Source organism: Rhodococcus sp. UNC363MFTsu5.1, assembly GCF_000686785.1.
Taxonomy (GTDB): Bacteria; Actinomycetota; Actinomycetes; order Mycobacteriales; family Mycobacteriaceae; genus Rhodococcus_G; species Rhodococcus_G maanshanensis.
In genome coordinates, this window is the sequence record NZ_KK366016.1 from 1 (window position 1) to 56605 (window position 56605).

Here is a 56605-nt window from a genome sequence, read left to right on the forward strand (position 1 = left end):
GAGTACCTCGAGTCGCACGAGGCGGAGGCCGCCATCGCGCTTGCGGAGGTCGTCGCGGTGGCACACGGACTCCGGCCCGCACCTCAGCAGTTCGACGGCATCGACGCCGCAACCTATGTCGGGTCCCTGACCCCCGAGCAGCGTGCCTGGATTCTCACGACGCTCGAACGCGCGATCGCTGACAGCGACACATCGGAGCTCCACGAGTTGTGGGCCGAGAACGGCCCCGAGGATCTCGAGGCGTGGCGGGCACCGATCCTGAACAGGGTGAAGAGCCTCAGGGCGCCGAGCTGAGCGCGGGCCGGCAGCGAGACGGCCGCTCAGCGTTCCGCGAGTGGTGTGCTGAGGTCGGCGAAGTCGTCGGTGGGGGCCAGATCCCGTAGTAGCCGAAGCAGATCCTCGGGTGGGCTGGTCAGACGCCGTTGGCCGAGGTCGAGCCAGCCCCCGGTCGAGGTCACCGTGGCGGCGACAGTGCCGTCTGCTCGGGTGAAGGTGTTCCGCATCATGAAGCGGGCGCCGTCGGGCGACAGGCCCGCCATCTGCAGGGACAGCTCGGCCTGTTCGAGCAGGCGCAGCTCGGAGCGGTAGCGGAGCTGGTCGGTTTGGATCACCGGACCGAAGCCACGCCTCGCAAACTCACCCGCTGAGAACCCGGATCCGGCGAAGTACTGCATCCTGCTGTTCTCCGCGGCCGCCAGGTAAGCGGTGGTGCGCATGTGACCGTTCTGATCCATGTCCGACCATTGGGGTCGGAACGGGATCGCGAAGGTGTGAAGTCGCTGCGTGTTTGTATCCGGAACACTCATGGAAACCATGCTCGGCGCCGCGATCCGTTGTGGCTAGTTCAAACTTTGAACCAGGCACGGCGTCGACTCGGGATTAGTCTCCTGGGGTGAGCGGATACGGCCAATTCTGCGCGGTCGCGCGTGCCCTGGAGGTAGTGGGCGAGCGGTGGACCCTGCTGATCGTGCGTGAGCTACTGCTCGGTGCGACATCTTTCGGGGACATCCGCCGAGGCCTGCCGCGTATCCCCAAGGCCACGCTGTCGGCACGGCTGCGCGGACTCCGGGCCGCCGGGATCATCGACGCCGACTACCGGCTAACCGATACCGGGTTGGCGCTGGCGCCGGTGGTGCGGGAACTGGCACGGTGGGCGGTCGCCACCGACAGCGTTGCCCTGTCCGAGGACGACCTGGACACGGCGGCGCTGACCTGGGACATGCAGCGGCGTGTCGATACCGACGCCCTGCCCGAGCGACCGCTCGTGCTCGCGCTGGAGTTCACCGACCGTCCGGCCACCGACCGCCGCTTCTGGCTGCACCTGTCGCGAAGAAACATCAATCTGTGCCGTGACGACACCGGAGCCCCGGTCGATGTCTGGCTCACCGCGCCGACCGGGGTGCTGACCAGGTGGTGGCTCGGCGAACTGGCCTGGACCGATGTTCTCGGACGCCCGGGAGTACGGATACACGGCGACCGGAAGCTTCAACGTGAGATGCCGCGCTGGTTCAAGCGCTACGTGTTCAGACCGGAAAATCTGATCGGGCCCGAGAACACGGTTCACGAGCCCTCGGGATAGCGCCATGTGACCGCTCGGTGTTTGCTCGATCCCGGTGAGGCGGCACCGGAACCCGCACGGAATCCGGCGATTGCGCTGGCCAGTATGCGTGGTGATCGATACGTTTGATCCATCAGCGAAGGCAATTGCCCGCGGCCGATGAAGAGGATCGAACGTGACCAAGCGAATACTCCACGTCGTCACCAACGTCGCGCACTATGCCGATCCGTCCGAGCCGACCGGTCTGTGGCTGTCGGAGCTCACCCATGCCCACGAGATCTTCGCGGCGAAAGGGTACGAGCAGCGCATCATCAGCCCGAAGGGTGGACTCTCGCCGCTCGAGCCTCGCTCCCTCAAATGGCCGAATGTCGATGCGACGGCCAAGGCGTGGCTGGCGGACGACGCCCGCAAGGCGCTGCTGTCGAACACGGCCAGGCCGGACGAGGTCGATCCGGCGGACTTCGATGCGATCTACTTCACCGGCGGGCACGCCGTGATGTGGGATTTCCCCGATAACGCTGGTTTGCAACGGATCACGCGCGACATCTACGAGCGCGGCGGGATCGTCTCGTCGGTCTGCCACGGTTATTGCGGCCTGCTGAACACGGAGCTGTCCGACGGCACGCTGCTGGTCGCGGGGCGCCGGCTCACCGGCTTTTCCTGGCGGGAGGAAGTGCTCGCCAGGGTCGCCGACAAGGTGCCCTACAACGTCGAGGAGGACATGAAGCGGCGCGGGGCGCTCTACGAGAAGGCCCTGCTGCCGTTCACCTCGAAGGTCGTTGTCGATGGCCGACTGGTGACCGGCCAGAATCCGCAGTCGGCCAAAGCGACGGCCGAGCAGGTCGCCGACCTGCTCTGACGCCGGGCCTTGCTCGGGAAGGATCGCAGAGCACCGGTCCCGACCCTTCCCGAGGACTGAACGTCAGGCGTTCGCGGCCGCGTTGTTCAGCTGCTCGAGGGTGCCCGTCGCCTCGAGGTATTCCTGCACCCAGCGCTCGATGACGGCCGAGGTCTTCTCCACCTTGGTGAACTGGCCGACGACCTGACCGACAGGGTTGAACGCGACATCGACGGTCTCGTCCGGGTACTTGTGGGTGGCGGCGACGGCCATCCCGGACACCATGTACTGGAGTGGCATGCCGAGCGGTTCGGGGTTGCCCTCCTGCTCCCACGCCTCGGTCCAGTCGTTGCGCAGCATCCGGCACGGCTTGCCGGTGAACGAGCGGCTGCGCACGGTGTCGCGGCTGCTGGCATTCGTGTACGCGGCCTGCTGGACGGGGGTGTTCTCGGCCTCCTCGACCATCAGCCACTGCGAGCCGGACCAGGCGCCCTGGGCGCCCATCGCCAGCGCGGCAGCGATCTGCTGGCCGCTGCCGATGCCGCCTGCGGCGAGCACCGGGACCGGTGCGACCTCCTTGACGACCTGCGGCCACAGCACGATCGAGCCGACCTCGCCGCAGTGCCCGCCGCCCTCGCCACCCTGCGCGATGATGATGTCCACGCCGGCGTCGGCGTGCTTACGGGCCTGGTAGGGCGAGCCGCACAGCGCGGCGACCTTGCGGCCGGCGTCGTGGATGTGCTTGATCATGTCCGCCGGCGGCGTGCCGAGCGCATTGGCGATGAGCGTCACCTTCGGGTGCTGCAGCGCGACCTCAACCTGCGGGGTGGCGGTGGCCTCCGTCCAGCCGAGAAGCTGCAACGCGTTCTCGCTGCCGTCGTCGGGCAGGGGCACGCCGTGGTCGGTGAGGATCTTGCGTCCGAAATCGAGGGTTTCCTTCGGCACCATCGACTGCAGCATCTTCGTCAGCTCGTCCGCCGACAGGTTCGAGTCCATGCCCTCGTACTTGTTCGGGATGACGATGTCGACCCCGTACGGATGGTCGCCGATGTGCTCATCGATCCAGTTCAGCTCGATTTCCAGCTCCTCGGGAGTGAACCCGACCGCGCCGAGGACGCCGAAGCCGCCTGCCTTGCTGACGGCAACCACGACGTCGCGGCAGTGGGTGAACGCGAAGATGGGGAACTCGATGCCGAGTTCGTCGCACAGGGGTGTGTGCACGGGCACTCCTTCGTTGAGGTGGACGCGTCTTCTGTAACGCGTTTCACCATAGGTCGAGGGCGTTTCCGGAGGGTGGCTGTTGGCGAATCGACTTTCGATCGGTCGTCAGCCGGCCGCCTGCGCGGGCGCCCCGGTTTCGGCCAATCCGGTCAGGGCCCGTGGCAACGGACCCTGGTGCAGCACGCCGAGGCGTTGGGTGGCGCGGGTGAGTGCGACGTAGAGCTCGGCCGCACCACGCGGCCCGTCGGCGACGATCCGTTCCGGTTCCACGACCAGGACCGCGTCGAACTCCAGACCCTTCGTCTCCGACGCGGGAACCGTGCCCGGCACCCCGGGCGGCCCGATCACGACGCTGGTGCCTTCGCGCCCGGCCTCGTCCCGGACGAACTCCTCGATGGCCATCGCGAGTTCGTCCTCGGTGACCAGTCGGGACCACGGCCGGACGCCGCAGGCGCGGACCGACTCCGGCGGCCGGACCCCGGGCGCGAACTCGGCGAGCAGCGCGCCGGCGACGCCCATGATCTCCGCCGGGGTGCGGTAGTTCACCGACAGCGACCGGTAGGCCCAGCGGCCGGGCACATACGGTTCGAACACCGTGTCCCAGGAGGTCGCTCCGGCCGCCGACCGGCGTTGGGCGAGATCGCCCACCACCGTGAAGGACCGGTCCGGGCAGCGTCGCATCAGCACCCGCCAGTCCATCTCGGACAGTTCCTGCGCCTCGTCGACCACGACGTGCCGGTAGGTCCAGTCCCGGTCCGCCGCGGCGCGCTCGGCGAGTTCCCTGGTGTCCCGCTCGAGGAAGCGATCAGCAAGGTCCTCCGCGTAGAGCAGATCCGTTGCGAACAAGTGGTCGTCGTCGTCCATGTGGTCCTCACGGCCGACCATGAGGTCGAGCACGCCGGCCGCGTACGCCGCCTCGGCCTCGGCCGCGGCCTTCCGCTCCCGCTCCGCGGCCTGCTCGGCCGACGGGTCCGGGCCGAGCAGGTCGACCAGCTCGTCGAGCAGCGGCACGTCCGACACCGTCCAGGCTTCGCCGTCGGCACGCAGCAGCGCCCGGTCTGCGCCCGCCGCGCGCAGGCGTTCGGGGGACGTGTACAGCTGTGCCAGAAGTGTTTCCGGCGTCAGGATCGGCCAGAGTTCGTCGAGCGCGGCGACGAACGCGTCGTTGTCGGCGAGCTCGGCGACCAGGTCCGCCCGCAACTCCTCCCAGGCCTGCCCGTCCTTCCTGGTCAGCCAGCCCGGGCCGATCCGGGCCACCGCCCGTTCGGTGAGCACGTAGGTCACGATCTCGCGGAACACCGCGCGGGCCTCGTTGTGCGGCAGCCCGCTCGCGCGCGCCTCCTCCCTGGCCCACTCCGCGGTCTCGGCGTCGATCCGAACCGCGACGTCCGACAGCTCGATCGGCAGCGGATCCGGTGGCAGTCGCTGCCGATCGGCGATCGCCGCCGCGAGCACGTCCAGGACCTTCAGCGAACCCTTGAACCGCGCGGCTTCCGGGGTGTCCTCGGCGGTGACGCTCAGACCGGGCACGAGATCGCCTGCGGTCATGAACACCACGTCGGACTCGCCCAGCGATGGCAGAACGCGGCCGATGTGGTTCAGGAACGCCGGGTTGGGCCCGACCACGAGCACCCCGTGGCGTTCCATCCGCTCCCGCTGTGTGTAGAGCAGGTACGCGACACGGTGCAGCGCCACCACGGTCTTCCCGGTGCCGGGGCCGCCCTCGATCACCAGCACCCCGGGGTGGTCGAGCCGGATGATTCGGTCCTGTTCGGCCTGAATCGTCGCCACGATGTCGCGCATTCCCTCGCCGCGCGGCGCATTGACCGCCGCGAGCAGGGCGGAGTCTCCCCTGCCGTCATCGTCGGCACCGTCCGGGCGGCCGAGCACCTCGTCGGTGAAATCGACAACCTGACGCCCCCGAGCGTGGAACTGGCGGCGCCTGCGCATGTTCTCCGGGCTGGCGGCGGTGGCGACGTAGAACGCGCGTGACGCGGGTGCCCGCCAATCGAGCAGCAGCGGTTCGTAGTCGTTCGCCTCGTCGAAGATGCCGATCCGGCCGACGTACGAGTGTTCGCCCGAAAGGGTGTCCAACCGACCGAAACACAGCCCGTTGTCGGCCACGTCCAGCCGATTCACCTCCCGCGCCAGCGCGCGCACCTCGGCGTCCCGGTCCACGAGTGTCCCGCCGTTCTCGGCGTCGATGGGCCCCCGCAACGCCGCGCCGTATCGACCCTTCACCCGCGCGCGCTCCGCGTCGAGCCGCGCGTAGAGCCCGGCCACGTGGTTCCGCTCGGACCGCAACTCGTCTTCGTGTCCCTGAGTCGACATGTGCCCCCATTTCCGCAGGTTCTGGCTTCGGCCAGCGATTCTGCGGCACCACCGGGGTCTTGCCGCAAGCCCCCCGGTGCGCTATATGTTGAAAGTGGAAAGGAGCGAGTACTCCTTTCCATTCCTTGTTTGAGCGCACTTCTCTCCGCGAAGCGGCGTGGTGTGGTCCCCCCTCCTGGTCGTGAACGGGGGGCCGAACAGCGGCCGGAGCATGCGTGGGTACGGCGGAAGTTTCGTTGTGTAACGGAATCACTTTTGCGGCCGACAGTTCCGATGTATTGCAAACGAACAGGGAGGGAAGCACATGGGTTCGGCTGTCGATGCTCTGGAATGGATCCGCGAGGGGTACCTGGCCGGTGATCCGCTGCGATCTGCGCTCTTCGTCGGCGCGTCGTTCATCACGATGCCGTTGCAACTGATCGCGACGATGCTGGGCCGTCCCTTCTAGCCCACTGCCAGTACCAATTCAGAAAGCCGCCCCTCCCCATCGCGGGAGGGGCGGCTTCTTGAATGCAGCATGTTCGGCAGTCGAGGGTGCCGGTCGTCGGAGCCTGCGCGCACGCCAGGGTCAGGCGCGCGGTTCGCGTCCGAGGTAGCGCAGCAGCTCGGCGGTCGCGGTATCGCCCGACTCCCCCTCGACCACCGCGGCATACGCGCCCCACTGGCGCAGCGGCTCCACGATCTCCGCCTCGACCCCACTGCCCGGCGCCGGATGTGCGGTGCGTGCCGCGGTGAGCAGGTGGCCGGCGAGTTCATCGGTCAGCGGCGACGGCTGGCCGGTCGCGATCGCGATATCCCACGCGTGGACGGCGGCGTCCAGCGCGGCCATCACCGCGGCGACCGGGGTCGCGAGCGCGCCGTGCGGAAGCGGGGTCGGGACGGATTCGGTGTCGTCGGCGACGGTCGTCCACGCGGCGGCGGTCTGCTCGATCGCCTCGCGCACCAATGCCGCGGCCGAGCCGTCGATGGCGCCGGAGGGATCGAAGGGGTTGTAGGCCGGCCCGACCCCGACGCCGAGGGCCTGGGCGAAGGCGAGCTGGTCACCCGCGGCGTGCTGGATCACCTGCGCGACAGTCCATTCCGAGCACGGGGTCGGCAGCTGCCACTGCTGGTCGCCGACCCCCGCGACGACGCCCTCCAGCGCCGCGTAAGAGGTCGAGAGCACGTCGCGCCACACGGGGCGCAGGGTCGCGGTGGCGTCGGCGGCGGTGGTGAGGTTCATGGTGAGCCTTTCGTCGTGCTTCCTGGTGGTGACCTGAGCCTATGGGGCTATTAGGCTGGATTCGTTCCTAATAATTTCGGAGGTGAATGTGGCGCCCACCACAACACGCGTGCTGCGGCTGCTCTCGCTGCTGCAGGACCGCGCGCACACCGGCAGGGAGCTGGCCGAACGGCTCGATATCACCGACCGCACCCTGCGAAATGACATCCAGCGACTGCGTGAACTCGGCTACCCGGTTCACGCCGAACGCGGCGCCATCGGCGGCTACCGGCTCGGCCGCGGCTCGACGATGCCGCCGCTGCTGCTCGATGACGACGAGGCGGTGGCGGTCGCCGTCGCGATCGACCTCGCCGCGGACGGTTCGACCGGCATCGCCGACATCACCGAGAGCGTCACGCGGGCCCTGGCGAAACTGGAACAGATCCTGCCGAAACGGTTGCAGCGTAAGGTGACAGCACTACGCAGCGCCACCGCGATCGGGCCGGCGACCACCGGTTCGCGTGAACCGGACGCGCCGGTGCCCGCGGCGGTGCTCACCGCCCTCGCGGGTGCGATCCGAGACACGACCGCGGTGTCCATCGAGATCGAGAGCGGCACCACAGAAGTCGAGCCCTACCGCCTGATCAACTGGCAGCGACGCTGGTATCTGGTCGCCTATGACATCGAAATCCACTCCTGGCGGGCGATTCCCGTCGCGCAGGTGCGCCGGGCGACCGCGGGTAGTCGTCGGTTCGGGCCCCGCGCACTGCCCGACGAGGACCTGGTCGCCTTCGTCATGCGCCACATCGCAACCACCGGCTGGAAGGTGCATGCCCGCGTCACCGTGCTGGCGCCCGCCGAAACGGTGATCGCCCGTATCAATCCCGCCGTCGGTGTCGTGGAGGCCGTCGACGCGGACAGCTGCGTCCTGCTGACCGGCGCGGACGCTCTGGAGACCATCGCCATCTACCTCAGCATGCTGATGATGGACTTCCGCGTCGACGGCCCGCCGGAACTGGTCGCGCATCTGCGTACGCTCGCGCGGCGGTACTCCGCGTCGGTGGAATCGGCACTGTAGTCGGGTGGCTCGAGTGACGATTCGGGAGGGCCGGGACAGACGGCAGACTCTCCATATCCTGCACGGGTATTCGACCAAACGCGCACCCTCGTAGAATCGGGTGCAGGCCAGGGCATCCGATTCCGATTCTCTTGGTACGTATGGAGGGCCGCGTCGTTTTCGCGAGCTCCCGAGCGGGATCTTTGGTGTGGGGGTGGGTAGCAATGCAGGCTGGTCAGCTTCACCGGCGCCTGGCCGTGGCCATGCGTTCCGTCACGGACGTGCACGAGCCACAACGGGCGGCCCGACCGGCGGGATCACTTCTCGGAGGGGGTCGCTACCGTCTACTCCGGCGCTGCGGGGTGACCACCGATTTCGAGTTCTGGCATGCGATGGATCGAGCCCTGGACCGCGAGGTCGCGCTGACCATCATCGATGGCGGTGCTACCCAACACGGCCGCTCGAACGGCAACGAGGTCTTCGCGCGGACGACGGTGCTGTGCCAGGTTCGCTCCCCCGCTGTCGCTGACATACTCGACATGGTCGACGGGGATTCGTTCAGCGCGGTGGTCGCCGAGTGGGTTCCCAGCGTGTCATTGGAGGAGGCGGCGTCCGGCTCGCCGTCGATCCTGGGTGTCGCCCGCGCCGTCGTCGAGCTTGCCGACGCGATGCAGAAGGCCCACGAGTCCGATGCGGTACTCGCGATCGGAGACGTCCCGCGAGTGCGGGTGCGGGTGAGCCTGGGCGGCACGGCGTATGTCGCGTTTCCGGGGACGCCCGCGTGCAGCGACCGCGATGGCGACCTTCGAGGCCTTCGCCACGCGATCCGAACCTTGGCCCCGGGAGTCGCGAGTCCCGACCTCCCGCTGGCCGGTGGGACGACCGCGGGTGCGATGGCCACCGCGCTGCGGAGGATTGTGGATCAGCCGCCACCTCCGGAGGTTCCTGCACCGGCACCGGCACCGGCACCTGCACCTGCACCGATCTCCGAGGAGCAGTCTGCGGCGCGGTGGGACCCGAGACAGCTGGGCCCGATTGCGCTGACAGGCATTGCCGCGCTCGCCGTGGCGATGCTCGGCGCGATCGGATGGCTCATCGGGACTTCCTTGGCCGATCTGCCCGAGTCCGAGGCCGTCGCCACCTCTGGTGAACCCTCCGGTGACGAGGTGGCCCCGCCGCCGCGGCCACTGGTTCCCGTCGCTCCGGGTGGATCGGCCGTGTACTCGCCCCAGCAGTACCCGGACAATGCGCTGGCGAGTGGACTGGCCATCGACGGGAAGCTGGAGACGGCCTGGTCGACGGACACGTACATGCAGCAGTTTCCACAGTTCAAGAACGGTGTCGGGCTGACCGTGGCGCTTCCCCCGGATACCACCCTGAGGGGGGTGTGGATCGCATCGCCCTCCGCGGGTGCCCGCATCGAGATACGAACCGTGCCTCCGGTGGGCGGCGTCCTCGAGGAGACCGCGGTCTTGGCCGCCGCGACCCTGCAGCCGGGGGTGACACCCATCGCCCTCGCCGACTCGGCCCCGCATTCCGGGTTGACCGTCTGGATCTCAGCTCAGGCCGGAAGCGAGGGAAGCTACCGGACTGAGCTGTCGGAGATCGGGTTCCTGAACTGACGGCTCGCGGGCATCCGTGTGCTTTACACCGATAGGGGAGGCCGTTCCCCGGAGGGCTGATCGATGATCGGCGCTGTCGTGTTCATGGGTTCGCCGAACCAGCAGGAGAGCGCTTCCCGCAGTGCGTGTGCGGCGGTGTCGGCGGGTTCATTGATCTGTGCGGCCCAGGCGATGTGGGCGTCCGGGCGGATCAGCATGGCGTCGGCAGGTCGATCATCGGTCTCGGCCGCGCGGATGTCGACGCGGTGCTCCCATTCCCGTGCGATCTCGCGGAGCTCCGTGCGATCGGCGAGGTCGAGGAGGATCGGCCGCGCGGGGTGCATGAGCTCCGCGACACTGGTGGCGCCCCGGTCGGTGTGCAGGGTGAGGTCGGGTGCAAAGGTGCCGGCCAGGGAATGGTGCCCGGAGCCCGGCATCGGATAGCGAATGTCGTTGTGGCCGATCAGAGATCCCATGCGGCGCAGTGCCGGCTCGTCGACGACCAGTTCCTGGAAGAGTTGCCGAAGTGCCTCGGAGGCCGGGTCGTGTCCGCGGCGAAGCGCCACCTGGGCTCGGGTCTGAAGCTGGGCACGTCCACCCGCGTAGTGGCGCTCGTCGTGATAGGTGTCGAGCAGGCCGGCCGGTGCCCAGCCGTGGATGTCGGCACCCAGCTTCCAGGCAAGGTTGACCGTGTCGAGCATGCCGACATTGAGCGCCGTGCCCGTGGCGGGGAACAGGTGGGCCGCATCGCCCGCGAGCAGGATCCGTCCCGCGCGATACCGCTCCGCCTGGCGATCGGTGAAGGTATAGCGCGACAACCGAATCGGTTCTCCCAAGGGAAGATCCGCGCCGAGCACGCGACGGACACTGTCGCCGAGCTCGGCCAGTGTCAGCGGTTCATCATCGTCGTACTCGGTGGACTCCCCCTCGGTGGTCTGGAAGGACAGAACGCCTGAGCCGGCCGCGAACGCGAACACGCCGTGGTCGGTCCGGGTGAAACCCGCATGGATCCTGCCCAGTCCGGGGACGTCGATGTCGCCGTTGTCGAGCACCGTCACCGAATCGTGCACGGTGACCTGAGCGAGCCTGTTGACCTCTGGATAGGTGGTGCCGGGGAACGGGATACCGGCCATGTCGCGGATCCGGCTGCGTCCGCCGTCGCAGCCGACCAGGTATCGGGCGGTCACCCGGTACGGCCCGTCCGGCCCGCGCACGTCAGCGGTCACGGTGGCGTCGTCCTGACTCACACCGACCACCTCGTGTCCGCGGCGGATGTCGGCGTCGAGTTCGTGCGCGCGGTCGTCGAGTAGGCGCTCGATCTCCGCCTGTGGGATCGGCAACGCCCGCATCGGCGGATCCGCCATGTGCGTGAAGTCCAAATGCAGACCGCCGAAGGGGAATCGGGGAGCAATGTTGGGGTCGCTGCTGGCTGCGTCGAACCGTTCCCGTAGGCCCCGGTAGCGAAGCAGGTCCAGGATCCGCCCGCCGAGGCCGCTGGCCTTCGGAACGTCCCGAAGCTGCGGCTGCCGCTCCAGCACCAGTGGCCGGACACCCGCCAGGCGCAGTTCACCGGCCAGCATCAGGCCGGCCGGGCCTGCGCCCACGATGATCACGTCGGTGTCGACCACGCGCTCGCTCCCCTCGGCGTCCTTCGTCGCATCCCCGCTCGATCCGGTTGTCGGCAACACACGCATCTTCGCTACTCCCATTTCCGCAGAATCTGGCTCAGGCCAGCGATTCTGCGGCACCACCCGGGCCTTGCCGCAAGCCCCCCGGTGCGCTATACATTGAAAAGGGAAAGGAGTAGATGCCCTTTCCATCTCCGTGAATACGGACAATCTCCTCATTGATCAATGCGGTCTTGTTGTCGTGCCGACGATCAGTGTGAAGGGTCCGTCTTCCGGAAACGGCTGGTAATCGTCCGTCCACTCCCCTGCGTTCATGAAACGAAACTCTCGCATGGCAATGAGCAGCTTCGCGGAGGCAGCGAGCTCGGGGTGAGCCAGAATGGGTCTGTGTTTCGATTCGCTCGGTTCAGACGGTCCGGTGCAACGCCTGTGCCCTATGAACCGCGAGACCTGTTGCGTGCCTATGAGCATCATGCGACTCGCGAGGTGCGACCGAGCTCCGGCGAGCTGCTGATCGTGATTCCGCTGAGGGAGGGCAGCTTGGAGATCACGGTCTTGGATCCATCAGCGGACTGGATCGAGTCGCGAATCCGCGGGCTCTGCGCGTCGCTGGGCGACATCGATCGGCGCGCCCAACAGGTTCTGCGTGGCGAGTTCAATATCGGCTGGGTCGAACTCGATTCGGCACACCACGGCATCGTCGACTACTGGGCCGCCGGGGTGAACAGTGAGTACGCCATCGACATCTCGTGGACCGGAGATGCCTGGGAGGAAACGCCTGCGGCACCACTGACCTGATATGTGATGGTGCAGCAGGCCCGAGCGTTACGAGGCCGGAGGGCCTTCTCGCAGCCTCGGGCGGGGTTCAGATTCCTTGGCGGCCCATGCGGTTGGGCTGAGGCCGAACTGTCGGCGGAACCAACGCGAGAAGGCGCTCAGATCCGAGAACCCGAGTTCACACGCAATGTCGGTGAGGTTCCTGTCCCCACGCGTGATGTATCGCCGGGCGAGGTCTGCGCGCACCGAATCGACAACGGACGAGTAGGTTTCGCCCGCCCGAGACAGGTGTCGATGCAGGGTCCGCCGGTCCATGCCGAGACTGCGCGCAATACGGGCCGCGGTGCAGCTCCCGCCCGGGAGGAGGGCCTCGATGATGTCGCGCACGCGTCCGACGGCGGAGGCATCCTCGGGTGGCGCGAGCAGATCCAGGTACTGCCGTGCATAGGGCTGGAGCATCGGGTCCGACAACGGGTTGACGGAGTCCAGATCGCTCGAATAGAGCACGAAACCGTTGAAGTCTTGTTCGAAGGCGATGTCCGTCCCGAACGCTCGGTGATGGACGTCGAGTGTGGGCGGTGCTTCGTGGACGAAGCACGTGGACAGTGGCCGCCAGTCCTCGGGAAGGAACGCGCTGAGGATCCGGGCCAACGAAGCGATGACCAGTTCGATGGACTGGCGACCGAGTGTCATCCCTGTTGCGGGCTCGATCTGCAGTGATGCGAGCCCGTTCAGCTCGACGAGCCGAATCTGAATCGCCTCGTTGTGTAGCCGCATGTGACGCAGGATGAGCGCGATCGCGCTCCGGATATCTGGCTCTTCTCTGGCGGCCAAACCCACAGCGCCGAGGATCGACACCGTCCTTCCATCCGCCATCCTGACCCCGAAGTCAACGCAGGACGTCGCAAGAGCTGTGCGCTCCAAGAGTTCGTCGACGTGTTCCGCGGGAAGCCATTTGTTCGGCATCGCCAAGACGGTCGGGTCGATGCCAACAGCGCGCATGAACGGATCGGGCTCCGAGCCGAGGGACTGCGTCAACTCGACATACCCGGTCAGAGCCGAACTCCGCACCTTCAGCACCGTCATCGATTGCCCCTGTCCCAAACTGTCAAAGAATGCGTCCCAATGGGTCAAGTGATGCCGACCCAATCCGTATAGCGTGACCTGGGTCACCCGCACTTGTCGAATCCGCCCCTCGGTCGATTTTCGGGCAAGTCCCCTGGTTCAGGACCGCGGCGAGCTCTCCGAACCGGCCATATCCGAGACGCGCCGCCCGACGCGCTTTTCACGAACAGGAGCACGCATGGAACTGGAGCCCCAGGAATTCACGCCGTCCCGAGAGGTTCCCGGCGCAGGCAACCGCTCGAAGAGCTATCCATGGGTGGTCTTCGCCCTGATCCTCGGCCTCATGATGTCGGACTACATGTCCCGCCAGGTTCTCAGCTCGGTCTTCCCGGTACTGAAGGCCGAGTGGCACCTGTCGGACTCGCAACTTGCGGGTCTGACCAGTGTCGTGGCCTTGACTGTCGGTGTGTTGGCGCTGCCGATTTCGCTGGTCGCCGACCGTTGGGGTCGCGTCAGGAGCGTGGTGGTCATGGCCGGCATGTGGAGCGTTGCCACGATCCTGTGCGCTGCGGCGGGAAACTACGCGCAGCTATTCGGCGCACGATTCCTGATCGGGTTCGGTGAGGCCGCCTACGCGAGCGTGGGCATGGCCGTGATTCTGGGAGTCTTCTCCCCACGACTGCATGCTTCGCTCAGTGGCTCCGTCATCGGTGCAGGGTTTCTCGGCTCGGTCGTGGGTGTCGCGCTCGGCGGAGTTCTCGCGGATCGGCTCGGCTGGCGAGGGGCGTTCGTGATCATGGCGGCCTTCGGCCTGTGCCTGGTCGTCCTGTTCCGGATCCTCGTCAACGAGCAGCGACTGGCGCGTCATGCCGCTGATCAGCAGATTCCCGGGACGCGCGCTCCAGGGAATGGACGCGCGCCCATCTCGAGTCTGTTCACCAACGCGTCTCTGACCTGTGCATATGTCGGTGCGGGAATGCAGTTCTTCGTCGCGGGTGTGCTGCTTGCGTGGCTTCCCAGCTACTTCAACCGCTACCACGACATGGCGGCCACGGATGCCGGATTGGCGGCCTCGGCCTTCGTGCTCTTGATCGGTGCGGGAACGGTCCTCTGTGGTATCGCTGCCGACCGGACCGGGCGACGGCGACCCGAACGCAGGTGGAGTGCCGCGATCGCGTACGGCGCCATCTCGATGGTGAGCCTGATGATCGGCTTCCAACTCGACAACGGGCCGGCGCAGCTGACGTTGATCGGCATCGGGGCATTCTTCTGCTCCGGATTCACCGGTGCCACGACGGCGGTCGTGGCCAGCCTGTCCCACCCGTCGATCCAGGCTTCGGCCTTCGGCGTCGGCACCCTCGCGAACAACGTCTTCGGACTTGCACTGGGCCCCCTCGTCGTCGGGCTGATGTCCGATCGACTGGGTCTGCTCGGTGCGTTGCAATGGGTTCCGCTTGCCTCCGTCCTCTCGATCGTGGTCTTGGTCCTCGGTATGAGGCTCTATCCCGTCGGTCTCCGCAAGCTTGCTTCGGTGGAGTTGAAGACCTCCGGCGAGATATCGGAAGCCTCGACTGACGCGCTCGCGTCGCCGGTATAGATCCCCACGCTCATCCGAGCCTGTCATCGCCAGGAGTGTCGAGACGGCTCGTCCAATCCATCCACTGAAGGAGAGCAGAGAGTTGCAGCAGCTACTCGACAAGGTTGCCGTCGTCACCGGAGCAGCGCAGGGCCTGGGCAGGTCGATTGCCCTGGCCATGGCGCAAGAAGGCGCAGACCTGGTGCTCTGCGATGTACAGGAGGACAGGCTGAAAGAGGTCTCCGCGGAGATCGAGGCCCTCGGCCGCAAGAGTCTGCCCATCCGGTGCGACGTCTCTTCGCGGGAGGAGGTCTCGGAGATGTTCGCCTGCGCAGGCGAGCAGTTCGGGACCGTCCACATCCTCGTCAACAACGCCGCCCGCGTGCCGAACTCCCCGGCCGACGAGGTTCGCAGAAACAAGCACTACGCCTATGTCACCACACCGATGGAACGCCAGTCCATCGGTATCACCAGCAGCCTCACCGACGACGACTGGCTCAAGTGGTGGGACGTCAACGTCCACGGTGTCTTCTACTGCACCCGTGAGGCATTGAGGTTCATGGAGCCTCAGGGCTACGGCCGCATCATCAATATCGCGTCGGTCGCCGGCACCTCTACCGCGAGCACGCACAGCCCCGGCTACTCGGCCGCCAAGGCCGCCGTCGTGAGTTTGACCAAGACCGTCGCCCTCGACGTCGCGGGCGCAGGCGTCTACGTCAACGCCATCGCCTGCGGAGGTGTCCTGACGCCTCCGTTCCAGGAATACCTCGACCACGCGACCGACGAGCAGAAGCGCAGCCTGTACCAGATCATTCCCGTGGGTCGACTCGGCACGCCCGAGGAGTACGCCTCCCTCGCCGTCTACCTCGCCGGTGAGACCCATTACCTGGTCGGTCAGGTCATAAGCCCCAACGGTGGCGCCGTCATCTGACCGCCGCCGACGCTAGGTTCCTCGAACGCCATTCCTCGGCAACACTTTCCAATACTTCAGACAGGAGCACCACCATGCACTTTCACGACGACGCACTCTTCCCCGAGAATCAGGAGAAGCTCGTCATCACGGCCGCGCCGTACGGGCCCGAGTGGGAGCCGGACGACTTCCGCGAGGACCTGCCGCTGACGATGGACGAGCACGTCCAGCAGGCCGTGGATTGCTACGAGGCCGGCGCGTCGGTGCTGCACATCCACGTCCGTGAGCTCGACGGCAAGGGCAGCAAGCGGCTCTCGAAGTTCAACGAACTACTTGGCAGGCTGCGTGAGGCCGTCCCGGAGATGGTCCTGCAGGTCGGCGGCTCGATCTCGTTCGCACCGGAAGGCGAAGGAGCGGAGGCGAAGTGGCTCTCCGATGATACCCGGCACATGCTCGCCGAGCTCGACCCGAAGCCGGACCAGGTGACGATCGCGATCAACACCAGCCAGATGAACATCGCGGAGCTGCTGACCGCGGACGACATCGCGGGCACTTCCCTGGCGCGTCCGGAACTGCAGGAGACGTACCGGGAGATGACGATCCCGGCCGGACCGGGTTGGGTCGAGGAGCACCTGCGACGGCTGCAGACCGCCGGCATCCAGCCCCTGTTCGCACTGACCGGCATCACCGGGCTCGAGAGCGTCGAGCGGCTCATCCGCCGCGGTGTCTACACCGGCCCGCTGAATGTGACCTGGACCGGTATCGGCGGCGGTATGGAGGGTCCGAACCCGTACAACATCATGAACTTCATCCAGCGTGTCCCGGACGGTGCGGCCCTGACCCTGGAGTCCCTGATGCGCAGCGTGCTGCCCGTCAACACGATGGCGATCGCGATGGGCCTGCACACCCGCTGCGGCAACGAGGACACCATCTGGGGCCGCAAGGGCCAGAGGATGACCTCGGTCGAGCAGATCCAGCAACTGGTCCGGATCGCCGGCGAACTCGGACGTGAGGTCGCCACCGGAAAGGACGCTCGCGACATCTACAAGATCGGCACCACATACGCCGACGCCGACGAGACCCTCGCCAGGCTCGGATATGCACCGAACCGCCGCCCGGGCCAGGTCGGGTTCACCCACCACGCGTGATCCGTGACAGTGCCCTCGCCGAAATCTGCCCAATCTAGGAGTGTCACGTGATCAATGGCCTGACCATGGATGACTACCCGCTGTCGCTGACCGCGGTTGTCGAGAGAGCCGAGCGATTCCACAGTGGAAAGGACGTCGTCACACGCCGCCCCGACGGCAGCATCGCCCGGACCACCCTCGGGTCGTGTGCGCGGCGGGCGCGTCAGATCGCCACCGCGCTGGCCGATCTCGGCGTCGGCGAGGGTGATCGGGTGGCCACGCTGTTGTGGAATCAGGCCGAGCACCTCGAGCTGTACTTCGCGGTCCCTGCGATGGGTGCGGTCGTGCACACACTGAACCCGCGGTTGCACTCCGACGAGCTCGCCTTCATCGTCGGCGACGCACAGGATCGGGTGATCGTCGTCGACGAATCCCTGCTCGATGTGTTCTACAGCTTCGCTGATGCGCACCATTTCGAGCACATCATCGTCGTCGCGTACGGCGGTGCGCCACCGGAAGGGACGCTCGACTACGCGGCCCTGGTCGATGACGCCGAGCCGATGACCTGGCCCGTTCTCGATGAACGACGCGCCGGCGCAATGTGTTACACGTCCGGCACCACGGGGCGGCCGAAGGGCGTGGTGTACTCGCACAGGGCGCTGGTGCTTCATTCGTTGACCGCGGCACTGCCCGATGCGTTGGGGGTCTCGACGCAGGACACCCTGCTGCCGGTCGTGCCCATGTTCCACGCCAACGCCTGGGGCCTTCCATACGCCGCCGCGCTGCTCGGCGCGCGGCTGGTCCTGCCCGGTCCGAGGCTGGACCCGGTCAGCGTGCTCGACCTGATCGAGGACGAGAAAGTCACCATGACGGCGGGGGTTCCGACGGTGTGGATGGCGATGCTCGACGCGCTCGACTCGCAGCCGCAGCGCTGGGACCTGCGCCACCTCGATCGCCTGATCGTCGGCGGGGCGGCGGTGCCGCGCAGCCTGCTCGAGGGCTACGACCGGCACGGTCTGACGGTCGTCCAGGCCTGGGGAATGACCGAGACGGCACCGTTGGGCACCGTCAGCCGACTCCCCACCGACCTTCGCCAGAGCCCGGCCGACGCGCGGTACGCGTTCCGGGCCAGGCAGGGTATCGCGATGCCGTTCGTCGACATCCGGGCCCGCAATGAGGACGGCGGGTTCATCGAGTGGGACGACCTGGCCATGGGCGAGCTCGAGGTGCGCGGACCGTGGGTGACGGCCGCCTACCACAACGGCAAGGGCGCAGACAGTTTCACCGATGACGGCTGGTTCCGGACGGGCGACATCGTCCGCATCGACCACCGCGGCTGCATCCGAATCTGCGATCGATCCAAGGACCTGGTCAAGTCCGGCGGTGAGTGGATCTCGTCGGTCGATCTCGAGAACCACCTCATGGCGCACCCGTCGGTGGCAGAGGCAGCGGTGATCGCGGTACCCGACCCGCGCTGGGGCGAGCGTCCTTTGGCGGTACTGGTGCTCCGGGACGGCATGGCGGCGGACCCGGAGCTGCTGCGTGAACATCTGTCGACCGACTTCGCGCGGTGGCAGCTGCCCGAGCGATTCGAGTTCGTCTCCGCCATTCCGAGAACGGCCACCGGCAAGTTCAAGAAGCTCACTTTGCGCGAGCAGTTCTCTACGGCCGGCGGAAGCTGACACGTCCACGCGAGCGGCCGGTGGTCGACGTACCGCCGGCCGCCTGGTCTGCGAGCATGGTCGGATGGAGCATCCGTCGGCTGAAGAAGCATTTGCCACCCTTCTCGGTGAGAGTGCTGTTCCGCTCCTGAAGGAGCACGGATTCCGGAAGCGAAAGCTCACGTTCACGCGGGAGCGGGATGGTCTGGTCGACGTCATCAACCTGCAACGGTCGGCGGGCAACAGCCACGAGGCGATCCGGTTCTACGTCAACTGTGGTGTCTATTCGGCGGAGTTCGACAGGGTGATCGGACGGACACCACAGCAACGCCCGGCCGAGGTCGACTGCCAGTACCGGCGTCGGATCGAGAACATTGCGACCGGGATCGGGCCACATGTGACCGTGCACGCCGACATCGATGTTCCGGCAGTCGCCGAACAGCTGCGTGCGGCACTCACCAGTGCGCTGGCGGTGATGGGCCAGCTGGGTGGCCCCGACGATGTCGCCCATTCCGTGGGGTCGGACATCGACTTCGACGTGCTCCGCTACCGACTGGCGACGGGTGACGAGTCCGGCGCGCGCGAGCAGTACCGGGGTGCCCTCTCCCGCTTTGGTGCCGAGGACCGTTGGCCACGTCTCGAGGAGCAGTTCCGAAGAGCGGCGGACTCCTACGGCGTTGCCGTCATCGACAGTGAGCGAGGGTAGGGATCGGTCGTGGCCCGGCCCGGATCGAATGATCCTGGGCCGGGCCGGGATTCGCAGGCGCGCCTGCGGAACCGGAAGTGCTCATCCGGCCAGGGCATGCTCCCGCAGTGATCCGGTGGGCCAACGCCGGTGCTCGGCATCGATGACGAACACGTGGGTGTGCCGGTAGAGGCGATCGCCAACGCGGTCGGCGTCGGCCAGGCGGGCAGGGTCGATGGACCCGGCCTCGTGCAGGTGCGTGATCTCCGCGGGGTCGTGGCGCGGCCACATCCGCACTGCCACGGCGATTCCGATGGTCGCGATCACGGCCAGCGTCGCCCAGGTGGTGGTGAGACCGGTGGTGGTCAGCCACCCGGCGATCGGGTAGGTGACCAGCCAGGCCAGGTGCGACAGCGAGAACTGGGCGGCGAAGAGCGCCGGCCGGTCGGCGGGTTGCGACGAGCGCCGCAGCACCTGGCCGGTGGGGGTGAGCACCGCCGCCGTGCCCGCGCCGATCACGGCCCACACCCCGATCGCGACGACCCAGCGCCAGTCGCCTCCGCCCGCGGCAGACAGTGCGACCGCCGAGCCGAGACCGGCGATCAGGAACGCGCCGCCCGCCAACATCACCGGCCGGGCCCCGAGCCGGTCGAGGACCCTGGGTACCGACAGTGCGACGAGCATCGTGCCGAACCCGTTGGCGGCCAGCAGCAGTGCCACTCCGGACTGGGTACCGCCGAGCGTGTCACGGACGTAGTTGACGGTATTGACCATGATCACCGAACCCGCAGCCGCGACGACCAGGTTCAGGCCGAGCAGTCCGCGCAGCCGCGGCGTGGCGACGAAGATCCGCATGCCCACCGCGATCCGATCCCGGAAACTGCCTTCCGCGGTGGCGCCGGCGTCGGGAATGCGGGTCGCGATCACCAGGACGGCCGAGACCGCGAATCCGATGGCGGTGCCGACGAACAGCCAATGGAAGCTGACCAGGGTCAGCGCCACCGCCGCCAGCATCGGGCTCAGCAGTGTCTCCATCGTCGCGGCGAGCTGCGCGGCCGACAGCGCCCTGGTGTATTCGCGCTCATCGGGGAGAATGTCGGGGATGATCGCCTGGTAGGTGGGGGTATACGCGGCCGAGGCGGTTTGCAGCACCGCGATCAGCACGTAGATCTGCCAGATCTGATCGATGAACGGCAGCGTCAGCACCATCGCGGCGCGGACTACGTTGAGCCCGACCAGGAAGAGGCGGCGGGGGAACCGGTCGGCGTAGGCGGCGACGATCGGGGCGACCGTGACGTAGACGATCATCTTGATCGTCAGCGCGGTACCGAGCACAGCGGCCGCGTCGGAGCCGGCCAGTTCATAGGCGAGCAGTCCCAGTGCGACGGTGGTCAATCCGGTGCCGAACAGGGCCGAGACCTGGGCGGTGAACAGTCGCAGATAGTCGCGGTGGGCGAACAGCGAGGTGATGGTCGGTTCTTGCATTGCGGGTGCTTCCTTCGAAGGCGTGGAGATGGGTACGGGTGGGCCACGGGATCGCGGACAGTGGCAGTCGCACATGGGATTTCCTTCAGTCGTGGTGGCGTCAGTGCTGGTGAGCGGTGACGGTGAACGCAGCGGTGCGGACGGCGCCGTCATGCTTGAAGTCGAGGAAGAGTCGGTAGGTTCCGGCGCCGGGTACTGCGGTGTGGAAGGTGATCTCCGGGCCGGGAGCCGTGACCCCATCGCCGGGTTCGCCGTTCGGGTGGACATGGACGTAGGCCAGATCGCCGGCGCGGAGCACCACCAGGTGGCCGAAGGCGGCCAGGTAGGGCTGCAGGTCGGAGACGGGCCGGCCGTCCTTGCGCACGGTCAGGGTCAGCAGGTCGCCGTCACCGGTGACGAGGTCTCCGTCGAGAGTCACCTCGTAGCCGTCGACGACGGCGGTGCGGTTCTGGCTCGGCGTCGGCTGCGGGTCGTAGGCACCCGCGACGGCGAGATCGGCACCGAGGGTGATCGTCTTCTCGAGGAGCGTGGGTGAGACGTCGGTGAACACGCGGTAGGCGCCGGCCTGGGGCAGGTTCAGCCGAACCGACCAGGTGCCGTCCGCCGCGAGCTCGGGGTGCACGTGCCAGAACCCGGTCAGTTCGCGCTGTACCACGATGAGGTGGAGGTCTCGGTCGTGGATCGGCTTGTAGTCGGTGACCGGTCGCCCGTCCGGGCCGAGGATGCGGAATCGGAAGTCGATCTCGCCGGGGGCGACGATGGTCTCGGCGAGATCCAGCGTGTATCCGTCCTGGGTGATCTGGAGACCGCCCGGTGCGCTCGCGCCGTGAGCGTGGTGGCAGGCCGGGGCCTGGTGTGTGGGAGCGGCGTGGTCATGACCGGCGTGCGCGGTGGCCGCCGAATGGCCGTGGTGGTGGGCAGCAGCGTGGTCGCCGTGCGTGTTGGTGCTCATGTCTCGGCCTCTCGTCGTGTCGGTGTTTCCGACACTGAAGATAGTACCCCCAGGGGGTATGTGCCAGAGAGATGACTTGTGGCGTGGGTCACACAGCATTCCCGCTCCGCCCCCGGTGGGGCGGAGCGGAGTGCTCGAGAAATATGGGAGGGTACGAGGCTCTCCCGTGTGGTGTCACCAGCGACGATCTCCACCCGGGTTCGGGTGGCCGCCCATGGAGGCGGTGATCACTGCCACCGGTGTTCGTGACGCATACAGGTTGGCCCGCTCCTGCGGGGTCAGGTTGCGATGCCCCCACGCCCGGTTCGCCGCGCGGCAGATCGCACGCAGCGTCGCGGACTCGCGAGCAGTCGAAATAGGTTGCGTAATAACAAAAGCCATGTTGCTCTCCTGTCGGAGGAGCCGACCCGGAGGCGAAGGCGATGCTCAGCTGCCTGATCGAATGCCTTGCCGGAACTCGGTTGAAGCCGCCGATGTGCTGACGACGGCGAAGCCGGGCAGGGCTACCGAGATGTCAGGCCGCAGAATGCGGATGCCGCGCCGGGGCCGGTTCGGAACGAATGAAAGTCGTAGACGGATACGGACTATCGCTGATACTCACTGGGTTCCTCACCTCCTCGCGGACAGGACGCACGGGGGCGTCGATTCGCAGCACGGGGAGAGCGTCGGGACGACCACTGTCCCGATCGGGCACCCCTCTCGTCAGAGCTTCGGCACTGCATGACGTGTCCCGATTCGCTCGAGAAGCCACTTTGGATAGACCCTTAATCCGGGAATACCTGTCCTAACCTTGGGCGTCTGTCGACGTCGTCAGATCAGTGGCCTGTGTTCATGCAGGAGCCTCGCCTAGCGAGGTGCTTTACGCCGCCCATGATGCCGACACCCACGATATATGTCAAACCGCAAGGGCGATGGCAATCAAGATCATTCCGTTGATGGAAGAGATTGCTGCGAACTATGTTTCGCCGATACTTTATCCAATCATGCAGTTGGCCAATAGTTCTGGTCGATCTTTGGGAGCAACGGGATCGACGATCCACCGCATGTGGGTTGACATCTCCTCGCCGCAGTGATTGATTGTCGGCGCAGCACCTCGTTAGGTGAGGCGTCTGCACGAACACAGGCCACTGATCTCACGACGTCGAGAGACGCCCAAGGTCAGGACAGGTCTCCCCGGCTTAAGGGGTGACCCAAAGTGGCTTCCCGCAGTGGTGCGGGACACGTCGTGCAGTGCCAAAACTCGTACGTGGGGGTGTCGAATTCGACAGGGCGGCTCGTCCGTGTCGGTATTCACACGCGGTCGCGTCGCGACCTCGATCCTTTCCTCCTGTGCTGTGGACACTCCACCGCGGAGCTACGTCCCTTGGACGAGCCCGCATCCGAACCCGGGAGGTGAGCACCGTGGACGAACCGCCGAGTCGATATCCGGCCTCGCCCGGATTCCTCACCGCCGGTGTCCATCGCGCCCGCTAGTCGCGGACACCGCCGGACCCCCACGCGCGGCACCTCGCCGCGACCATGCCCGCGACCGTCGAAGTCGCAGAGCCTATTTCGTTGTGCCCGATCGCTAGCGAGTTCGTGCGCGACCGAGAGATCTGTCATGTCAACAACCAGTGTCTCGGCACCCCCGGGGCATCCGGGTAAGGCCACCAAACGAAACAGTCAGCCTGTTCTCCCCGACCGTCAGATGACGGAACTTGCCCGGCTGGCCCGCCTGCGTCAGCCGGGCGTGTACGCCGAACTGCAAACCACACCAAAGGGATTGAGATCAGACCAGATCGACCCGCTGCGCCGTAGGCACGGCAGCAACGAGGTCCGCCATGACCGACCGGCACCGGCGATAGTGCAGTTCCTCGCCACCTTCAAGAATCCATTCATCCTGATCCTGCTGTTCATCGGCGTGATCATGTACATCACCGAGGTGGTGCTGGCCGACCCCGAAGAGGGTCCCGACTACATGGGGATCAGCACGGTCGGCGTGATGGTCCTGATCAGCGTGTCGCTGCGGTTCTGGCAGGAGTACCGGTCGGGACGGGCCGCGGAAGCGCTCAAGGCGATGGTGAGCACCACGGTCTCCACCACCCGCCAGATAGGTGACACGGTGGTGACCGCCGAGATCCCCATCGAGCAGTTGGTGCCGGGGGATGTCGTCCAGCTCGCCGCGGGCGACATGATCCCCGCGGACGTGCGAGTCGTGCGCGCCAAGGACCTGCAGGTCAACCAGGCGATGCTCACCGGCGAGTCGATGTCCGCCGAGAAGATGAGCGATCCGGTGGCCGGGCTCGAGCCCGATCGGATCCTCGAGGCCGGGAACCTCGCGTTCATGGGCACGTCGGTGGTGTCCGGCTCGGGGACCGCGGTCGTGGTCCACACCGGGGACGACACCTACTTCGGCGCGATGACCGAAGGGCTGGGCGCGGGCCGTCCCGAGACCAGCTTCGATCTCGGGGTGAAGAAGGTCAGCTACCTGCTGATCCGCTTCATGGTCATCATGGTGCCGACGGTCTTCATCATCAACGGACTCACCAAGGACTGGAGCCAGGCGCTGCTGTTCGGCGTCGCGACCGCGGTCGGGCTGACGCCGGAGATGCTTCCGCTGATCGTCACCGCCAACCTTGCCAAGGGCGCGCTCTACATGTCCCGCCACAAGGTGATCATCAAGCAGCTCAATGCTATTCAGAACTTCGGCGCGATGGACGTGCTGTGCACGGACAAGACCGGCACCCTCACCGAGGACCGGATCGTGCTGGAGGAGCATCTGGACACCGCCGGTCGGCTCAGCGCGGACACCCTGCGCCTGGCCACGATGAACTCGGTGTTCCAGACCGGACTGCGCAGTCTCCTCGACGGCGCCGTCGTCGAGGCCGCGGGACCCGACCTGGTCGAGCGGATCCGCAGAGAGCACGGCCTGGTCGACGAGATCCCGTTCGACTTCGCTCGCCGACGGATGTCCGTGGTCGTCAACGACGGCGATGCCGACCTGATCATCACGAAGGGCGCCGTCGAGGAGGTGCTCGCCGTGTGCACCGCGGTCGAAGTCAACGGTGCAACCCACGAGTTGACGCCGGGGCTGCTCTCGGCGCTCGATCGGCTCGTCGCCGAGCAGAACGGGCTCGGCAAGCGGGTCCTGGCTCTCGCCACCCGGCGTCTGCCCGCCGGCCAGGGCGACGCCAGGCGCGACTACTCGACGGCCGACGAGTCCGGGATGACGATCGTCGGTTTCCTGACGTTCCTCGACCCGCCGAAGGCCTCGGCCGCCACCGCGATCGAGGCGCTGCGAGCCCACGGGACCGCGGTCAAGGTGATCACCGGCGACAACGAGCTGGTGGCCGAGACCGTCTGTGGGAAAGTGGGTCTCGACGTCGGGTCCATCATCACCGGCGCCGAGATCGACCGATTGGACGATGACGGCCTCGATGCGATCGTCGGAGAGACCACGGTCTTCGCGAAAACCAATCCGCTGCAGAAGGCCCGGATCGTGGACGCGCTCAAGCGGAATGGGCACACGGTCGGATTCCTCGGTGACGGGGTCAACGACGCACCGGCCCTGCGCACCGCGGACGTCGGCATCTCGGTGGACACCGCCGCCGACATCGCCCGTGAGTCGGCCGACATCATCCTGCTCGAGAAGGACCTCGGCGTACTCGAGCGCGGCGTGGTCGAGGGGCGTCGCACCTTCGGGAACATCCTCAAGTACATCAAGATGACCGCCAGCTCGAACTTCGGCAACATGTTCTCGGTCCTCGTCGCGAGCGCACTGCTTCCGTTCATCCCGATGATCCCGGCCGTGCTGCTGGTGCAGAACCTCGTCTACGACATGGCGATGCTGACGATCCCGTGGGACCGAGTGGACCGCGAGTTCGTCGAGAAGCCGCGCAAGTGGGAGACCCGCAGCCTGACCAGGTTCATGGTCTTCATCGGGCCCATCAGCTCGATCTTCGACATCACCACGTTCGCACTGATGTGGTTCGTCTTCGCCGCGAACACCCCCGAGCAGGCCGCGCTGTTCCAGTCGGGGTGGTTCGTCGAATCCATCATCTCGCAGACGCTGATCGTGCACATCATCCGCACGGGGCGCATCCCGTTCCTCCAGTCGAGGGCGTCCCTGCCGGTCCTGATCTCTACCGGGCTGGTCTGCGCCTTTGGCCTGGTGTTCCCGTTCATCGGATGGGGCCAGGCGCTGGGCCTGGTTCCGCTGCCGTGGTCCTACTTCCCGTGGCTGATTCTGACGCTGGTCGCGTACTGCGTGCTCACCCAGGGGGTCAAGGTCTGGTTCATCCGCCGCTTCGGCGGCTGGCTGTGAACCACAACGGCGCTCGTGTGAACACGGCGCCGGCAAGTGTCCAACCAACGTCCGTTCTTCGGAATCTCAAAAGGAAATCCATGAACTCGAACAGCTTTCGTATGCGCCGCCTCGCCCGCCTAGCCGGCATCGGCGCCACCGCGGCCGTCGCGATCGGCCTGATGTCAACCGGTGCGGCGAGTGCCGACACCTTCGTGCCGCTGCCCGATGGGCAGAAGGCGGGCCCGGGAGCGGTACTCACCCGCACCGAGGAGAGCGCCCTGATCTCCCCGTCGCTGGCGGCCAACGGCGCCGGCCGCACCGCCTGGGTCTCGGGCACCGTCACCGCCGATGTCACCGGCGCTTCGGAGGACGGAGTGGCGGGACCCTCGAACGGGGCCACCAACGAGAAGGGCACCAACAACTCCTCCACGCACGGTGTCTCCCGGATCAGCACCGGCTACATCGTCGGCTGCCAGGTCGACATCACCGGCCTCGGCGGATCCATCGGCGCCGGGATCGACCTCTCGGGTCCCTCGGTCTCCGGTTCGCTGACCGTCCCGGTCTCCGCGGGCCAGGTCAAGTTCGTGAACGTGGCCGGCAAGGACATCTCGGGTAACGGCACCTACTCGGTGCAGTACCAGGACACCCAGCTCGAGATCCAGAACTGCGGCGGCTTCGCCCAGGCCCGCGCGTACACGGTGGTCGAGATCGTCGGCAACGACTACTCCAAGACCACCCTGTACGGCCAGCCGTTCAGCATCGGGTAGCAAGTCGGCCACGTACACAGCCCCCACCTGAATCCTGAAAGACCAACCAGTAAAGAGGAATTCATGAGTAACAGCAGCAACAGCCCACGTCACGAGCTGCGGATTGCCACCATCGGAGCGGCGGCCGCCATCGCCCTCGGCCTCTGCTCCGCCGGTACCGCCAATGCCGACACCGTCGTCCCGTTGCCCGGCGGGGCGATCACCAAGACCCTCGCGGACGGCACCGAGGTGACCGTCACGATGACCGACGAGTCCGCGACGGTGTCCCCATCGATGGGGTCGACGCCCCTGCACCGCAATGTGTGGGTGTCGGGTTCGGCGAAGGTCGAGATCTCCGGCGGTTCCGGCGCCGAGGGCGGCTCCATCGAGCCCGGCTACATCGTGGGCTGCCAGCTCACCCTCGGCGGCGAGACCGGTGCGGATGCCGGTCTCGGTGCCGAGTGGAAGGGCGCCGCCGAACCTGCCGCAGGCGGCGCGGGCGCCGTCTCGATCGGTCCAGGCGAGGCCGCGAGCTTCCCGATTCTCGATCTCGAGTCCGCCGATGACTTCGGTGGCGAGTCGCACTCCGGCGAGCACTCCTTCGAGGGCGACTCCGGCAGCGTCACCTGGGCCGACTCCACCATGGGCGTCGAGGGCTGCGCCGGCTACGCCCAGGCCCGCTCCTACGTCAACGTCACCGTCGAGACCGAGAACGTCACGAGCACCGTCACCCTCTGGGGACAGCCCTTCAGTATCGGCTGACCCGAGCGGCGGGTGGCGAGCGTGACCCGGGGCGGAGGGCGAGTCCGGCCTCCGCCCCGGTCGGAGCTGAACAGGCAGTGCTGCAACGATATTGGAGCACGCGAGGTCCGCGCGATCTGCTCGCCCCTGGCGGCGTCGGATTCGGCTAGCATCGGGAGAATGCGTAGCGACCTGATGAAGAACGCGGAACGTAGTGGTGAGCCGGGGACTTTCGTGCTGCAGAACTCGCGAATGCTCAAGGTCGACCTGGCCGGAACCGGCGGGCACTTCTTGGCCCGTCAGGGGTCGATGGTCGCCTACCAGGGTGATGTCGACTTCGCCTACCAGGGCAGCGGAGGGCTCGGCAAACTGTTCAAGAAGGCACTCACCGGTGAGGGCATGTCACTGATGAAGGTGTCGGGCAGCGGCGACGTCTTCCTCGCCCGCGACGCCGACGAGATATTCCTGCTCGAACTCGAGGACGAGTCCGTGACGGTCAACGGGACGAACGTTCTCGCGTTCGAGAGCTCGCTGAGCTGGGACATCAATCGGGTCGAGGGTGCATCGATGCTCAGCGGTGGGTTGTTCAACACCACATTCAGCGGGCGCGGTGTGCTCGCGATCAATGTCCACGGCACCCCCGTGGTGCTGAACGTGGACACTCCCACCTATGTCGACATGCAGAGTGCGGTGGTGTGGTCGACCGGGCTGCAGTCGACCATTCGCAAGACCGCGAAGATGTCTGCCGCGATCGGACGTGGTTCGGGCGAGGCGTACCAATTGTGTCTCACCGGAAACGGATTCGTCGTCGTTCAGGCGTCCGAGGGTCATCCCATCCCGCAGCACTGAACCTCTGACGCACCGGTCGGTGCGGTCGGCCGTGGCCGCGCCGCCCCGACCGGGCGATCGTGCTCAGGCCGCATATCCCAGTGCCGCGGCAACGAGCACCGGCGCCAGGTACAGCAGGGGGAACGGGATGTGGGCGTACGAGCGCGCCCGCATCACGGTGATGACCGCCCCTGCGAAGTACAGGAACAGGCCGATCGTTGCCAGGATGCCGACCACGGGCACGAACAGGCCGACCAGCAGGCCCGCCGCCCCGGCGGCCTTGGCGGCACCGAGCCACGGCCACCACGACCGGGGAACGCCGTAGTCGGTCAAGGCTTCCACCACCCATCCGGCACGGAGGAAGACGGCGGCGGCCGAATAGCCGACCCACGCGGCGGCCAGGACGGTGACGATGACGTAGGCGGTGTTCATCGGGTTGTCTCCTCATGGGGTTCGAATGGACTCACCACCCTGACGGCGCCCGCGCCGAGAATGTGACAGTGCGCGATGAACGAACTTTCCAGGAGCTGATCGACATGGTGATGATCGCGGTCCCCGCGGGGGACGTCACGCTCTCGGATCGGCGGACCAGCCGCAGCTGGCGCGTCGATGTCGATGCCTTCGAGATCGCCGCCACGCCCCTCACCCAGAGCGAGTACGCCGAGATCACCGGCGAATGGCCAGGGGCGACCCGGGGTGCGTCCCTGCCGGTCGAAGGTGTGTCGTGGTGGGATGCGATCACGTTCTGCAACAACATGTCCGAGCAGGCCGGCCTCGCCGCGGTCTACAACATTGTCGGTGACGACGTCACCTGGGACACCGCGGCCGACGGGTACCGGCTGCCGACCGAGGCCGAGTGGGAACGTGCCTGCCGGGCCGGGACGACCGGTCCGCGGCACGGACCTCTCGACGAGATCGCGTGGTATCGCCAGAACTCCGACGGCCGGCCGCATGAGGTCGGCGCGAAGCAGCCGAACGCGTGGGGACTACACGACACCCTTGGCAACGTCTGGGAATGGTGCTGGGACCTCTACGACCCCGAGGTGTACGGCTCCTATCGGGTGCTCCGCGGAGGCGGCTGGTTCGACGAGCACTGGAGCTGCCGCGCTTCCGCCCGACGACGCAGCCACCCCACCTACCGGATCGACGATGTCGGATTCCGCGTCGCTCGCGGATAGCCGCGCCGACCCTGGACGGAACTATCGACTCACGCCTGCCCGGGCTTGAGCACGATGAACAGCCCGTGTGCTTCGGCGCAGAGCCGGTCGCCGTCGTGCAGCGTGGCGCGCACGAAGACCTTGCGGCCTTCCTGGCGTTCGGCCCAGGCACGGACCTTGAGCTCGGTGTTGAGCGGCGTCACGGATCGGTAGTCCACGGTGAGGGAGGCGGTTCGGGTGATCGAACCCGCGTGCATCGCGGCGGCCATGCCGAGTAGATCGTCGAATCCGACCGCCACCTGGCCGCCGTGCGCGGCATTGTTGCCGCCGAGGTGGTAGTTGCGGAAGGTGAGACGGGCGTCGACACCGCTGGAGTCGGCGTGGTCGATCATGAAGGGCGGGAGCGTGATGTTCCCGCGGGCGGGTAGGTCGAACCGGGTCCAGGTCGGCGTGGACCACTCGTTCACGACGGCGGCGTCCAACTTGTCGTTGAGCTGCTTGAGGATGCCGATCGCGTCCAACGCCAGCTCGTCGGTGGGGCTGGCCAACCGCGCGCGGTCCATCAGCCCGCGCACCTGCTCGATGAGTTCGCCGTAGTACGGCCCGCCCCGCGTGATGTCGGCGCCGCGTTCCTCGCGCGCGTTGATCAGCTCGGACATCGGCCGGAACCCGCCCTCGTGGTGTTCTTGATCGGGTAGCGAGTCGCCGACCTGCTGTTCGTTCATGAGAACACGTTATCGGTTGCCGGCGGAACGCCGACCTGGCGGGTTCGTCGCGTGGCCACCATCGGGTGTGGAATTCCCGCCGATCCGGCTCCTCGGGTGCCTCAGCCTCGGTACGAGGTCAACAGCGTGCGCGCCGTGGCGGCGAGGTCGGTGTCGAGCCAATCGGGCAGCTCGCCGGCATGGGCGTGGCGGCGCAGCGCGGCGTACGGAAGGTCGACGACGGCGCGGCTGACGGCGTCGATCTCCCGGTCGCCGTCCGCGCCGAGCAACTCGCGGGCCAGGCGCCGCAGGTGCTCGTACAAGGGCGCGTTCATCCCGCCGAGGCGGCCGCGGAACTCAGCGTCGGGTCCGCCGTCGAGCAGGTCGCTCGGACGCAGGTTGAGCAGAAGCTTTGCGTCGTCGGGCAATTCGCGACCGAACTGCACTGCCGCGACCGCCATCGCCACGCCCGCCTCGACGGGGTCCGGGTCGTCCGCGGCCCCCATGACGCGTTCCTGGAAGCGGGCGAGCGCGCGCAACCACGCCTCGGTGAGGACGCCGTTGCGGCTGCCGAAACGGTGGTACAGCGTGCCGACGGGGGCGCCACTCGCCGCGGCGATCGCCGCGACGCTGGCCGCGCGTGGGCCGTCGGCGAGCACGAGCGCGCGTGCAGCGTCGAGGATCACGTCGGTGTCGTGCTTGCGGGGTGGTGCCATCTACTAGTACGTTCCTTCTATATGGAGCGATTGCCCTACATTGACGAGCATGCCAGATCGATCGATGTGAATCGGGATCGGGCGTGGCAGGCGCTGCTGAAGGTCGTGTGCACGGACCCGAACGACCCGTCCGCGCCGAGGGGGTTCCGGCTCGATTCGGCCGACGCCCCGGCCCGGTTGGCGCTGTCGGGTCGGCACTGGTTCTCGCGCTACGCGCTGATCTTCGAACTCGACGAGGAGGGGCCGAGCCGCACCCGGATCCGGGCGCAGTCGTGGGCCGAGTTCCCCGGCGTGCACGGCAAGATCTACCGGGCGCTGGTGATCGGCAGCGGCGGTCACCAGGTGGTCGTGCGCAGGCTGCTGCGCCAGGTAGCGGGCGCGGCATGATCCCCGGGCTCGTCTGGGGTGCCACCGAGGCCGAGCGCGTCCAACCCCTGCCGTGTGACGACCTGGGCTTCGGCGGGGTGCAGGCAGACCGGGCCATCAGCATCGACGCATCACCGCCGGTGGTCTACGCCTGGTTGAGTCAGCTGCGCGTCGCGCCCTACAGCTACGACCTGCTCGACCGCTTCGGCAGGCGCAGCCCGCGCCGCCGCGACCCGGGGCTCACCGAACTCGAAGTGGGGCAACGCTTCATGTCCCTGTTCGACCTGGTGTCCTTCGATCCCGGCAGGCAGATCACCCTGGTCACCGGCAGGACATGCGTCACCTATGCGGTGCGGCCCGAGGGCGGCGGGACCCGCCTCGTGGTCCGGATGCACTGCGGTGCGCCGTGGATCGTCGCGCGTGCGCTGGCGCTCGGCGATCTGGTCATGATGCGAAAGCAGCTGCTGACGTTGAAGACGCTGGCAGAGGCGGAGCAGCGCCCCCTCGCGTGATGTGCGGGGAATCGCACGGTCGCCGGACCGGGGCCGGCGGCCGTCGTCTCAATCCTTGAAGTAGACCAGCTGGTGGGTCGTCGCCAGCAGTTCGCCGTCGCGCCCCCACAGCTCCGCGGACTGGTCGAAGTAGCCCCTGCGGATCTGCTGGGCGCGGGCGGTACCGAGCAGGGCATCCTCCGCTTGCTCGGCGAGCACCTCCGCGTCGGCGTGGAAGTACACGGTCATCGAGACGGTGCCCGCCGGCATGTACTGTCCGCGGCGCAGGAAGATCCGGGGGAAGAACACGTCGCTCAGCGCGGTCAGGGCCGCGAAGTCGAGCGGACGGGCGGGGCTATCGCGCACCCACAGCGTCGAGACCGTGTCGGGGTGTTCGACCGCCTCGGTCGTGGGGATGCCACCCGCGACGAAGCGCATCTCGTAGTTGCGGGACCAGGCGATGAACTCGGGGAAGGCGCCTGCCTCGACGTCCTCGACGGCGGGAACCTCCGGGCGGGTGATCTCGGTGGAGGACCAGGTCTCGCGGCGGGTGCCGAACACCGCGGTCGCGGTCGTCGCGACGACCCCGTCCTGGGACAGCTCGAGGGCCCAGTGCTGGGTGCTGCGGTTGGTCCGGACGGGCCGGGCGGAGATCTCGAACGCGCCCTCGGCGATGGGGCCGGCGTAGTTGACGGTCAGCGACAGCGGATCGCCAAGCCGGTCCGGGTGCTGCTGCACCGCGCGCAGCAGGGTCGCAGCGGTGATCCCGCCGAACGGGCCGACCATGTTGGCGTAGGCCGGGGAGGTGTGCCCGCTGAAACGCCCGTCGCCTGCGGGAGTGAGCTCGACGGCAGCGTCGAAGGGGTGCGGCGGGGCGATGGTCCGGGTCACGGTGGCTCCTCGTAGGTGATGACGGATCGGCACAAGTATGACGCTTGGCATAGGAGCCGTCGGTACCGCCCTCGTGTCCTGCCCGCCTGGCAGGATCGACCCGTGACCATCGCGAACCTGACCCGCACCGAAACCGCCGCCCGATCGGCCGCGGTCACCGTTCGCGGTTACCGCGTCGAACTCGACCTCCTGGCCGCGCCCGACCACTCCCGCCCGGGCTTCCCGACGACCACGACCATCGATTTCGACGCCGCCGGGGCCGAGACGTGGATCGACTTCATCGGGCTGTCGGTCGAGTCGGTGACCGTCAACGGGACGCCCGCACCCGTCGAGTACGACGGCGCACGCATCCTGGTCCGGGATCTGCGCGCGTCGAACCGGGTTGTCGTCGAGGCCACCGGCGAGTACAGCCGTTCCGGCGAGGGCCTGCACCGCTTCCTCGACCCCGTCGACGGCCAGACCTACCTCTACACCCAGTACGAGCCGTCGGACGCGCGCCGGGTGTTCGCCTGCTTCGAGCAGCCGGACATGAAGGCGCCGTTCACCTTTGCCGTCACGGCCCCCGCCGGGTGGCAGCTGGTGTCCAATCGCCCGATCGCCACCCGCGAGGCCGACGACGCCCGTCAGGCGGTGGAGTTCTCCCCCACCCTGCCCATCTCCACCTACCTGACCGCCGTGGTCGCCGGTCCCTATGTCCGGGTCGAATCAACTTGGAGTCGTGGAGATCTCACGGTTCCACTCGGCCTGCTGTGCCGTGCCTCGCTCGCGCAGTACCTCGATGCCGACACCCTCTTCGAGGTGACCGGGCAGGGCCTCGACTTCTTCGCCGAGCAGTTCGAGTATCCCTATCCGTGGGGCAAGTACGACCAGGTGTTCGTACCGGAATACAACCTCGGCGCGATGGAGAACCCCGGCTGCGTGACGTTCACCGAGGCCTACGTCTTCCGTGGTGCGGCGACGGCCGCGCAGTACGAGGGGCGAGCCAACACGGTCCTGCACGAGATGGCCCACATGTGGTTCGGGGACCTCGTCACGATGGTGTGGTGGGACGACCTGTGGCTCAAGGAGTCGTTCGCCGACTACATGGGCGCGCTCGCCAGCGCCGAGGCCACGCGATGGACCGATGCGTGGGTCGCGTTCGCGAACCGGCGCAAGGCCTGGGCGTACTCGCAGGACCAGCTGCCCACCACGCACCCGATCGTCGCGGACATCGTCGACCTGGAGGCGGCCAAGCTCAACTTCGACGGCATCACCTACGCGAAGGGCGCTAGCGTGCTCAAGCAACTGGTCGCGTTCGTCGGGCGCGAGGCCTTCTTCGAGGGTTCACGCCGCTATTTCCGGGCGCACGCCTTCGGGAACACCACCCTCGCGGACCTCCTGTCGGAGCTGTCGGCGGCCTCGGGCCGCGATCTCACCGAGTGGGCGCGCGCCTGGTTGCAGACCTCCGGGATGTCGACGCTGGCGCTCGAGGAGGCCGACGGCGGCCATGTGATCGTCCAGACGGATCCGCGCCCGCACCGCCTGGCGGTCGGGCTCTACGACTTCGACGCCGCCGGCGACCTGGTCCGCCGCGAGCGGGTGGAGGTGGATCTGCTCGCCGAACGCACCCCGATCGTGCTCGATCCCGCTCCGTTGCGCCTGCTCAACGATGGGGACCTCACCTATGCGAAGGCGCGATTGGACTCCGGATCGCTTGCCACCGTGGAGCATTCGCTCGACAGGGTCACCGATGCGCTCGCGCGCGGGCTGATCTGGTCCGCGCTGTGGAACGCGACCCGCGACGGCGAACTGGCCGCAGACCGCTACCTCACGATGGCCCGGGCATTCGCGCCCGCGGAGTCGAACACGGCGCTGCTGGCGGCGGTGCTGTCGAATGCGTCCTACGCCATCGGGCACTACCTGCCGACCGAGGATCGGGACCGGTGGCGCGGTGCCTGGCTCGACACGACCTGGGCGGCAATGCAATCCGCCGAGCCGGGTTCCGGGTCTCAACTCGCCTGGGCACGCGCTGCGGCGGCAGCGGCCACGGTCGACGACCGCCTGGCCGCCGATATCAGGGCTGCCCTCGACGGCCGGGCGCCCGCCCCCGAGGGGTTGGCGCTCGACCCCGATCTGCGCTGGGCGCTGTGGACCGCGCTGGCCGCAACCGGCCACGCCTGCGCGGCGGACCTGGACGCAGAGCTCGGTGGCGACGACACCGCCTCCGGGCGGACCGCCCACCTGCGGGCGCTGGCGGCCCGGCCGGACGCGGAGGTGAAGGCGAGCGCATGGGAGTCCGCGCTGGGTGACACGTCGTTGACCAACGAGCACCTCGATGCCGTCATCGCCGGGTTCCGGGCCGGTGATCGCCGCGACCTCACCGCCCGCTACGACGACGATTACTTCGCGGCGATCGGCGGCGTCTGGGCGCGGCGGAGCATCGAGATCGCGCGACGCATCGTGCTGGGACTGTTCCCGGCGGCCGAGTCGCTCGTCCCGGTCGACGACTGGCTGGCCGCGAACCCGGATGCGCCGAACGCGCTGCGCCGGCTGGTGATCGAGCAGCGCGACCACCTGGCCAGGGACCTGCGGGTGCGGGCCGGGCTCGGACAGCCGTGCCCGCCGGCCGCGAGCGGGCACAATGACACCCGTGCCCACTGATCACGCAGCCTCGTTCGACCCGGCGCAACGCCGCGCCCGACTGGCCCGACGCCACCGGCTCGCACCCGAGGCCCGCGCCGGGTGCGTGACCGAGGCGGCGAGGAGCCTGGTGTGCCTGCACGGCACGGACCCCGCGACGATCTTCCTGTCCGCCCGGGCAAGGGTCGACGGCATGGTGGTGGCGGACCTGGAGCGCGCCATGTACGACGAGCGCTCGTTGGTCAAACACCTCGCGATGCGGCGCACCCTGTTCGTGTTCCCGAGCGAGTCGCTGCCGTTCGTCCAGGCCGGTGCCAGCAATCGGGTTGCCGACACGGAGCGGCGGCGCCTGATCCGGGAGGTGGAGAAGGCCGGCCTTTTCGACGACGGGGCCGCCTGGCTCGGGGCGGCAGGAGACGCGGTGCTCGATACGCTGGAGGGCAGTGCGCCCATGTCGTACACGACTCTGCGCGAACAGATCCCGCTGCTGAAGGGCTCGATGACCTATGGCGAGGGCCGGAGCTGGGGTGGGCAGGTGTCGGTCGGGCCTCGGGTGCTGACCGTGCTGTCGGCCGAGGGCAGGATCGTGCGCGCGACCAATGACGGACCCTGGCGGGCGTCGCGGAACCGCTGGGCGACAAGTGAATCCTGGCTGGGCGCGCCGATCGATCACCGGACGGAGGCGGCAGGCGCGGCCTGGCTGGTCGAGGCGTGGCTGCGCGCGTTCGGCCCCGGCACCGAGGCCGACCTCAAGTGGTGGCTCGGGTCGACGGTGTCCACCGTGCGGAAGGCGTTGTCCACCTTGGACGTCGTCACGGTCGACCTGGACGGCCGGACCGGCTACCTGCTGGCCGACGACCAGGAACGGGACGACCCCGTCGAGCCGTGGGCGGCACTGCTGCCCGCTCTCGATCCCACCACGATGGGCTGGCGGGACAGGGACTGGTACCTCGGGCCGCACAAGGACCTGCTGTTCGACACCAGTGGCAACGCCGGCCCGACGGCGTGGTGGGACGGCCGGATCGTCGGGGGCTGGTGGCAGGACGAGGCCGGGCAGGTGGTGGTGCACCTGCTCGAGGACGTCGGCGCCGAGGCGCGACGGGCGTTCGACGAGGAGGCGGTCACGCTGTCGGCCTGGCTCCAGGGCGACAAGGTGCTCCCCCGCTTTCCCTCGCCCCTGGCGAAGCTGCGGGCCTGACGGCCGGTCTTGATCGCGGCCCGCGAACGGGTGGTTATCGGAACATCGGTCGAGTGGATTGCCCGATAAGCACCCGTTCGAGAGGCAGGGAGTACTCCCGGCAAGAATCGGCTCACCTCGCCGTTCGGTTGGCTTTGTAAACGCCACAACGGTTTTCGCGCTCACTCTCGCCGCCCTTGACCTGCTCGCGCACTGCGAGTACGCATAGATGCGAGGCGTATTCGACCCGCGCTATGCGAGTGCAGCCGATTGGTGCACCCGGCGAGGGGTGTGCGCGCAGATCTGGCGAACGCAGGGTGCAGTCATGGCTGACGTCGACGTCGACTATTGCGTTGTAGGTGCGGGATTCGCGGGGCTGACGGCGGCGCTGCGGCTCAAACAGGCGGGCCGATCGGTCGCGCTGCTGGAGGCGCGGGACCGGGTCGGCGGCCGGACCTTCACGGAGGTGCGCGAGGACGGGACGTGGATCGACCGCGGCGGTGCGTGGGTTGGGCCGGGTCAGGACCGGATCTACGCGTTGATGGACGAGTTCGGTGTGCCGAGCTACAAGCAGTACACCGACGGGCAGGCCATGATGGTGGTCGGCGGCAAGCAGCACCGCTACGAAGGCACCATCCCCCTGACGATGAGCCCGTGGGTGACGGCTAACCTCGGCGCGGTCTTCCTCGAGCTCGGCTCGATGTGCAAGACGATCCCCCTCGATGCCCCCTGGCGGGCGAAGAAGGCCGCGGAGTGGGACAAGATCAGCCTGGCCAAGTGGCTCGACGACAACGTCCTGTCGGGACCGGCGCACGAGCTCCTCGAGACGGCGATCGCGGGCTGCTACACCTCCGCGGCCGCCGAGGTGTCCATGCTCTTCGTGCTCTACCAGATGGCGTCGGGTGGCGGCCCTGGCTTCGTCCTCGGGGTCAAGGACGCGGCCCAGGACGAGCGGCCTGTCGGCGGCATGGGCGCGATCTACCGGCCGATGGCGGCGGAGATAGGGGACGCCGTCCATCTCGGCCAGCCGGTTCGCGGCATCACGCAGGACGGCAACGGTGTGACCGTTCGCTCCGAGGGCATGGCGGTGCGTGCCCGGCGAGTGATCGTCGCGGTGCCGCTCGCCATCGCGAGTCAGATCCGCTACGAGCCGATGCTGCCCGTCGACCGTTCCTTCCTGCACCAGCGGATGCCGAGCGGCTCGATCGTCAAGATCGCGGCCGTGTACGAGGAGCCGTTCTGGCGCGCCGACGGACTGTCGGGCCAGTCGGCGGCACCGGGCTCCCTCGCCACCATCACCATCGACGCGGGCACGGACGCGGCCACGCCAGGGGTGCTGTGCGTCATCGTCGAGGGCCCGATCGCGCGCGAGCTCGGACGCCTCGGGGAGGCCGAACGCCGGAAGGCGGTGCTCGGCGAGCTGGCCGGGCGATTCGGCGAGAAGGCAGGCTCGCCCGTCGACTACATCGAGCAGAACTGGACCGTGGAGCGCTATTCCGGCGGCGGCATGCTCAGCCACGCACCGACCGGGGTGCTGACGGAGTTCGGTCCCGCGCTCCGCGAGCCCTGCGGTCGCATCCACTGGGCCGGCACGGAGAGCTCCGCGCAGATGTGCGGCTGGGTGGACGGCGCCGTCCGCTCCGGTGAGCGGGCCGCCCGCGAGGTGACCGAGCGCGACGGGCTGACCCCAGCCGGACGGTAGTCCGTCGCGCCGGCATGTCGGACCGCGCGGCTACCGTTGCGTGGTGACCGCCAAGGCTCGCCGAAAGACCGCCCGCCCCGCGAAGAAGGCCGCGGCGAAGAAGGTCGATGCGCCCAGCCCGGGACCCGGGGAGCGCGTCTGGGTGCTCGAGGTGCCCTTCCGGGCTCCCGCCCCCGGCGCAAAGTACTACGGGGACATCAAGAGTCACGCCTACGTCGGGTCGAGCCTGCCCGAGGAGCTCCGCCTCTATGCGGCGAAGCCGTACTCGTACCAGCAGTGGGTCGAGGACGAGCTGAACGGTACCCGGGGTCCGGCCGCCGAGGCAGCCCCGAAGGAGTTGCGGCCCGAACAGCTGGAGGGGGCCGCCGCGATCGCCCGGGCGGCCGAGGCGAGCTTCCGGGGCTTCTGCCTCTCCGACGACCCGGGCCTTGGCAAGACGCTCAGCGCGATCGCCGGCGCGAAGGCGGTCGCTCAGCAGCGCGGCGGCACAACGATTCTCGTCACGGTCGACCGCCCCACCTCGATCACCATCCCGCACTGGCGCGCGTCGATCGCGGCCGTCGGCGACGGCGGCTACCGCTGGCTGATCATCTCCCCCGACCAGCTCAAGAAGCTCATCGCCCGCAACGGCAGGCCGAGGTACCGATTCGACGTCGTCGTCAACGACGAGGCACACAACTTCCGGCACGACTCGCAGCGCACGGATTACCAGCGGCGGGTGACCCGCCACCTCGACCCGCCCGAGAAGGCGCCGTTCGTCATCTCGCTGACCGCGACCCTCGGGCACCACCCCGGCGAGTGGCGGTACCTGTCGTCGTTGCTGGCACAGGTGCACCGAGAGCCGCCCCAGCGGTGGGACGAGCTCGGCGCCAGACTGGTCGAGCTCGGGGTGCCGCTGGAGCGGTACATGGGCCGCTGGCAGTGGACGGCGGAGGCGAAGGCGTCGGGCCGGATCCAGGCCGACGCCGTAGCCCGGGTGCGGGACGCGATGACCGCCGCCGAACCGCCGGTGATGCTGCACCGGGATGCGCCATGGGGGCAGGCCCCGATCGACGGGCTCGGGGTCGACCTGACCGTCGCGGAGCGGCAGCAGTACGAGATGGAGTGGGGCGACTACCGGCGCGAGATGCAGATCGCCAGGACCGGCTCCGACACCGCGCGCGGTCGGGCGGCCCTGATCCGGTTCCGGCAGAAGGCAGGCATGATCCGGGCGCCGCACACCGCGGACCTGGTCGCGGCGACCGTGGAGCGCGGCTATCAGTGCCTGGTCGCGACGGAGATGGTGAGCACCGGCGCGGAGCCGGTCGCCGACCTCCTCGAGGCGCGCGGTATCGCGGTGTCCCGGATCTTCGGCGGCCGCCGCGACGCCGAGAACGAGAGGCTGCGGTTCCAGCGCGGGGAGACCCGGGTGGTTGTGTTCAACACGACCTCCGCGATCAGCCTGCACGCCGCCGAGCACCTCGCCGACGGCTCCCGGGCAACCGCGACCCCTCGGATCGGGTTCTTCCACCAGCCCCGGTACTCCGGCATCGCCGCCCGGCAGACCATCGGCCGCGGTCACCGCGACTATCAGGTGTGCCCCTGGTCGCTGCTCTACGCCACCGACACGGTCGAGGAGTCCGCGGCCACCACGATGGTCGACCGGCTGATGGTCACCTCCGCCAGCGTCGACGGCGACACCAGCGCGCTGGTGTCGATCGCCCGGATGTTCAACGCGGACTGGATCGACCAGCGGGCCTTCGACTGAAGGGACGCCCGGATCCTCGTCCCGTTCAGCGGGACGAATCGGACCGGTGGTCGGGGCGCGCACCTAGCCTCCGATTCGGACGAACCTGGACGCAGCGATCGGCTCGGGGGATATCTTCGGAAACTGGGTGTCGCTCGGCGCATGCCCATTGACCGATTCGGCTTCTGGCCGTATCGCATCGGATCTCATGTTCGAAGGGAATTTCATGGCGACCTACGTCATCACTGGCTGTGCCTCGGGGATCGGCGCTGCCACCAAGGCACGGCTGGAATCCGACGGCCACCGCGTCATCGGCGTGGACCTGCACAACGCCGACGTCAACGTCGACCTGAGCACGGCCGACGGGCGCCGCGACGCGATCGCACAGGTCGCCGCGCTGGCCGACGGCAGCATCGACGGATTCGTCCCGTTCGCCGGCCTGGCCGCCGCCACGGGCCGCCCCGCGAATCTGCTGATCGCGGTCAACTACTTCGGCGCCATCGAACTCCTCGAGGGTCTGCGCCCGCTGCTGGCCGCGGGCAAGAACCCGTCCGTGGTGCTGATCAGCTCCAATTCCACCACCAGCCAGCCGAACTGGCCGACCGATCTCGCCGACGCCTGCCTGGCGGGCGACGAGTCGGGCGCCAACGCGGTCGCCGCGACGTTCGGGGAGTGGGCCGCCATCCAGGCCTACCCGGCCACCAAGGCCGCGCTGGCCTACTACGCCAGGACCAAGTCCGCCGAGTACATCGCGCAGGGCATCCGCCTCAACGCGATCGCGCCGGGCCTGATCGACACCCCGATGACCCAGGAGGGGCGCAAGGACCCGCTGGTCGGCGCGGGCATGGAGCACTTCCTGTCCACCATCCCCGCCGGTCGCGGTGGCACGCCCGAGGAGGTGGCCGCGCTGGTGGCGTTCCTGCTCGGCCCCGAGGCCAGCTACTTCGTCGGATCCGTCGTCTTCGTCGACGGCGGCACCGACGCCGCCAACCGCGGCAAGGACTGGCCGAAGGTGTGGGACCTGAGCTAGGACTTGTGGGCACACCGGACGAGGGGGTCCGTACCGAACCGGGCGGGCCCCCTCGTCCGATCTCAGCGTCCCGGACGCGCGTGTGTCAGGTGCGACACCGATCCGTTCGCCGGCCACTTCTTCAGGCCCACGCGGTCGGGCGTGACCCGCTTCTTCACGAACCGGTCCTCGAGTTCCGGGTCGGCGGTGCCCGTGAAGCGCCACAGCGCGGTGTCGGTGGTGCGCGAGACCATGGCCCACGACTCGGCGCGGTACACGGCCCGAACGATGTTGTCCGCAAACACGATCACCGGAATCCCGGCCGACTCGCGTACCGCGGTCCCGGCCGCCCACGACTGCCGCGCCATCGCGTAGATCTCTTCCGGCGTCGCGCCCCGCTTGGCTGCGCCCTTCACGTCGACCAGGAAGCACGGCGTGGGCAGGTCGGGTACCGGTTCCGCCTCGTACTGCAGCACCAGGTCGTCGACAGGCACGGCCCTGAGGTCGGATGCGCCGCCGGCGAGGTTGGTGAGGCCGGGGGTCTCGGTCTCCGGCTCGATCAGGCCGAGCACGCCGACGAGCGCCCCGCCGATGCCCTCCGCGGTCCGATCGTCGTCGGCGGACGCGACCCGATGCGCCACGATGTAGTGCTCCACCTCGTGGCCGGAGTCGTAGATGTCGCGGATACGCGTGGTGGTCGCGGCCGTGACCTCGGCTGGGTCCGTTTCCTGGCCCTCGAGCAACCGGCGGCTCTCGGTTTCCTCCAGTGCCGCCCAGACATGGCCGAACACGCGGTTGCCACGACCACTCCCCACGTAGAAGACCGATCGATTGCGTGGATCCAGCAGCGCGTACACGTACACCCCGAGTTGCTCGGTCACCCTCGCGGGCAACGGCTTCGGCGCGGGGCGGGTCTGGTGGACCGCGGTCACGATCAGACGTAGCGCGGCGAGCCGCAAGGCCACCGGGACACCGTGCCCTGCACCGTCGATCCGGTCGAACAGCGCCGCCGATGCCGCGTGAACCGAGGTGAACGTCCGGCCCACGTGTCGCCCGAGGGCCGAGGCCACATCGGCGAACTGCTCCAGCCGCACCCGCGGATCCGCGGATGCGTCGGCCAGGTCGTTGGATGCGAGGAAGGTCTGGACCTCGGGCGAGTGGAGCCAGCGGGTGTTGATGTCGACAGGAACTGTCCAGACGGTAGCCATCCCCCGACTCTAGTGAAGGTCGCCGCGGAGGTAGCCGGTCCCTATGAGCCCGCCCTGATCCACTCCTCGAGATGGGGCGACTCGGTACCGATCGTGGTGCCGTCGCCGTGACCGGTGTGCACCTTCGTCTCCGCAGGCAGTGCGAACAGCTTGTCGCGGATCGAGCCGATGATCGTCGGGAAGTCGGAGTACGAGCGCCCGGTCGCCCCCGGCCCGCCGGAGAACAGGGTGTCGCCGGTGAACAACTCCCCCGCCTCCGGCAGGTACAGGCACGTCGAGCCCGGGGAGTGTCCCGGCGTGTGGATGGCCTGGATGTCGGTGCCCGCCACCGCGATCCGTTGCCCGTCCTCGAGTGTGCGATGCCAGACGCCGGGGTGCGTCATTTCCCAGAGCACGTCGTCGGCCGGGTTCAGCAGGATCGGCGCGTCCAGGCGCTCCGACAGCTCCGGGGCCACCGTCACGTGGTCGTTGTGGCCGTGCGTGCAGACGATCGCGACGACCTTCCTGCCTGCGACCGCGTCGATGATCGGCTGCGCGGTGTGCGCGGCATCGACGATGACCACCTCGGAGTCGTCGCCGATCAGCCAGATGTTGTTGTCGACGTCCCAGGTGCCGCCGTCGAGGCTGAAGGTGCCGGACGTGACGACCCGATCCACCCGCACGCCGCTCACAGCACGACCACCGAACGCAGCACCTCGCCGCGGTGCATGGACTCGAACGCCTGCTCCACCTCGTCGAGCGCGATCCGCTCGGTGACGAACTTCTCCAGCGGCAGCCGGCCCTGCTGGTACAGGTCCACGAGCATCGGGAAGTCGCGTTCGGGCAGGCAGTCGCCGTACCAGGACGACTTCAGCGACCCGCCGCGGGAGAAGAAGTCCACCAGCGGCATCTCCAGCGTCATGTCCGGGGTCGGCACGCCGACCAGGACCACCGTGCCGGCCAGATCGCGCGCGTAGAACGCCTGCTTCCAGGTCTCCGGCCGCCCGACCGCGTCCACCACCACATCGGCGCCGAAGCCCCCGGTCAGCTCCTGCACGGCCTCGACCACGTCGTCGACCTCGGCGGCGTTGATGGTGTGGGTGGCACCGAGCTCGACGGCCCACTCCAGCTTGCGGGGGTCGCGGTCGATCGCGATGATCGTGCCCGCGCCCGCCAGCCGCGAGCCCATGACGGCGGCGTCGCCGACTCCGCCGCAGCCGATGACCGCGACCGAATCGCCGCGCCCGACGTTGCCGGTGTTCATGGCCGCGCCCATGCCCGCCATGACGCCGCAGCCGAGCAGGCCCACCACCGCGGGATCCGCGGTCGGGTCCACCTTCGTGCACTGGCCGGCGTGCACCAGGGTCTTGTCCGCGAACGCACCGATGCCGAGGGCGGGAGTGAGTTCGGTGCCGTCCTCGAGGGTCATCTTCTGCGTCGCGTTGAAGGTGTCGAAACAGTACTGGGGGCGTCCGCGCTTGCAGGCGCGGCACTGACCGCAGACGGCCCGCCAGTTCAGCACCACGAAATCGCCAACCGCGACCGAGTCGACGCCCGCGCCGACGCTCTCGACGATGCCGGCCGCCTCGTGGCCGAGCAAGAACGGGTACTCGTCGTTGATGCCGCCATCGCGGTAGGTGAGGTCGGTGTGGCAGACGCCGCAGGAGGCGACGGCGACGACCACCTCGCCCGGCCCCGGATCGGGGATGGTGATCGTCGCGATCTCGACCGGCGCTCCCTTCGAGCGGGCGATGACACCCCGAACCTGCTGCGACATGGCGTTGTCTCCTTCGAACTCGTGTGGATTCATGGCGGTACGAGCGCCGGGGTCGACGGTAGCCCAACCGCCGTTCGCCGTGCCCGGACCGCGTCGAACGGACATAGTTGGCGGGGACCGATGAGTTTTCCGATCGGCCTTGGTCTAACTCTTCGACGACCTCGGAAGCCGAGGACGCGGCGACGCGTACACACCCGATGACAGGAGCAGACAATGTCCCGAATGCTTTTCGTGAACCTGGCCGTGAAGAACATCGAGGCGACCCGGAAGTTCTTCGACGGGCTCGGCTTCGGGTTCAACGAGACCTTCAGCGACGAGAACACTGCCTCGATGCTCGTCAACGACATGACCACCGTGATGATGCTGTCCGAGGCCAAGTTCAAGGAGTTCATCGCCGACGACATCTGTGACACGTCGACCTCGCGTGAGGCCCTGCTGTGCTTCTCCGCTGAGAGCCGCGAGGAGGTGGACTCGCTGGTCGAGACCGCCATCGCGGCGGGAGGTTCGGCGTGGATGGAGCCGCAGGATCACGGGTTCATGTACGGTCGCGCGTTCCGCGACCTGGACGGGCACGTCTGGGAGGTCATGTGGATGGACCCCGCCGCCATCGGGTGACAGCGGCTACGCCACCTGTGCGCGTGTTTCACCCCACGTGGGGTGAAACACGCGCACAGTTGTCTGCATGGCCGAAGCGATCGATGAGCAGTTCATCGAGACCGTCGCGGCGATGGCGGGCCCGACCACCCGGCGCCCGCCCGCCCCGACGGAACCCGTCCGCGAGGGTTCGATGCTCACCGTCGCCCGTTGCCTGGAGCTCTTCGACGCCCAACTGGGCAGCAGACACCTCGATCTCGCGGCCCGCGTGCTGCGGGCCGGTGGGGCGGGTTTCTACACGATCGGTTCGTCTGGTCACGAGGGCAATGCGGCCGTGGCCGGCGCTCTGCGGCCGACCGACCCGGCGTTGTTGCACTACCGGTCCGGCGGCTTCTTCCTCGAACGCGCGCGGCAGGTGGGCGGCGGCGATCCGCTGCGAGACGTGCTGCTCGGCGTGGTCGCGGCCGCCGCCGACCCGATCTCCGGCGGGCGGCACAAGGTGTTCGGGCGACATGACCTCGCGGTGATCCCGCAGACCTCCACCATCGCCTCGCACCTGCCGCGCGCGCTCGGTGTCGCGTTCGCGATCGGGAGGGCTCGCAGGCTGGGCGTCGATGCACCCTGGCCCGCGGACGCCGTTGCCGTGTGCAGCTTCGGGGACGCCTCCGCCAATCACTCGACGGCGGTCGGTGCGATCAACGCGGCGGCGCTGGGCGCGTACGAGGGGATGCCGCTGCCACTGCTGTTGGTCTGTGAGGACAACGGCATCGGCGTCAGCGTGCCGACCCCCGGTGGCTGGATCGAGTCCGCGTACTCGGGGCGGGCGGGGCTCGAGTACTTCGCCGCGGACGGCTGCGACCTCGCCGACGCCGCCGACGCGGCAACGCGGGCCGCGCACTGGGTGCGCGAGCGCAGGCGCCCGGCGTTCCTGCACCTGCGCACGGTCCGGCTGATGGGCCACGCGGGATCGGACGTCGAATCGGCCTACCGATCTCCCGCGGTGATCGCCGCCGAACAACGCAGGGACCCGCTGCTCGGCACGGCCCGGCTGCTCATCGAGTCCGGCGCCCTGACGCCGGCCGAGGTGCTCGCCCGGTACCAGCGCAAGCGTGACGAGGTACTCACCCTCGCCCGCGAGGTGTCCCTGCTCCCCCGGCTGACGACGACCGCCGAAGTCATGTCGCCGCTGCGCGGGCCGGACCCCGAGCGGGTGGCCGCCGAGGTCGAGATACGGTCCGAGGTGCATTGTCGAACAGAGGTTTTCGACGGATCGCTACCCGAGCAGGCGGGCCGTCTCACCCTCGCGCAGTCGATCAACCGCGCCCTGCTCGACCTCCTCGTCGCCCACCCCGAGGCGATGGTCTTCGGTGAGGACGTTGCGCGCAAGGGTGGGGTCTACGGTGTCACCCGAGGGCTCGCGAACCGGGTGGGTGCCGCCCGGGTCTTCGACACCCCGCTCGACGAACAGACCGTGCTCGGTCTCGCGCTCGGCGCGGGCGTCTCCGGTCTGCTGCCCATTCCCGAGATTCAGTACCTCGCCTATCTGCACAACGCGGAGGACCAGATCCGAGGCGAGGCAACGACATTGGGATTCTTCTCGGTGGGACGCTACCGAAACCCGATGGTGGTGCGGGTTGCGGGCTATGGCTACCAGAAGGGTTTCGGGGGGCACTTCCACAACGACAACGCGGTCGCCGTGCTGCGCGACATCCCCGGTCTGGTGGTGGCCTCCCCCGCCCGGCCCGACGCCGCCGCCGCCATGCTCCGCACCTGCGTCGCCGCCGCGAAAACCCAAGGCGCGGTGTGTGTCTTCCTCGAGCCGATCGCGCTGTACCACGAGCGTGACCTGCACGTGCCGGGGGACGAGGGCTGGCTCGCGCCGTACGCGGGGCCGGACCGCTGGGCCGCGACGCACGTACCGATCGGGAGTGGGAGCACCCACGGGGACGGAACGGATCTGACCATCGTGACCTTCGGGAACGGACTTCGGATGAGCCTGCGGGTCGCCCGGCGGCTGCGTGCGCGTGGTCTCGACGCGCGGGTGTTCGACCTGCGATGGCTGGCGCCGCTGCCGGTGGCTGACCTGCTCCGCGAGGCGCGTCTGACCGGGCGGGTGCTGGTGGTCGACGAGACCCGCAGATCCGGCGGCGTCTCGGAGGGGGTGATCGCGGCGCTCGTCGACGCGGGTTTCGAGGGTCGGATCGCGCGGGTCACGAGCGAGGACAGCTTCGTGCCGCTCGGCGAGGCGGCGCGCCTGGTGCTGGTCTCCGAGGAGCAGATCGAGGAGGCGGCGGTCGGGCTGGTCGGCCGCCGCCGGTGACGGTCAGGTCCGGCCGAGCTCCATCGCGACCGCCCGCACGGGCGCGCCGTCGCCACCCGCCAGCTTCACCGGCAGGATGCTGATCAGGGGGTCGGGGAAGTCGACGAGCTCGAGGTTGCAGAGGTTCTCGGCGATCACGCCGCCGGCGTCGGCGATCAGGTGGTGCGCCGGATAGTCCGTGTCCTCGTCGCCGGATGGGTCGATGCTCGGCGCGTCGAGGCAGAATGCCCGCACCCCGCGCTCGAGCAGCAGCACGCAGGCGTCGGCGCCGAGGAACGGGTGACCGTAGTAGGCGTCGGTGCCGTAGTGCCGGTCCCACCCCGTGTGGATCAGCGCGATGTCGCCGGGCCGCACCGATTCGGCGGGCCCGGCCACCATCGCCGGGGTAATCGACTGCCGGGGCGCCAGTCCGCGCACGTCGATGACGATGCCGCGGCCGACGAAGAGCGACAGGTCCATTCGGTCGATCGGGGTGTCGCCGTCCCGCAGGTGCACCGGCGCGTCGACATGGGTGCCGGACTGGGATCCCATCTCCACGCGCAGGACGTTGTAGCCGTCGCGGGCCACGGTGCAGTGCGGGGTCAGTCTCGGTACCGGGTCGCCGGGGTACACCGGCATGCCGGTGTCGATCGGATGTGACAGGTCCACGATCCTGCGCACCATGTTCATCGGCCTCACCTCCATCGGGTGTCGACCAGTATCACCCGCGCAGCGGGTACTCGAAGCCGGGCACGATCCGCCCTGCCGCCACCGCGGCCACCAGCACGATCGCCACCGCGGGTATCAGGGTGTGCGGGAGGTAGCCGAGTCCCGGGCCGGTGAGCCCGATGCCGCCTGCGCACAGCGCCGCGGGGATGTGTGGCGCACGCAGGATGGCCATCAGCGCGACCGTCGCGACGACCGAGGCCGCGACGGCGGTCTCCGACGGGCCGAGGACCGCGGTGATGGGCAGGGCCGTCGCCGCGGCGGCCGGGTAGGCCCGCAGGATCGCTCCCGGTCTCGCCGGCGGTCCGGAGGGGGCGAGGGCGATCAGGGCGGCCGACGCCACGAACGGCAGCGCGAAGACCGCGAGGCCGAGCAGGTGTTCGGCCGTGGCCAGGGCCGCGATGATGATCAGCGCCGCCGCCGCCGCGCTGAGGGCCGAGGCGGTGGTGCCCCGGCGGGCGATCGTGGCGGAGGCGCTGGTGAGCACGGACATGGGGGCTCCTTCTGGCAAGCGTTGCGGGATCAGAGGTTTCGACGGAGGAAGTCCCGGATCAGGTCGGCGATCTCCTGTCCGTGGGTCTCCAGTGCGAAGTGGCCGGCGTCGAGCAGGTGGATCTCCGCGTCGGGGAGATCGGTCGCGAACGCCTCGGCGCCCGCGGGGCCGAAGATCTCGTCGCCGCGGCCCCAGGCCACCAACGTCGGCGGACGGTGGGTTCGGAAGTACTCCTGGAACGCGGGGTACCCGTCGAGGTTGAACTGGTAGTCCCAGAACAGCTGGAGTTGAATCTCCTTGTTACCCGGTCGGTCCAGACCCGCCTGGTCCGTCAGCCAGGTCTCGGGCGCGATCCGGTCCAGCCGGTCGGCGGGGACGCCGTGGGTGTACTGCCATCGCGTCGCATCGAGCTCGAGCAGTTCGCGGACCGCGGGCTCGTGTTCCGCGCGGTTCTGCGCGTGCGCGAACAGCACGTCCCAGAAGGGGGTGAACCCCTCCCGGTAGGCATTGCCGCTCTGGGTGATCAGCGCGGTGATGCGGTCCGGGTGCTTGGCGGCGATCCGCAACCCGATCGGTGCGCCGTAGTCCTGGATGTAGAGCGCGAAGCGGTCGATACCGAGTCGGTCGAGGAGCTGGTCGGTGATCTCGGCGAGGCGGTCGAAGCTGTAGTCGAACTCGTCGACCGCGGGCATCGCCGAGCGGCCGAAGCCGATGTGGTCGGGCGCGAGCACGTGGAACTCGTCCGCGAGCTCGGCGATCAGGTTCCGGAACATGTGCGAGCTGCTCGGAAATCCGTGCAGGAGAACGAGGGTCGGGCTGTCCGGGTGGCCGGACTCCCGGTAGGAGACCTCGAGTCCATCGATCGTCGCGGTGCGGTGGCGGGTGTCGAAGCTGGACATGGTGGCTCCTGACGTTCATGGGAGAACGAGCGTTCTCCGCTCTGACGTGTACAGTAGAGAACGATGGTTCTCCGCGCAAGTGTCGAGGTGAGAGATGGATCCGGATACCGCAGACGCCCAGCTGCTCGACGCGGCCGAGGCGCTGTTCAACGAGCGCGGCGTGCAGGCAGTCGGGATGGACGAGATCCGCTCGCGCTCCGGGGTCTCGCTCAAGCGCCTCTATCGGCTGTATCCGGCCAAGGACCGGCTGGTGGAAGCGGTGCTGCACAGGCGTGACCTCGCCGTGCAGGAGGAGCTGGCCCGTTTCCTCGACCCGATCGACGACCCCCGCGACCGGATTCTCGGCGTGTTCGACTACCTGGACGACTGGTTTCGGCGGGAGGACTTCCGGGGCTGTACGTTCATCAACACCTTCGGCGAGCTGGGCGGCGGGAATCAGGCCGTCGCCGACATCGCGAAGGCGAACAAGGCGGCGCTGCTCAGGTGTCTGCGCGAGCTCGTCTCCGCCGCGGGCCTGGCGGCGCCGCTGGCCGACCAGCTCGCGATCCTCGCGAACGGGGCGATGGCGACCGCGGCGATCGCCGGCTCACCCCTGCCCGCCCGGCAGGCCAGGGATGCCGCCCGCGTGCTGCTCGACGCGGCGCGCTGACGACCGAAAGGGGCATCACCCCCGCCCGCGGACCCGCCGGTCGATCGCCCGCGCGGCAGCGATCGGGTCCCACACCCCAGGGCGGGCACGAACGAGGGGATAGCAGGCGAGGCCGAGGAGTGCGGCGGTGAGGTGGCCGATGTCGGTGAAGGTGACGCCACCGAGCAGCGGTACCGCGTAGAAGAGGAGCACGCCGGCCAGGTAGACGTAGCGCCAGGGCGCGGCGATCCGATACGTCAGCACCGCCACCACCCCCGCCAGGGCATAGCTGACCCCGTAGTCGAGGGTGTCGACCGCGGACTCCGGGGCGTGACCGTGCTGGATCGCCCAATACAGGACGCCCTCGCTGACGTAGGTGGCGCCGACGTGCGCGATCACGACGACGCCGAGCCACCGCAGCGTGCCGAGCCAGCGTTCGGCGGGCACATGGAAGACGTTGTAGACGACGAAATAGGTGACCCAGCCGCCGCCCGCCAGCCAGAATGCGCTGGTGATCAGCACCCGTACCGGATTCTCGGCCAGGTGGTGCAGGTTGGTCGACCGATCGCCGAGCACGTCGGTCAGCAGGTCCGGCGCGAGGTGGCGGCCCACCACGGACGTCACGAGCAGGATCGCCAGCCAGACGAACGTGCCCGGCGCTCTCCGTACGTAGGCCGACGCGGCCCTCGGGGCCGCGGTGAGGCGCCGAACCCTCGTGGCCGACCTGCCGCCGTGGACGTCAGCGACCTGGCGGACGGTAGCTCGCCGGCCGCTTGGCCGCATCGTCGATCTGCTCGGGGGTCAGCAGGGTGACGGTCACGGTACGGGCCGCGCCGCTCGCCGCGGTGCGGATGCTCAGCGCCGCCGCGGCGACCTCGTCGGGCACCTCCCCGATGACGTAGAGATCGTGGCCGCCGAACGCGAAATAGCAGCTCTCGACGGTCCCACCGACGCTCTCGACCGCCTGCACGATCGCGTCGCGGCGTCCCGATCCGCCTTCGGCGAGGAGGCCGTTGGCGCCATCCTGGGTGTAGCCGACCTGCCACAGATATTTGGGCATGATCATGTCCCTCGGCTCGGTTTCTGGTGCATCCATCGTCCTCCTCTCGCCCTGCGGCCGGTGCGGTATCGGGCAAACCGCAGCGGATCTACGCTCGGCTCATGGCGGAAGTCCGTGTCGGGATCTCCGGATGGACGTATCCCGGATGGCGAGGCGATTTCTATCCCGTCGGCCTGGCGCACCGGCGGGAGTTGGCGTACGCCGCGGCCAGGATGGCGTCGATCGAGATCAACGGATCCTTCTATGCTCTGCAGGCCCCGGAGTCCTTCGCCCGGTGGCGGGACGAGACCCCCGACGGCTTCGTGTTCGCGGTCAAGGGTGGCCGCTACATCACCCACATGAAACGCCTGCGCGACGTGGACACCGCGCTGGCCAATTTCTTCGCGTCCGGCCCGCTCGCGCTGCACGCCAAGCTCGGCCCGATCCTGTGGCAGCTGCCGCCCACGCTCGCGTTCGACCCCGAACGCGTCGCCGGCTTTCTCGCCGCGCTGCCGCGGACCACGACCGACGCCGCTGAACTCGCCGCGCGCCACGACGACAAGGTGCCCGAGGGCATCGCGCTCACCGTCACTGATGCGCCACGCCCGGTCCGACACGCTCTCGAGGCGCGCCACGTCAGCTTCGGCGACCCGGAGGCGGTGGCGCTGATCGAACAGAACGATGTGGCCCTGGTGGTCTCGGACTCGGCGGGCCGATATCCGGTGTTCGACAGGAGCACAAGCGATTTCAAGTATGTACGGCTGCACGGCGATACCGAGCTCTATGCGAGCGGCTACAGCGATCGTGCCCTTGACGCGTGGGCGACGAGGATCGGCGGTTGGCGTGCAGACGGTCTCGACGTGTTCGTCTACTTCGACAACGACGAGCGCGGCCGCGCACCGTTCGACGCCATCGCGCTACGGCGCAGGCTGGGCCCGGGCTGACCGGCCCGGGCTGACCGGCCCGGGCGCCGGCTCCGCGCGGCGGGGACGATCGCCGCTCAGTCGTCGGGCAGCGCGACGCCCGAGGTGGCCACCCGCTCGGCTACCGCCTCGGGGAAGACGTTCCGGAACAGGTAGGGGTCCTTGCCGATCACCCACCCGGGAGCGAGCCGCGTGGCGTACCGCTCGAAGTAGCCGAGCTGCTTGCCGAACAGGACCAGCTCCTCCGGGCTGGCGACTCCCCACTGCTTGCCGAGCTGGACCAGGGCCATGATGAGCGCACCCAGATTCAGTTCGGCCAGGTCGTTGGTGAACACCGGGGCCAGGACGGCGGCGACCTGCATGCCGATCTCGGCGTCGCCCGCCTCGACCTCCGCGGTGTAACCGAGGTCCCGGATGCCGCGCGCCACTCGGGCGAAATCGCCGTCGATGAGGTTGGCGTAGAACATGTCCCGCAGGATCGACCGCCATACCTCCGGCAGCTCACCGACGATGCCGAAGTCGAGGAAGGCGATGCGTCCGTCGTCGAGCGCCCACAGGTTTCCCGCGTGCACATCGCCGTGGAACGGGCCGTGGACGGTGATCGACTCGATCCAGGCCTTGACGCCGCGCCGGATCAGCATCGTGGTGTCGTGGTCGGCGTCGGGGACAAACCGGTCGAGCGGTACGCCGTGCAGCCGTTCCATGCAGATCACGTGGGGGCCGCAGTAGTCCCAGTACACCTCGGGCGCCGTCACGCCCTTGTTGTCGCCGAATGCCCAGATGGCGTCCCGGAACCGGGTCTGCCTGTCGGCCTCGACGGCGCTGTTGAGCTCAGTCATCGTGGCGGCGTGCAGGTCCCGGATGATGGCCGTGGCGTTCGCGATCCGGAAGAACTCGAAGAGTCGCTCGAGCAGTTTGGCGCCGCCATACGCGGTGCGTAGGTCGACGAGCATCCGGTGATAGATGCCAGGCCGCTGCACCTTGATCACCGCCTCGCGACCGTCGGGGAGCACGCAGGCGTGCACCTGCGCGACGGACGCCGCGGCAAGGGGCTCGTCGTCGAAGCTCGCGAAGATCTCGTCGACGCGCCCGCCCAGGTCGCCCTCGATCACCTCCCTGGCCTTTTGCGCGGACACCGGCGGCACGTCGTCGAGACAGCGCAGGCAGGCGTTGGCGAGCGGGGCGGGGAACACCCCGGAGGAGGAGGCCATCAGCTGCCCGAGTTTGACGAAGGTCGGGCCGAGCGCCTCGAAGGCGTTGACCACACCCTCCGATGCGGCGTCGGCCCAGGTCTCGCCGCGCCGCAGGAACGGCTTGGTGAGCACCGCGTATCCCGCGCAGGCGATGATCACCACCCCGACCACAAGGGCGCGCCACAGCTGGGCCGGGCCGAACTTGTTGAGGTCGGGCATGTGGACCGACAGCGCGGCCGCGGGCGGTCCCGACGCGTAGGGGCCGACGGGACTCGAATGGTTGGACTGTGACACCGTTCACCTCGATTCGGGTGCAGCCAGCGTAGGGGTGGTGGCGTTTCCAGTCGACACCCGGCCCGGGAGACGTGGAGTTCTCGCACGTCGATGCTAGATTCCGACGGCAACGTGGTTAGCCCGGTGGCGGGTCTGCGGGCCCGAGCAGTGCTCAACGCGGAGGTGCCATTGACACGCAGGCTTGCCGTCGCAGTCGCGGCCGTGGTGATCGGTTCCTGTGCGGTGGTCTACGCGGAGAAACCGGGTGCCGTCGCCGCTCCGTTGGGGTCGGACCGGACAGGAGCGCAGGGGAGCGGATCCTGTGCCGCCGACCTGGTGACCACCACGGCGGCGTTGCTGCCGGAGAAACTCGAGATCCCGATCCCGGTCCCGGTGGTCACCGCGGTGCCGTTCCCGGCGCCGACGACCACCCCGACCCGGATTCCCGCACAGGCGCTACCGCAGGACACCTGCGTCGATCCCTGCCCCGACCTGACAGATGCGGGGCCTCCCGAGCCCGACACGCTGGCGAAGGCTTTGCGGATCCCCGAGATCGGTCTCAAGTTCCAGCCGTTCCACCTGGGTATTCCGGTGCCTGGGCCGGATCCGGGGCAGCAGGCCGCGCGCCCAGCTCCTGTGTTCCCGCCGACGGAGGCGGCGGCGCACTCGACCCCCCGGCCGACGCCGGCGGTCGGCGCGGTCACCCGGGTCGCGAAGGAGACGGGTGCCGGTTCGATCAACCGCACCGACAAGCGCTGGCAGGTGAACGGCACCGATCTGGGCATCATGTGGGAGAGCGCGCCCGGCGAGGTCGCCGTCGCGTTCGGCGACACGGTCGGCAGGGGTTTCCACCCGCCGGGCGGCCAGGGCGGCGACTGGCGCAGCAACGTGCTGGCCTTCAGTAGCGACGAGAACCTCTCGGACGGTATGAGTTTCGACTCCATGGTGCAGGACGGGCGTTGTCACGCCGCGGAGCTGCTCGGCAGCCGGAAGCTGGACAACGTGGAGATCACCACCATCCCCACCTCGGGTTTCGCGATCGGCGACCGGCAGTACATGAGCTATATGTCCATCCGCACGTGGAACAGCATCCCCGGCACCTGGTTCACCAATCACGGCGGCATCGCCTACTCCGACGACCACGGTCAGACCTGGGTCAAGGATCCGTATGCACGGTGGGACAACATATTCGGGCTCTCCAACTTCCAGGTGAGCGCGATGGTCCCGCAGGGCGGGTACGTCTACATGTTCGGCACCCCCAACACCCGGCTCGGGGACCTGGGGCTGGCCCGGGTGCCGGTCGGGGACGTGCTCAACACGTCGGCGTACCAGTACTGGCAGGACGGGGTCTGGACCCCGGTCGGCGGGCAGGCGGCAGCGACGCCGGTGGTGCGCGGCCCGGTGGCCGAGGTCTCGGTCCGATACGACGAGGTCCGTCGGGTCTGGCAGATGGTCTATCTCGACACCGCCAGGACCGCCATCGTCCTGCGCGAATCCGACTCGCCGCAGGGGCAGTGGTCGGAGCCGGCGCCGCTGGTCAGCGTCACCGAGTATCCCGAGCTGTACGGTGGCTTCATCCACCCCTGGTCGACGGGTGACGACCTGTACTTCACCATCTCGACGTGGTCCGACTACAACGTCTTCCTCATGCGCGCCGAGCTGAACTGAGTCGTCGGATCCCACCCGCCGCCCGGAACTGGCGGGATCGGAATATGGTGCCGCCGGACTGAATTCGAAGGAGCAGAACCACCCGATGTGGCCCACCGAATGGCCGTCCGCCGCCCGTGAGATCGCCGACGCGACCGACGCCGCCGTCGCCGCGGCACGCGCCGCCGAACCCGAGCCCTTCGTCGAGGCGTCCGTCCGGCTCGCCGCCCTCGAGCAGGAGCAGGTCACCGTGGTGCACGCGTCGATCGTGCGCGAGTTGCTGGAGGAGTTGCATCCCGACGGATTGACCGGCGACGACGTGCAGGCCGTGCTCGGGCGCTGCGCCCGGTCCGCCGCGCCGTGGGTGCCCGATCTGGACGTGTCGGTGCTCGTCGTGGTGCTGACCGGTGCGCTGGGGCTGACCGATCCCGAGGAGGACCCGCGCCCGCTGGCGCGCGCGGATCTGCCCCGGTACGCGACCCTGGTGATCGCGGACCTGCTCACGGCCGCGGATGCGCCCGGGTCGGGCTACATCCGAAGGGCGATCGGCGAGGTCGCCCGCGCGGAGACCGTGGAGATGCCCTGACCGTCTAGCCGTGCAGGATGTTGGCGGCCGCGATCATCGCCTCGACGGACGACTCGGTCGCGGTGTCCGCGAGGCCGGCCGCCCAATGCCTGCGCCCGCCGTGCTCGCACAGCAGGAAGGTCGCGGTGCGTCCGTCGCCGATCTTCTGCTGGTGGAACGACAGGATCTCCAGCGGCAGGCCGGCGTCGTAGAGCATCGAGGTGAGCGCCGCGATCGGCCCGGCGGCGGTGGCCTCGGCCTGGTGGATGGTGTCGCCGAGGGCGAGGGTGGCCCGGAACTCGGAGCGGCCGGCGCCGAGGGCGTGCGCGGACCATCGGCCGAAGCGGATCGGACCGCCGGACGGTGAGTAGGTGGAGAGGAACGTGCGCCAGCTCATGCCCGCGGCCTCGGTTCGCAGCGCGTGGGGGAGCGGCATGCCGAAACGCAGCGCGAACGGGTCAGACGCGGTGGTGGCGGTGTGCGAGGCATATGCCTGAAGAGAGTTCATTGAAGCGGTCTTCCTGAATGGAGAGGAAGGACCAACAGATAGCTCGACGACCCGCAGCGAGGGGTCGGTCCGAATCAGACCCCGCTACGGGCGGAATACGAGCTTGATGCGCTTCATGGGCACCGAGAGTAGACGGTATGCAGCGGGGGTGCAACTGGCTCAGCAAGGCCACCCCATCCCCGGTTTCGGTGATGGCTCCGCCGCCGTTGTCTCGATGTTTGTTTCCTCTAACGATTTATCAAGTGCGACAGTAATATTCGGATTCATGCGCGGGGTGGGGTGTGCGTCCATACGATGGCGCGACACGCGTTCGGGGGCGCGTGTCTCACCTACCGAACGGAGATCCCGCATGTCCCGTCCCATGATGCGTCGCCTCGTATCCGCCGTCGCCACCTCGGCCCTGCTCGCCAGCGGTGGCCTGACCCTCGGCACGGGCGCCGCGTCCGCCGCACCGAACTTGTTCGACTTCGGCTCCACGGCGGGCGGGCCGGCTCAGCTGGACCTCGGCTCCAGCGCGAACGGCCAGGAGTTGCCCGCCTCCGCCACGGTGACCTCTGACAACCTCGCGGTGACCAAGGCCGTTGTCGGCAGCAACAAGATCGCGACCACGGGTCAGGTCACCTATCGGACCACCATCGCGGCCACCGGCGGTCCGGACCGGATCGTCAACAAGATCACCGACATCTTCCCGTTCGTCCTCGGCTACGTGTCGGGGAGTGCGACCGTCACCTCGTGGCAGGACGGCCAGATGAAGACCGAGGGTGTCGTTCCCGCCGAGGCCAGTGGGCGCCTCGCCGTATCCAAGGATGTCGGCTGGGTCGTCTCGGCGACGGGCAACAAGACCGTCACCTTCGAGGTGACGTACCGCGTACGCACCGACATCTCGTTCGACATCGACGTCTTCGACAGCGGTACCGCTATCGAGGTCAGTGGGCAGGCGGCCCAAGAGTGGCCCGAGATGGGCGTGAAGATCGGGCTGCTCGGGCCGAGTGGCTCCTAGTCGATCGCTGCCGAGGCGCAATG

At 68.4% G+C, this 56605-nt stretch carries 53 protein-coding genes, 1 pseudogene and 2 riboswitches; of the genes and pseudogenes, 32 read left to right on the forward strand and 22 right to left on the reverse strand.

Annotation, left to right across the window (positions count from 1 at the left end):
* The coding region (locus tag BR31_RS0126130; RefSeq protein WP_027503523.1) for a DUF4259 domain-containing protein at nt 1–294 on the forward strand (294 nt) is incomplete at its 5' end.
* Nucleotides 295–320: 26 nt separating this feature from the next.
* Here the strand turns inward: BR31_RS0126130 and BR31_RS0126135 are convergent.
* On the reverse strand, nt 321–815 hold the full coding sequence (locus tag BR31_RS0126135; protein ID WP_081830694.1) for a thioesterase family protein: 495 nt from the start codon (nt 813–815) through the stop codon (nt 321–323).
* Nucleotides 816–892: 77 nt separating this feature from the next.
* On the opposite strand from BR31_RS0126135, the gene BR31_RS30280 reads away from it, so the two are divergent.
* The gene (locus BR31_RS30280; RefSeq protein WP_051637759.1) at nt 893–1579 is read left to right on the forward strand and encodes a winged helix-turn-helix transcriptional regulator; all 687 of its coding nucleotides are present in this window, start codon (nt 893–895) and stop codon (nt 1577–1579) included.
* Nucleotides 1580–1733: 154 nt separating this feature from the next.
* Nucleotides 1734–2417: a type 1 glutamine amidotransferase domain-containing protein gene (locus BR31_RS0126145; protein ID WP_027503525.1), complete on the forward strand. Its 684-nt coding sequence runs from the start codon at nt 1734–1736 to the stop codon at nt 2415–2417.
* Nucleotides 2418–2480: 63 nt separating this feature from the next.
* Here the strand turns inward: BR31_RS0126145 and BR31_RS0126150 are convergent, their stop codons facing one another.
* On the reverse strand, nt 2481–3617 hold the full coding sequence (locus tag BR31_RS0126150; protein WP_027503526.1) for a nitronate monooxygenase: 1137 nt from the start codon (nt 3615–3617) through the stop codon (nt 2481–2483).
* A gap of 105 nt (nt 3618–3722) precedes the next feature.
* Nucleotides 3723–5948, reverse strand: coding sequence for an RNA polymerase recycling motor ATPase HelR (helR, locus tag BR31_RS0126155; RefSeq protein ID WP_197023722.1), 2226 nt, complete (start codon nt 5946–5948; stop codon nt 3723–3725).
* 304 nt (nt 5949–6252) lie between these two features.
* On the opposite strand from helR, the gene BR31_RS32045 reads away from it, so the two are divergent.
* A complete protein-coding gene (locus tag BR31_RS32045) occupies nt 6253–6396 on the forward strand; it encodes a hypothetical protein (protein WP_169922360.1) in 144 nt (47 codons plus the stop codon).
* Between the two features lie 120 nt (nt 6397–6516).
* Here the strand turns inward: BR31_RS32045 and BR31_RS0126165 are convergent, their stop codons facing one another.
* On the reverse strand, nt 6517–7170 hold the full coding sequence (locus tag BR31_RS0126165; RefSeq protein ID WP_051637760.1) for a TIGR03086 family metal-binding protein: 654 nt from the start codon (nt 7168–7170) through the stop codon (nt 6517–6519).
* Nucleotides 7171–7258: 88 nt separating this feature from the next.
* Here BR31_RS0126165 and BR31_RS0126170 point away from each other — a divergent pair, with 88 nt between their 5' ends.
* Nucleotides 7259–8227, forward strand: coding sequence for a helix-turn-helix transcriptional regulator (locus BR31_RS0126170; RefSeq protein ID WP_027503529.1), 969 nt, complete (start codon nt 7259–7261; stop codon nt 8225–8227).
* 341 nt (nt 8228–8568) lie between these two features.
* Nucleotides 8569–9828 carry a protein kinase family protein gene (locus tag BR31_RS0126175; protein ID WP_027503530.1) on the forward strand — a complete coding sequence of 420 codons (1260 nt, stop codon included), beginning with the start codon at nt 8569–8571 and terminating at the stop codon, nt 9826–9828.
* Nucleotides 9829–9851: 23 nt separating this feature from the next.
* On the opposite strand, the gene BR31_RS30285 is transcribed toward BR31_RS0126175, so the two are convergent.
* Nucleotides 9852–11516, reverse strand: coding sequence for an FAD-dependent monooxygenase (locus BR31_RS30285; RefSeq protein ID WP_231496708.1), 1665 nt, complete (start codon nt 11514–11516; stop codon nt 9852–9854).
* 405 nt (nt 11517–11921) lie between these two features.
* On the opposite strand from BR31_RS30285, the gene BR31_RS0126185 reads away from it, so the two are divergent.
* Complete coding sequence (locus BR31_RS0126185; protein ID WP_231496709.1) at nt 11922–12233, forward strand: hypothetical protein; 312 nt, start codon at nt 11922–11924, stop codon at nt 12231–12233.
* Between the two features lie 27 nt (nt 12234–12260).
* Here BR31_RS0126185 and BR31_RS30290 read toward each other — a convergent pair whose 3' ends face one another.
* The gene (locus BR31_RS30290; RefSeq protein ID WP_051637761.1) at nt 12261–13385 is read right to left on the reverse strand and encodes an AraC family transcriptional regulator; all 1125 of its coding nucleotides are present in this window, start codon (nt 13383–13385) and stop codon (nt 12261–12263) included.
* A 130-nt stretch (nt 13386–13515) separates the two neighbouring features.
* On the opposite strand from BR31_RS30290, the gene BR31_RS30295 reads away from it, so the two are divergent.
* The 5 genes from BR31_RS30295 to BR31_RS0126215 all read left to right on the forward strand — a co-directional run bounded on the left by BR31_RS30295 (nt 13516) and on the right by BR31_RS0126215 (nt 19257).
* Nucleotides 13516–14874 carry an MFS transporter gene (locus tag BR31_RS30295; protein ID WP_081830696.1) on the forward strand — a complete coding sequence of 453 codons (1359 nt, stop codon included), beginning with the start codon at nt 13516–13518 and terminating at the stop codon, nt 14872–14874.
* A gap of 82 nt (nt 14875–14956) precedes the next feature.
* Complete coding sequence (locus tag BR31_RS0126200; RefSeq protein WP_027503532.1) at nt 14957–15784, forward strand: SDR family NAD(P)-dependent oxidoreductase; 828 nt, start codon at nt 14957–14959, stop codon at nt 15782–15784.
* A 74-nt stretch (nt 15785–15858) separates the two neighbouring features.
* Nucleotides 15859–16911, forward strand: a complete 1053-nt coding sequence (locus BR31_RS0126205; protein WP_027503533.1) for a beta-keto acid cleavage family enzyme — start codon at nt 15859–15861, stop codon at nt 16909–16911.
* Between the two features lie 47 nt (nt 16912–16958).
* Complete coding sequence (locus BR31_RS0126210; RefSeq protein WP_027503534.1) at nt 16959–18572, forward strand: long-chain fatty acid--CoA ligase; 1614 nt, start codon at nt 16959–16961, stop codon at nt 18570–18572.
* A gap of 64 nt (nt 18573–18636) precedes the next feature.
* Nucleotides 18637–19257, forward strand: coding sequence for a DUF4304 domain-containing protein (locus tag BR31_RS0126215; RefSeq protein WP_051637762.1), 621 nt, complete (start codon nt 18637–18639; stop codon nt 19255–19257).
* A gap of 81 nt (nt 19258–19338) precedes the next feature.
* Here BR31_RS0126215 and BR31_RS0126220 read toward each other — a convergent pair whose 3' ends face one another.
* Together BR31_RS0126220 and BR31_RS0126225 are read right to left on the reverse strand one after the other, a co-directional pair.
* Nucleotides 19339–20721, reverse strand: coding sequence for an MFS transporter (locus BR31_RS0126220; protein WP_037178487.1), 1383 nt, complete (start codon nt 20719–20721; stop codon nt 19339–19341).
* 100 nt (nt 20722–20821) lie between these two features.
* A complete protein-coding gene (locus tag BR31_RS0126225) occupies nt 20822–21673 on the reverse strand; it encodes a hypothetical protein (protein WP_027503537.1) in 852 nt (283 codons plus the stop codon).
* A gap of 687 nt (nt 21674–22360) precedes the next feature.
* Nucleotides 22361–22534, reverse strand: a riboswitch (M-box (ykoK) riboswitch).
* On the opposite strand from BR31_RS0126225, the gene BR31_RS31760 reads away from it, so the two are divergent.
* From BR31_RS31760 to BR31_RS0126245, 5 genes are all read left to right on the forward strand, one after another.
* Nucleotides 22528–22746, forward strand: a complete 219-nt coding sequence (locus tag BR31_RS31760) for a hypothetical protein (RefSeq protein ID WP_156042637.1) — start codon at nt 22528–22530, stop codon at nt 22744–22746. (Overlaps the previous riboswitch by 7 nt.)
* 12 nt (nt 22747–22758) lie before the next feature.
* A riboswitch (M-box (ykoK) riboswitch) is annotated at nt 22759–22932 on the forward strand.
* Nucleotides 22933–23360: 428 nt separating this feature from the next.
* The gene (gene mgtA / locus BR31_RS0126230) at nt 23361–25976 is read left to right on the forward strand and encodes a magnesium-translocating P-type ATPase (protein ID WP_051637763.1); all 2616 of its coding nucleotides are present in this window, start codon (nt 23361–23363) and stop codon (nt 25974–25976) included.
* A gap of 80 nt (nt 25977–26056) precedes the next feature.
* The gene (locus tag BR31_RS0126235; RefSeq protein ID WP_027503539.1) at nt 26057–26725 is read left to right on the forward strand and encodes an MspA family porin; all 669 of its coding nucleotides are present in this window, start codon (nt 26057–26059) and stop codon (nt 26723–26725) included.
* Between the two features lie 63 nt (nt 26726–26788).
* A complete protein-coding gene (locus BR31_RS0126240) occupies nt 26789–27466 on the forward strand; it encodes an MspA family porin (protein WP_027503540.1) in 678 nt (225 codons plus the stop codon).
* A 159-nt stretch (nt 27467–27625) separates the two neighbouring features.
* A complete protein-coding gene (locus BR31_RS0126245) occupies nt 27626–28294 on the forward strand; it encodes an AIM24 family protein (RefSeq protein ID WP_027503541.1) in 669 nt (222 codons plus the stop codon).
* A gap of 63 nt (nt 28295–28357) precedes the next feature.
* Here the strand turns inward: BR31_RS0126245 and BR31_RS0126250 are convergent, their stop codons facing one another.
* Nucleotides 28358–28705: a DoxX family protein gene (locus tag BR31_RS0126250; protein ID WP_027503542.1), complete on the reverse strand. Its 348-nt coding sequence runs from the start codon at nt 28703–28705 to the stop codon at nt 28358–28360.
* A gap of 110 nt (nt 28706–28815) precedes the next feature.
* Here BR31_RS0126250 and BR31_RS0126255 point away from each other — a divergent pair, with 110 nt between their 5' ends.
* Nucleotides 28816–29451, forward strand: coding sequence for a formylglycine-generating enzyme family protein (locus tag BR31_RS0126255; protein ID WP_037178549.1), 636 nt, complete (start codon nt 28816–28818; stop codon nt 29449–29451).
* Between the two features lie 29 nt (nt 29452–29480).
* Here BR31_RS0126255 and BR31_RS0126260 read toward each other — a convergent pair whose 3' ends face one another.
* Nucleotides 29481–30155: a PaaI family thioesterase gene (locus tag BR31_RS0126260; RefSeq protein WP_027503544.1), complete on the reverse strand. Its 675-nt coding sequence runs from the start codon at nt 30153–30155 to the stop codon at nt 29481–29483.
* A 101-nt stretch (nt 30156–30256) separates the two neighbouring features.
* Nucleotides 30257–30850, reverse strand: a complete 594-nt coding sequence (locus BR31_RS0126265) for a TetR/AcrR family transcriptional regulator (protein ID WP_027503545.1) — start codon at nt 30848–30850, stop codon at nt 30257–30259.
* Between the two features lie 66 nt (nt 30851–30916).
* Between BR31_RS0126265 and BR31_RS0126270 the strand changes: the two genes are divergently transcribed.
* Together BR31_RS0126270 and BR31_RS0126275 are read left to right on the forward strand one after the other, a co-directional pair.
* Nucleotides 30917–31237, forward strand: coding sequence for a hypothetical protein (locus BR31_RS0126270; RefSeq protein ID WP_231496710.1), 321 nt, complete (start codon nt 30917–30919; stop codon nt 31235–31237).
* The gene (locus BR31_RS0126275; protein WP_027503547.1) at nt 31234–31728 is read left to right on the forward strand and encodes a hypothetical protein; all 495 of its coding nucleotides are present in this window, start codon (nt 31234–31236) and stop codon (nt 31726–31728) included. The genes BR31_RS0126270 and BR31_RS0126275 overlap by 4 nt, the downstream gene beginning before the upstream one ends.
* A 48-nt stretch (nt 31729–31776) precedes the next feature.
* On the opposite strand, the gene BR31_RS0126280 is transcribed toward BR31_RS0126275, so the two are convergent.
* Nucleotides 31777–32598 (reverse strand): acyl-CoA thioesterase, encoded by an 822-nt coding sequence (locus BR31_RS0126280; protein ID WP_027503548.1) that lies wholly within the window; start codon nt 32596–32598, stop codon nt 31777–31779.
* Nucleotides 32599–32700: 102 nt separating this feature from the next.
* Here BR31_RS0126280 and pepN point away from each other — a divergent pair, with 102 nt between their 5' ends.
* The 5 genes from pepN to BR31_RS0126305 all read left to right on the forward strand — a co-directional run bounded on the left by pepN (nt 32701) and on the right by BR31_RS0126305 (nt 40852).
* Entirely contained in the window at nt 32701–35238 is a 2538-nt protein-coding gene (pepN, locus tag BR31_RS30300; protein WP_051637764.1) for an aminopeptidase N, read from the forward strand.
* Nucleotides 35219–36415 carry a winged helix DNA-binding domain-containing protein gene (locus tag BR31_RS0126290; RefSeq protein WP_037178490.1) on the forward strand — a complete coding sequence of 399 codons (1197 nt, stop codon included), beginning with the start codon at nt 35219–35221 and terminating at the stop codon, nt 36413–36415. The genes pepN and BR31_RS0126290 overlap by 20 nt, the downstream gene beginning before the upstream one ends.
* Before the next feature lie 304 nt (nt 36416–36719).
* Nucleotides 36720–38096 (forward strand): flavin monoamine oxidase family protein, encoded by a 1377-nt coding sequence (locus BR31_RS0126295; RefSeq protein ID WP_027503550.1) that lies wholly within the window; start codon nt 36720–36722, stop codon nt 38094–38096.
* 43 nt (nt 38097–38139) lie between these two features.
* Nucleotides 38140–39843 (forward strand): DEAD/DEAH box helicase, encoded by a 1704-nt coding sequence (locus BR31_RS0126300; RefSeq protein WP_037178491.1) that lies wholly within the window; start codon nt 38140–38142, stop codon nt 39841–39843.
* Between the two features lie 205 nt (nt 39844–40048).
* Nucleotides 40049–40852 carry an SDR family oxidoreductase gene (locus BR31_RS0126305; RefSeq protein ID WP_027503552.1) on the forward strand — a complete coding sequence of 268 codons (804 nt, stop codon included), beginning with the start codon at nt 40049–40051 and terminating at the stop codon, nt 40850–40852.
* Nucleotides 40853–40914: 62 nt separating this feature from the next.
* On the opposite strand, the gene BR31_RS0126310 is transcribed toward BR31_RS0126305, so the two are convergent.
* The 3 genes from BR31_RS0126310 to BR31_RS0126320 are packed head-to-tail and all read right to left on the reverse strand — an operon-like array spanning nt 40915 to nt 43795.
* A complete protein-coding gene (locus BR31_RS0126310) occupies nt 40915–42039 on the reverse strand; it encodes a hypothetical protein (protein WP_027503553.1) in 1125 nt (374 codons plus the stop codon).
* Nucleotides 42040–42080: 41 nt separating this feature from the next.
* Nucleotides 42081–42710 carry an MBL fold metallo-hydrolase gene (locus tag BR31_RS0126315; RefSeq protein ID WP_027503554.1) on the reverse strand — a complete coding sequence of 210 codons (630 nt, stop codon included), beginning with the start codon at nt 42708–42710 and terminating at the stop codon, nt 42081–42083.
* Nucleotides 42707–43795, reverse strand: a complete 1089-nt coding sequence (locus BR31_RS0126320; RefSeq protein WP_027503555.1) for an S-(hydroxymethyl)mycothiol dehydrogenase — start codon at nt 43793–43795, stop codon at nt 42707–42709. Before BR31_RS0126320 ends, BR31_RS0126315 begins: the two co-directional genes overlap by 4 nt.
* A gap of 213 nt (nt 43796–44008) precedes the next feature.
* On the opposite strand from BR31_RS0126320, the gene BR31_RS0126325 reads away from it, so the two are divergent.
* Both BR31_RS0126325 and BR31_RS0126330 read left to right on the forward strand, forming a co-directional pair.
* On the forward strand, nt 44009–44410 hold the full coding sequence (locus BR31_RS0126325; protein ID WP_027503556.1) for a VOC family protein: 402 nt from the start codon (nt 44009–44011) through the stop codon (nt 44408–44410).
* Between the two features lie 172 nt (nt 44411–44582).
* On the forward strand, nt 44583–46709 hold the full coding sequence (locus tag BR31_RS0126330) for a thiamine pyrophosphate-dependent enzyme (RefSeq protein ID WP_442970258.1): 2127 nt from the start codon (nt 44583–44585) through the stop codon (nt 46707–46709).
* Between the two features lie 3 nt (nt 46710–46712).
* Here BR31_RS0126330 and BR31_RS0126335 read toward each other — a convergent pair whose 3' ends face one another.
* Genes BR31_RS0126335 through BR31_RS0126345 form a run of 3 tightly spaced genes read right to left on the reverse strand, consistent with a single transcriptional unit; the run spans nt 46713 to nt 48806 of the window.
* Nucleotides 46713–47378, reverse strand: a complete 666-nt coding sequence (locus BR31_RS0126335; protein WP_027503558.1) for a cyclase family protein — start codon at nt 47376–47378, stop codon at nt 46713–46715.
* A 31-nt stretch (nt 47379–47409) separates the two neighbouring features.
* On the reverse strand, nt 47410–47907 hold the full coding sequence (locus BR31_RS0126340) for an HPP family protein (protein ID WP_027503559.1): 498 nt from the start codon (nt 47905–47907) through the stop codon (nt 47410–47412).
* Between the two features lie 29 nt (nt 47908–47936).
* Nucleotides 47937–48806 (reverse strand): alpha/beta fold hydrolase, encoded by an 870-nt coding sequence (locus BR31_RS0126345; protein WP_027503560.1) that lies wholly within the window; start codon nt 48804–48806, stop codon nt 47937–47939.
* Nucleotides 48807–48900: 94 nt separating this feature from the next.
* Between BR31_RS0126345 and BR31_RS0126350 the strand changes: the two genes are divergently transcribed.
* Nucleotides 48901–49455, forward strand: coding sequence for a TetR/AcrR family transcriptional regulator (locus tag BR31_RS0126350; RefSeq protein ID WP_027503561.1), 555 nt, complete (start codon nt 48901–48903; stop codon nt 49453–49455).
* A 15-nt stretch (nt 49456–49470) separates the two neighbouring features.
* Here BR31_RS0126350 and BR31_RS30305 read toward each other — a convergent pair.
* Together BR31_RS30305 and BR31_RS0126360 are read right to left on the reverse strand one after the other, a co-directional pair.
* A pseudogene (locus tag BR31_RS30305) lies at nt 49471–50139 on the reverse strand (rhomboid-like protein); the annotation flags it as partial.
* A gap of 34 nt (nt 50140–50173) precedes the next feature.
* The gene (locus tag BR31_RS0126360; protein ID WP_027503562.1) at nt 50174–50494 is read right to left on the reverse strand and encodes a GYD domain-containing protein; all 321 of its coding nucleotides are present in this window, start codon (nt 50492–50494) and stop codon (nt 50174–50176) included.
* A gap of 101 nt (nt 50495–50595) precedes the next feature.
* Between BR31_RS0126360 and BR31_RS0126365 the strand changes: the two genes are divergently transcribed.
* The gene (locus BR31_RS0126365) at nt 50596–51417 is read left to right on the forward strand and encodes a DUF72 domain-containing protein (protein ID WP_027503563.1); all 822 of its coding nucleotides are present in this window, start codon (nt 50596–50598) and stop codon (nt 51415–51417) included.
* 56 nt (nt 51418–51473) lie between these two features.
* Here BR31_RS0126365 and BR31_RS0126370 read toward each other — a convergent pair whose 3' ends face one another.
* Entirely contained in the window at nt 51474–52808 is a 1335-nt protein-coding gene (locus BR31_RS0126370; protein WP_081830706.1) for an ABC1 kinase family protein, read from the reverse strand.
* A gap of 243 nt (nt 52809–53051) precedes the next feature.
* Between BR31_RS0126370 and BR31_RS0126375 the strand changes: the two genes are divergently transcribed.
* On the forward strand, nt 53052–54530 hold the full coding sequence (locus BR31_RS0126375; protein ID WP_027503565.1) for a DUF4185 domain-containing protein: 1479 nt from the start codon (nt 53052–53054) through the stop codon (nt 54528–54530).
* An 85-nt stretch (nt 54531–54615) separates the two neighbouring features.
* Complete coding sequence (locus BR31_RS0126380; RefSeq protein ID WP_027503566.1) at nt 54616–55095, forward strand: hypothetical protein; 480 nt, start codon at nt 54616–54618, stop codon at nt 55093–55095.
* Between the two features lie 4 nt (nt 55096–55099).
* Here BR31_RS0126380 and BR31_RS0126385 read toward each other — a convergent pair whose 3' ends face one another.
* Entirely contained in the window at nt 55100–55582 is a 483-nt protein-coding gene (locus BR31_RS0126385; RefSeq protein WP_027503567.1) for an alpha-isopropylmalate synthase regulatory domain-containing protein, read from the reverse strand.
* A gap of 349 nt (nt 55583–55931) precedes the next feature.
* On the opposite strand from BR31_RS0126385, the gene BR31_RS0126390 reads away from it, so the two are divergent.
* Nucleotides 55932–56582, forward strand: coding sequence for a hypothetical protein (locus BR31_RS0126390; protein WP_156042638.1), 651 nt, complete (start codon nt 55932–55934; stop codon nt 56580–56582).
* The last annotated feature ends 23 nt before the right edge of the window (nt 56583–56605 follow it).

What these genes read in the sequence shown, in the direction of transcription:
- BR31_RS0126390 (WP_156042638.1), top strand. Translation starts at nt 55,932, where the DNA reads ATGTCCCGTCCCATGATGCGTCGCCTCGTATCCGCCGTCGCCACCTCG.
- BR31_RS0126255 (WP_037178549.1), top strand. Translation starts at nt 28,816, where the DNA reads ATGATCGCGGTCCCCGCGGGGGACGTCACGCTCTCGGATCGGCGGACC.
- BR31_RS0126240 (WP_027503540.1), top strand. Translation starts at nt 26,789, where the DNA reads ATGAGTAACAGCAGCAACAGCCCACGTCACGAGCTGCGGATTGCCACC.
- BR31_RS0126345 (WP_027503560.1), bottom strand. Translation starts at nt 48,806, where the DNA reads ATGTCCAGCTTCGACACCCGCCACCGCACCGCGACGATCGATGGACTC.
- BR31_RS0126325 (WP_027503556.1), top strand. Translation starts at nt 44,009, where the DNA reads ATGTCCCGAATGCTTTTCGTGAACCTGGCCGTGAAGAACATCGAGGCG.
- BR31_RS0126225 (WP_027503537.1), bottom strand. Translation starts at nt 21,673, where the DNA reads ATGAGCACCAACACGCACGGCGACCACGCTGCTGCCCACCACCACGGC.
- BR31_RS0126385 (WP_027503567.1), bottom strand. Translation starts at nt 55,582, where the DNA reads ATGAACTCTCTTCAGGCATATGCCTCGCACACCGCCACCACCGCGTCT.
- BR31_RS0126205 (WP_027503533.1), top strand. Translation starts at nt 15,859, where the DNA reads ATGCACTTTCACGACGACGCACTCTTCCCCGAGAATCAGGAGAAGCTC.
- BR31_RS0126305 (WP_027503552.1), top strand. Translation starts at nt 40,049, where the DNA reads ATGGCGACCTACGTCATCACTGGCTGTGCCTCGGGGATCGGCGCTGCC.
- BR31_RS0126350 (WP_027503561.1), top strand. Translation starts at nt 48,901, where the DNA reads ATGGATCCGGATACCGCAGACGCCCAGCTGCTCGACGCGGCCGAGGCG.
- BR31_RS0126365 (WP_027503563.1), top strand. Translation starts at nt 50,596, where the DNA reads ATGGCGGAAGTCCGTGTCGGGATCTCCGGATGGACGTATCCCGGATGG.
- BR31_RS0126265 (WP_027503545.1), bottom strand. Translation starts at nt 30,850, where the DNA reads ATGGCACCACCCCGCAAGCACGACACCGACGTGATCCTCGACGCTGCA.
- BR31_RS0126360 (WP_027503562.1), bottom strand. Translation starts at nt 50,494, where the DNA reads ATGCCCAAATATCTGTGGCAGGTCGGCTACACCCAGGATGGCGCCAAC.
- BR31_RS0126310 (WP_027503553.1), bottom strand. Translation starts at nt 42,039, where the DNA reads ATGGCTACCGTCTGGACAGTTCCTGTCGACATCAACACCCGCTGGCTC.
- BR31_RS0126380 (WP_027503566.1), top strand. Translation starts at nt 54,616, where the DNA reads ATGTGGCCCACCGAATGGCCGTCCGCCGCCCGTGAGATCGCCGACGCG.
- BR31_RS0126290 (WP_037178490.1), top strand. Translation starts at nt 35,219, where the DNA reads ATGACACCCGTGCCCACTGATCACGCAGCCTCGTTCGACCCGGCGCAA.
- BR31_RS32045 (WP_169922360.1), top strand. Translation starts at nt 6,253, where the DNA reads ATGGGTTCGGCTGTCGATGCTCTGGAATGGATCCGCGAGGGGTACCTG.
- BR31_RS0126220 (WP_037178487.1), bottom strand. Translation starts at nt 20,721, where the DNA reads ATGCAAGAACCGACCATCACCTCGCTGTTCGCCCACCGCGACTATCTG.
- BR31_RS0126320 (WP_027503555.1), bottom strand. Translation starts at nt 43,795, where the DNA reads ATGTCGCAGCAGGTTCGGGGTGTCATCGCCCGCTCGAAGGGAGCGCCG.
- BR31_RS0126275 (WP_027503547.1), top strand. Translation starts at nt 31,234, where the DNA reads ATGATCCCCGGGCTCGTCTGGGGTGCCACCGAGGCCGAGCGCGTCCAA.
- BR31_RS0126260 (WP_027503544.1), bottom strand. Translation starts at nt 30,155, where the DNA reads ATGAACGAACAGCAGGTCGGCGACTCGCTACCCGATCAAGAACACCAC.
- BR31_RS0126235 (WP_027503539.1), top strand. Translation starts at nt 26,057, where the DNA reads ATGAACTCGAACAGCTTTCGTATGCGCCGCCTCGCCCGCCTAGCCGGC.
- BR31_RS0126370 (WP_081830706.1), bottom strand. Translation starts at nt 52,808, where the DNA reads ATGCCCGACCTCAACAAGTTCGGCCCGGCCCAGCTGTGGCGCGCCCTT.
- BR31_RS0126330 (WP_442970258.1), top strand. Translation starts at nt 44,583, where the DNA reads ATGCTCACCGTCGCCCGTTGCCTGGAGCTCTTCGACGCCCAACTGGGC.
- mgtA (WP_051637763.1), top strand. Translation starts at nt 23,361, where the DNA reads ATGACGGAACTTGCCCGGCTGGCCCGCCTGCGTCAGCCGGGCGTGTAC.
- BR31_RS0126250 (WP_027503542.1), bottom strand. Translation starts at nt 28,705, where the DNA reads ATGAACACCGCCTACGTCATCGTCACCGTCCTGGCCGCCGCGTGGGTC.
- BR31_RS0126245 (WP_027503541.1), top strand. Translation starts at nt 27,626, where the DNA reads ATGCGTAGCGACCTGATGAAGAACGCGGAACGTAGTGGTGAGCCGGGG.
- BR31_RS0126295 (WP_027503550.1), top strand. Translation starts at nt 36,720, where the DNA reads ATGGCTGACGTCGACGTCGACTATTGCGTTGTAGGTGCGGGATTCGCG.
- BR31_RS30295 (WP_081830696.1), top strand. Translation starts at nt 13,516, where the DNA reads ATGGAACTGGAGCCCCAGGAATTCACGCCGTCCCGAGAGGTTCCCGGC.
- BR31_RS0126215 (WP_051637762.1), top strand. Translation starts at nt 18,637, where the DNA reads ATGGAGCATCCGTCGGCTGAAGAAGCATTTGCCACCCTTCTCGGTGAG.
- helR (WP_197023722.1), bottom strand. Translation starts at nt 5,948, where the DNA reads ATGTCGACTCAGGGACACGAAGACGAGTTGCGGTCCGAGCGGAACCAC.
- BR31_RS0126165 (WP_051637760.1), bottom strand. Translation starts at nt 7,170, where the DNA reads ATGAACCTCACCACCGCCGCCGACGCCACCGCGACCCTGCGCCCCGTG.
- BR31_RS0126335 (WP_027503558.1), bottom strand. Translation starts at nt 47,378, where the DNA reads ATGAACATGGTGCGCAGGATCGTGGACCTGTCACATCCGATCGACACC.
- BR31_RS30285 (WP_231496708.1), bottom strand. Translation starts at nt 11,516, where the DNA reads ATGGGAGTAGCGAAGATGCGTGTGTTGCCGACAACCGGATCGAGCGGG.
- BR31_RS0126340 (WP_027503559.1), bottom strand. Translation starts at nt 47,907, where the DNA reads ATGTCCGTGCTCACCAGCGCCTCCGCCACGATCGCCCGCCGGGGCACC.
- BR31_RS0126135 (WP_081830694.1), bottom strand. Translation starts at nt 815, where the DNA reads ATGGTTTCCATGAGTGTTCCGGATACAAACACGCAGCGACTTCACACC.